This window comes from Microvirga tunisiensis (genome assembly GCF_009296175.1).
Lineage (GTDB): Bacteria > Pseudomonadota > Alphaproteobacteria > Rhizobiales > Beijerinckiaceae > Microvirga > Microvirga tunisiensis.
This window is the reverse complement of record NZ_VOSK01000036.1, coordinates 1-43,322: the sequence shown is the minus strand read 5'-3', so window position 1 is coordinate 43,322 and position 43,322 is coordinate 1. Positions and strand designations below refer to the sequence as shown.

Here is a 43,322-nt window from a genome sequence, read left to right as displayed (position 1 = left end):
GCCGTGGCAGCCGCCCTCAATGCAAGGCCGAGAAAGACGCTGGGCTGGAGATCCCCTGCCGAGGTGCTTGACGAGTGGCTGCGGCAGGTCAACAGAATACGTGTTGCGACGACTGCTTGAATCCGTCCAGTGTGCCCTCGCATCTATGATGCAGGCGAAACCTTGGTCTGCCACCGTGTAATATGGTGAACATACAACTATAGGCCAGACAGCATAGTCTTACTACAAAGTGATGATTGACTAAGCAACGGTTGTTTAGGATTACTTAAAATGCGTTACGGAGGCAAGCTCAATGAATTGGCTTAAAACGGTTTTATTAAAACTAAACACTAATACGTGCTGTATCAATGGTAAGCAATACCTGATTGCTTTTGGTGCCACACAATGTGTGATTATGCCGCTCGAGCAACATGGTCGACCACACGGCTCTTGACCAATCCGAAATTTCGTAGGGGGTGATGAGTAACTTGCTCTCTTGCACGGTGAGGTTGCGATATCCCGCTCACGCTCAGGACGGCCCACATTAGTTGAACAAGGTGCCGATGAGCCCGGTTAGTTGCATAGACCGTGAACTTTCTTCGGGCAGGTCTCAACCGTCCACATACTTTGATCCGGAACCACCTTGTGGCGCCGGCTATTGACCGATCTTTCCCTGAACGGCGAGATCGTGCAACGGGGAGACGGCTCTTCTTCCGTGAAGCAAAGACAACGGTGGGCTCGGCCCTCAATCCCGACCTGCGGCAATTCCAGTCTCATGCCGGCGCAACAGCGTTCGTCGAACATCGAGGCCATCTTTCGCCGCGAGGAGTCGGATTGCCCAAAGGTCTTGACGAGGCTCAAGGCCTTACCGCGCCGACACTGAGGGACCCGAATGGTATGCCCGAACAGCGGATGCCAAGGCTGCCTAATACTCGCAGGCCGAAAACCGGATTCTCCTTATTGCTTGCTGGCTCTCATGTCCGCGGACGCACACCGAGTGCTCGCATTGCTGATCCCACTTCAATCTCTCCTGCACAATTCTCGGGAGACCTAGAAGGCGGCTCCGCCTGTCCATGCAGTCTGTCGCCAGTCAGGCCCTCAATCCCTTGCACGGTGGAAGCGCCCGCGACGGCACCGCCGGGGTCGACGGCGCCAGCAGCGCCTCGATAACCTCCATGGGAATGGATTGCGGAAAGACAGCTTGGGCATCCAGCAGAGTTCCTTGCGCCAAAGGATGAGCTCGCTCCCATCAGTGCAGACCCATCTAGCGACTCCTGAAATGATGTCGCTCGGCTCAAATGTCTCGGTGACGAGCCGCTCCTTGCCTTCGCCAGCCGGAGCTTGTGCCAGCCCGCCCGACCGATGTGATGACCCTAAAAAGCGGCTGTGACCGGAGATCAACGACTTTTGGAGAGAGGTTCGTTCTGTCGATCAACCTCGCCGAATAACCTCCGCCCGGGATGCAGGCTCCGCCCCGCCCTCTAGCAGGAATTTTCCGAACCAGTTTACAGCGCCTGGGAGATCCAAGAAGGCGCTGTCAGTTCTTCGATCAGCCAAGGATGGCGTACTCCCGAGCCACGCGCGCCCCTCGATTGTGCAGTAAGATCAGCGGCACGCCGTCCGATGAATCCAGAAGCTGGAGTTCCTTGGCGTTTGACGCCTTAAGGAAGCTTTGGCGACATAGGACCGATCTATAGGAGATAAAGAACTATCCCGGCTTTTCGGTTGAGGTCGCCAATGTCAGCATTGTCGCAAGGCCGTCGAAGGCTGCGCTAAACGCGCAGCCCACGCTCAACCAATTCGGGGAAGAGGCAATGAATCTCAAACTGATAAAGACGCGTTTCTATGTACGGCGGCGAGTCCAGTAGCAGCTCTGCTATCGATGACTTAGCCCGAGCGCGGACTACATAGATAGGAGATACTCCCGACGAGCTGCCGATGCTCGACGTTCGGGTTCTGCGCAGCTCCGCGCTCTATTTCGTCGATCGTCGGCTGGGCGTGTCATGCGTCGCCGACTTGATAGCTCGATGCATGAGTCAATCAGGGCGTACCAACGCACAACAGAGATACTGAAAGATTGAGTGCGTAACAAATGAGGCAGCTCATGTTTGGCGCGAAGATGGCACAGGACACCGAAGGCGTGACGCCGGATGCCGGTCATTGGGATTACATCATTGTTGGAGCTGGGAGTGCAGGCAGCGTCGTTGCCGCGCGACTCAGTGAGAATGCATCGCAACGCGTCCTAGTCTTGGAGGCCGGTCCGCCGGACACACCCCTTCTTAAAGCATTTGGACTGGGTTACTATCTGAACCTGTCTCGCTACGAGTGGCATTACTATTCGCAACCCGATCCTTCGCGCAATATGCGGACCGACCATTGGCGGAGGGGTCGCGTGGTAGGAGGCACCGGCAGCATCAACGGGATGAACTACGTACGTGGTACCCGAGCGGACTATGACCGATGGGCCGCAATGGGCAACACCGGTTGGTCCGCCGATGATGTCATGCCGTTGTTTGCTTCACTTGAACGATGTGAACCGGGCTACCTAACTCCACCTGATCCCCGGTTTCGTGGTCATTCCGGAGCAATCTCGGTTCGCGAGGCCCGCCACTGTCATCCGTTGACTGAGGCATATCTCGAGTCGGCGCAAGTTGTCGGATTTCCATGGACACACGACTACAATGGCGTTCAGCAAGAGGGTGTTGGCTATGCGCAGTTCAATCAACGCAGGGGCTTTCGTCATACTTCGGCTGATGCGTTCCTGAAGCCAGCATTAAAGCGAAGGAATCTCAAACTTGTCACAAACGCCCATGTGCACAAGTTGCGGCTTGCTAACAGGTGCGTGACCGGAGTCATTTATGAGCACAATGGCGAAATAAGAGAGGCGCGCGCCGCCAAGGTTGTTCTTTGCGGCGGAGCGATCAACACACCGCAAATTCTGATGCTCTCCGGCATCGGCGACGCAAATGCCTTGCAATCTCTTGGAATAGACGTCGTGATCGACCGCCCCCAAGTAGGCAGGAATTTGATGGAGCACCCGATCCTCAGAACGGCACTCCGAGTCAACATTCCCAGCTTCAATCCCACAGGAGGTCTTTGGCAAAAGGTCTGCTTTCTCACCAAATTTGTACTGCAAGGTCAAGGGCCGATAGCCTCCGTTGTCGAAACTCAAGGGTTCGTGCGAAGCGCGCCGCAGGAGCCCATTCCTGACGTGCAGGTACTCTTCTCGCCGTTCGGCGCCGTTTTCTCCAATGAAAGCAGCTTCTACAAGAGTGTCGATATTCTGAATTATCCTTCTGTCTCGATCCACTTCGTGAAGAGCTATCCCAAAAGCGTTGGTCAGATCCGCCTCGCCAGTGCCGATCCAACGGATGCCCCGCTGATCGAGCCGAATCTTCTGGGCGATAGGCGGGATGTGGAAACTCTTGTCCGATGCGTCGACATGTTCCGTCGCATCGTGTCTACCGCCCCAATGGCCAACTTGGTGAGCGAAGTGATCGAGCCGGGTCCGCACATCAGCAGCCATGAACAGATCGTCGACTACGTACGAGAGCGCGCCGGCTTGGCATATCACCCTGCCGGCACTTGTCGTATGGGGGCCGACGAAGACTTCGTCGTTACGCCGGATCTCCGCGTGCGGGGCATCGACAACCTCTGGATATCCGACGCCTCGGTCATGCCGCACCAGATCAGCGGGAACATCTATGCAGCGTGCATGATGATCGGTGAAAAGCTCGGCCGCCAGCTTAGTTCGAAGTAAGATAGTCACGTCGATCACGCAGCGCGGGTCGGAAACCACGGATTTTGTCCGCCGTGACGCACAGAACTTGCGATTGCCCAACGCGGGCACGATCCAAAGTGCTTAGGCTCTTGGTGCGCACCAACGGCCGCGCAAATGCTGCAGAACGACTGCCAGCAATTCCCGCATTGGTGGACGCACGGCCAACCCACGGCTATCGGGGAAGCGCCGCCCCTCTCTGTCGGGGAAGGCGGCCTACCGATCAGACAGCCGTAAGTGCCAAGCGTGTCCAACTGTTATTGGATAGTCACGCCATCCTGCCGGAGAAATGCACGGCCGTTTGCAAACGTCGTGTCCTCGACGGCCGGGCTGACGAGCACGCACTCGATCTCCCGCTGGCGCTCGAACGGTATGGATTTGACCTGCTCAGCTTGGGGAGATACCTGTCTCGCCTTCGCCATCGATGCAGGGGACTCGAGCGAATGATCCTTTCTGAGACATGTAGACCAGGATGGAGTGGCGCGATGGCTCAGCACGGAATACGGCGATGAGCCTAGATCCGCATCAGAACAGATTTGGTTTGTGTGTAGGTCTCCAGCGACTCATGACCGAGTTCCCGGCCGATGCCAGAACTTTTGTAGCCGCCGAGCGGCATGACCTGGTCAACCTCAGCATAGGTGTTGATCCAGACCCGCCCGGACTTCAGCTTGCGCGACATCCGGTGGGCGCGACTGATATCGCGGGTCCAGATTGCCGATGCCAAACCGTAGTCGGTGTCGTTGGCAATAGCCAGCGCCTCGGCCTCGTCGCGGAACGGGATCAGCATGGTGACGGGGCCGAAGATCTCCTGGCGGGCGATCGGCGCCTCGTTCGAGAGCCCGCAGATGATGGCAGGCGCCATGAAACTACCCTGCGCTGGTCCCGACCGTCCGCGCAATACTTGGCTGCCATTGGACGACTCGGCCGCTGCCAGATGAGCCTCAACAGTTTCGAGGTGCCGCCGTGACGCCAAGGGCCCAATCTGAGTGCGTGGGTCCAGCGGATCACCGACGACCTGATCCTGGACGACGGCATGAAGCCGTTCAGCAAAGCAGTCGATGATCGTGTGATGCACAAGAATCCTGGAGCCGGCAGAGCACACCTGTCCCGAGTTGCGGCAGAAGCCGGCGACGGCCCCGACGGCTGCCTTGTCGAGATCGGCATCGGGAAAGATCAGGTTCGGTGACTTGCCGCCGAGTTCCAACGTGATCTTGCGCACCGAGTCTCCGGAATCGCGGTAGATGCGTCGGCCAACCTCACTTGAGCCGGTGAAGACGATCTTGGCAATGCGCGGGTTCTGGACCATCGCATTTCCCACGATACCGCCTCGCCCCGTAAGCAGGGCGACAACCCCGTGCGGTAGCCCGAGTGTCGCAATCAGTTCGAAGAGCCGAATTGTCGTCAACGAAGCAACCTCGGAGGGTTTCACAATACAGGTGTTGCCAAAGGCCAGAGCGGCAGCGATCTTGTTCACCGCTTGAGTGAACGGCGTGTTCCATGGTGTTATGAGACCGCAGACCCCGACGGGTTCCCGTAGGGTATAGATGAATCGCTCTCCATCTGATGGTAGTGTCACGCCGAACACCTTGCTGGCCCAGCCCGCGTAATATTTCAGAGTTTGTGCACCGTTCTCGACCCATTTGCGGCTGAGAGTGAGCGGCGCACCCATGTCCAGGGTTTCAAGAACAGCAAGCTGATCGACATTCTCTCCGACTAGACGTGCCAGTTCGAATAGGTAGTCGGCCCGCCGATGGGGAGATAGCTCCGACCAAGCAGGGTTGTCCATCGCGGCTTCGGCCGCAGCCGCAGCACTGTTCACATCATCCGGAGTTGCGCAGCTGACCTCTACAAGTTTTCCATCCGTCGTAGGATTGGTCGAAGCGAACAGGCCGCCATCCGACGCAGGGCGCCAGGAACCTTCCAGAAAGAGCATTTTTGGTCCGTCTTTCAGCCATTCGCGAGCCTCGTTCGACCCGGATGTAATGCTTACCTGATTCATGGCGCCCTCTCATTCGTCTTACTTCTCCGACTACGCTCTCAAGCCGCGGCAACGGTTCTCTGGTGTCTTGCGTCTTCTAGAATCATTCGCGCTGCATTCTCGCCAATGACCATCGAGGCGGCATTGGTGTTGCCTGAAACGACCACCGGCATAATCGAGGCATCAGCCACCCGCAGACGATCGATCCCATGGACGCGAAGGCGACAATCGACCACGGCCATTGCATCGGGTCCCATCTTGCATGTGCCTGCGGGATGGAAGGCGCATTGCCCATCAGCCCTAAGATAGTCCAGAAGTTGTTCGTCACTTCGCACGTCAGGTCCTGGAACCATTTCGGCGACTACACGCTCGCGCAGCGGGCTTTGCGCGATAATCGATCGGAATGCTCTGATACCCGCGATCATTGCCGCAATGTCATCGTCCGTGGCCAGATAGTTCGGCTCGAAGCGTGCGGGTTGGCGGGGATCGGACGAGTGCAGCCCGATACGACCACGCGATGACGGCCTCACTCGATAGACCGAGGCGCTCATCGCATCGAATTTGTGTACCGCGACGCCCCCCCTGGTGTCGAAACCGAATGTCATCGGCCGGAAACTGATTTCGACATCGGCATAGGCCATGTCAGGGTGGCTTTTCACGAACGCTGCCGCCGGTGACGAGCCGAGCGCCAAGTATCCCGACTGCTTGAGCAGATACTGGGCCCCAGCCAGATATTTACGCCATCCCTGGAGTGATTTGTTGTAGGAGCTGCCTGGCGTCACCCGAACTTGCACCCGGCTGACGAAATGGTCCTGAAGATTTGCTCCGACACCGGGTAGGGCGTGCACGACGCCGACCTGATGCCGTACCAGTTCTGCTGGATCGCCGACACCTGAGAGCATGAGCAACTGTGGCGAATTTAGCGCCCCGGCAGCCAGGATGACTTCTCCCCTAGCATGGAAGGTCACATGCTGCCCGTCCGGCAGAACCGCTGCAATCCCCTTTGCTGTCCGCTCGTTCAGTACCACGCGCGTAACATGAGCGCCCGTGATTACCGTCAGGTTGGCCCGATCGCGGACGGGTGCAAGGTATGCGTCGTAGCTGCTTTGGCGTTGCCCATTGCGGATATTGAACTTCAGAAGGCCAATTCCTTCAATGTCGCCCGAGTTGACGTCGTCGTTGTACCTTAGGCCGAGTGCGCGCCCTGCCGCGATGAAGTCGTGCACCGTCGGGTGTATTACAGCTGCATGGCTGATGTTCAGGGGGCCGCCTAACCGCGGCTTGGCCGGACCAGTGATATCATTTTCCATGGCGTCGAAGAGCTTACCAATTCGATCCCACCCCCACCCCGGGTTACCTAGGGCCTCCCAATGATCATAGTCGCGTCGGTCTCCCCGGATGTGGACCATGCCGTTGATGGCGCTTGAACCTCCCATGGTCTTGCCGCGCGGCCAGTAGATTCTGCGGTCGCCCAGGGTAGGAACAGGTTCCGTCTCGAAGTTCCAGTTATATTTTGGATGGTGCATCATCCGGGCCATGCCAGCCGGTGTACGCAGCCAAAAGTCATGCGCTTCTGGCCCAGCCTCAAGTAGCAGGACACGGACCCCTGGCGCATCCGTCAGCCGACGGGCTAGCACGCAACCAGCTGAGCCGGCGCCAACGATGATATAGTCATATTGATCCTTCATAAATCAGCCCCCTGCTTTGTCGTCGTATCGAACAGCCAAGGAAGCGCATGCCGCCGCGCCATTTCAAACCGCTCGATCTCGGCGGCATGCGACTTGGTCAGTCCAAGTTCGTCGCCACCGGATAAGGCGATCGTCCTTACATGTTCGTCGAGCGCGAACTCCAGCACGGCACTATTCGCGAGCTGAATTCGCTGCTGCTGGAGGTTTACCTCCAGCATGGTTAAAGGCTCTGCTTCCAAATAACTCAGAAGAGCCGCCATGTCCCCTCCGCTCAGTTCGATGGGTAATACGCCGAACTTGTAGCAGACGGTGGGAAATACTGGGCCGAACGACTCGGATATTAGAATTCGAATACCGAAGTCTCGATGAGCGAAGATCGCCCCTGGTCTGGCCGAGCCGCAGGCGTAGTTTCGCGAAGAGACCAAGATTTGTGCGCCTTGCAAGCTCGGATCATTCAGCACCATCGTCGCGATCGGCTGCCCTTCGGCATTGAACCGGCGGTCATGGAAAAAATAGGGTGCCAAGTCGTTCCTGCCGTCAACGCGGCTCTGGAAGCGCGAGGGAAAGATCTGGTCTGTATCAATGTCGGAGCCAGGCAAGAGATAGGCTCGGCTGCGGATTATCCCGTGCATGGTCATGGCAACTCCGACAAGTCGCGAATGTCATGAAAACGGCCGGCTACTGCGGCGGCGGCAGCCATCGCGGGAGATACAAGATGCGTTCTGCTGCCTGGACCCTGCCGCCCCATGTGGTTGCGGTTGCTCGTAGACGCGCAACGCAGACCAGGCCGAACGATGTCACCATTCATCGAATTGCACATTGAACAGCCACTTTCTCCCCAAACAGCGCCTGCTGCCCGGAACGTGTCGACCAGACCCAGAGCCTCGGCTTCGGCCCCGACATGACCCGAACCCGGCACGACGAGCGTTGGCACCCGGACGCGGCGCCCCTTTAGGATGGCAGCAGCCTCCTTCAGGTCCTGGATGTGTCCGTTCGCGCATGAGCCGATGAACACCTGGTCTATCTGCAGGTCACGGATCTCGGTCCCGGGCACAAGGCCCATATAGCTCAGAGCTTCGGTCATTTTACTACGACGCAGCGGATCGGGTTCGTTCCGCGGATCGGGAACGTGTCCGGTGACGGGAACAGCCTGCGCCGGGCTCGTGCCCCAGCTTACCATCGGCGCAACCTCCCCAACGTCAAGCGTGACGCTGCGGGACCAGCTGGCATCCTCATCGCTACGAAGCTGTAATCGCTCCGCGCGGAATTGATCCCATGCTGCGTCTTTGGGCGCAAATGTGGCGCCTGCCAGTGCGTCATAGGTGATATCGTCCGGAGCGATGATTGCAGCCCGCGCCCCAAGCTCTGTCGCCAGGTTGCACAGTGTCATCCGCCCTCCGATGCCGAGCGCGCGAACATGGCTACCGCAATACTCCACTGCCATGCCTGCTGCGCCGCGCGGCCCAAGCCGCGCCAGTAACAAAAGGGCGACGTCCTTGGCCGTAACACCTGGCTTGCAGCGGCCCTCGAGCACGATGCGCATCTGACCAGGGATCTTGAGCCAAAGCGTCTGGGTCGCGAGGGCATGGACCATGTCGGCGCTGATACTCAGGGCAATAGCGCCAACTGCACCTTGGGTCAGTGTGTGGGAATCCGTGGCTGCGACAGTCAGCCCTGGCAGTGCGAAGCCATGTTCGATTGAGACCGTATGCTGGATGCCGCGCCGCGGATCGCCCATCGGAAACATCTGCAGCCCCTCACGACTGCTATAATCCTGCGTCTCGACAATCGCGCGCCAGCTCTCGGGATCGGCGGCATCCAGCGGTGACATCCCCCGTGATGGGGTGTAATGATCGGGGATGAACAGTGTCTGGTTGGGCCGGCGGACCCGGTGTCCGCTCGACTCAAGAAGCTGATAGATTGGACGCGAGGTATCTGCCGTGATGATCCGGTCGAGATAGATTAGGCTCCGGCCCGGACGCATTGTGATGGTATGTGCGTCGATGATCTTCTCGACCAGCGTCCGCGGGCGGCTTTCGCAATCCGACATTCTAGCCTCTCGCGTTTCGATCAGGCGCGGAGCCCAGCGCCAACTGGTGGCACATCACCCGAGTAGGTGTGATTGATGTAAACGCTTTTCTGGTATAGGAAGTTATCCATGTGGGTCGGGCCACCCTTTCCACCATAGCCGGAAAGTTTGTAGCCGTTCATCCCCACGCCTGCGTCCATCCAGTCATAACAATTCACCCAGAAGGTGCCTGCCTTCACTCTGTTGATCATCCGCATCGCCTTGGAGAGATCCTGAGTCCAGACGGCGCCACCGAGACCGTACTCCGTTTCGTTGGCCAGTCGCAGCGCCTCCTCCTCAGTGTCGAAGGGAATGACCGAGATAACAGGTCCAAAGATCTCTTCCCGCGCAATGGTCATCTCAGGTCGCACATCGCAGAAGATCGTAGGTTCGACGAAGTAGCCCTGTGAGAGGTCGCCGCCCAACCTCTTGCCGCCAGTCACCAGCGTAGCCCCTTCGGGTGCAGCGCCGTCAACATAGCTCATCACCCGGTCAAGCTGGCCTTGGGAAATGAGTGGCCCCATGTCGGTGTCATGTGCGATACCCGGTCCGATGCGCATCTGGCGCGAGAATTTGACCAGTTTGTCAACGAACTCATTATGCGCTTTGCGCTCGACGAACAACCGCGTGCCGGCAGTACAGACTTGTCCGCAATTGTTATAGACGGCCATCGCTGCGCCTGGGACCGCGAGCTCCATCGGAGCATCCGCAAAGACGATGTCGGGCGACTTGCCACCAAGCTCGACCTGGACCCGTTTCACATTCGATGCCGAGGCCATGATGACCTTCCGGCCAGCCTGCACCGAACCCGTGAACACGACACGGTCCACATCATTATGCTCCGCCAAGGCCTGACCGACGACACCGCCACGGCCCGCAACGACGTTGACCACGCCTTCAGGCAAGCCAGCCTCGTAGAGCAGTTCGACGAGGCGCAGAATGGTCATCGTCGCATATTCCGCGGGTTTGAGCACAATAGTGCAGCCGGTGGCCAGCGTGCCGCCCAAAAGCCACCACAGCCCCACCAGCGGGACGTTCCAAGGAAGGATTCCTCCTATCACACCAACCGGCGCCTTGACCGTCATGGTCATGACACCCGTCCCGATGTTGTTGGGGAGAGTCTGGCCGCCAATATTGGTCGTTTGCGTAGCGAAATAAGTGATGGCCTTCAGGGCGTATTGCTTCATGCCCAGTGTTTTGGTGATTGGTGTGCCGATGTCGAGCGTCGTGAGATAGGCAAGTTCGTCGAAATTTTGCTCAATCACTTCATAGATGCGCATGAACAGGCGATGGCGTTCCCAGGGCAGCCATTCCGACCAGGGCCCCTCGAACGCCTTGCGCGCTGCAGCCACTGCCAAATTGACATCTTCAGCGGTACCCTCCGGGATATATGCCAACACCTCGCCGGTGGCAGGGTTGAAGGACGGCATCATCTGGTCCGAATGCGGCGGTACGCTTTTTCCGCCGATCAAATGGCCCAGTTCTTTGCCGAAGTATTTGTGGCTGAACATCGCAGACGAGGGTCGTTCGTTCATCATTAGCTCCATCGCGGGCCGGCGTTAGTAGCTGGCCGGTTTCGGGCATTGTATCGATCTCAGGACGGTGACAGGTAACTTCGGCTCAGTGCGAGCCGATCCCGCATGGCGCCAGTCCCACCGCCATGCTGGCGGTGATGCCGCTGACCCGAGATCTCGAAGCAACATAGAGAAGCTTGTTGGACACACTGCGGAGACCCGCTAATGCAAGGTTCACGACGACAGCTGTGACCGCATCCTCGTTGTCCGGCACGCGAACAAAAGCCTCGCAGGTTTGGTTGGAAGCCTGAGGGTTGTCATTGACGTTGCTGTCCGAGATGCCGACGTCTTTGATCCCTGCGTTGAACACGTGCGTGATCTTGCCGAACAAGACTTTCGTCCCTTCGACAAAAGTCCAGGCCTCTGTGGCGACGTTGATGCTGAAGGCCTTGAGGCAATCCTCGCCCGGAAAGGTATTCATCAGTTTGCCGAGCCGAGCCAGTTTCAGACCGGCCGCGCCGATACGGGATCCTTCGCTATACAGCCGCCGCATGGCAGCATGTTCGGTGCGGCTGGCCGTCCCTGTCACCAAGACGACACTGTCTTCAAATCGTTTCATGGGTCCTCTCCCGCAGTCCACGCTGCGGTGGCATTTGGCCTGGGCGGGGTCCCGCTCCTCCACTGGGACTGAGGCTGGCATGCTCAATTGAGGTTGTTAAGGCATCCTGCTCATTCAGGTGGTATAGCTTTGATCTATACACTGGACTCAACCTGGGCCATAATCCCACAGGGATACCAGCCAGACGGCCGATTGCACCCATAGGGGATCAAGGCCGATGAGTGGATATGGACAGGCTGAAATGCTCGACCGACAGCATCAACCAGCGGCTGGCCGCGACAGGGCAGGGCGATCTTTGCACGTGCGATGGAGACTAGGGAGAGGCCGTCATGTATAAGCCTCGCCCTCCGCTGATCGAGTTGAAACAGTTCTATTACTTCCTCACCCTCTCACGACATAGGTCCATCTCTGCAGCGGCGCAGGAGTTGGGCATCGCCCAACCCTCCCTATCGCAATGTGTGTCGAATCTCGAAAGCCGACTCAACATTGATCTCGTGATCCGTGGCAGCAGCGGCGTTCAGCTAACCGAAGCAGGCGATGAGTTGGCGCGCTATGCGGCCGAAGTCATTGAGCGGACCGACGCCGCCATAGAGCGGATTTCGGAATTGGGGACCAAAGTTCGCGGCGCCGTGTCGCTCGGTTTGCCGCCTTCACTCAGCGCTATCCTCGGCGTGCCACTGCTCGAGACGGTGCAGAACCAACATCCCAGCGTGCAAATGACCATCGTCGAGGCTTTGGATAGGACGACACTCGACTTGCTCAGTTCGGGCGAGCTCGATCTTGGCTGCGTCTATGCTCAGCCTGATACTAACGAGTTCTCCTCATGGGCTATGTTCCAGGAGGATATTTTCCTTGCCACCGCACCCGACAACTGGCCGCACGAGATCAAACCGGACGGCTTTGCAACACGCCCGATTGAAGCGATTACTCTCCAGGAATTGCCGCTTGCCATGCCCAGGGCGACCCAGGGGTCACGCCGGATGATCGAAAGAGCGGTTAGGAAATACGGCATCCGTCTGAACATCGTGACCGAGATCGACTCGGTACCGCAAATGCTAGAACTCGTTGAGCGAGCCAGTTGCTATTCGCTCGTGCCCCAGAAGGCGGTCTTGCCGCAACTGGCAGCCGGAACCATTGCCCTCGTTCCTATCGTTGCACCCACAATCCGCCAAACGACCTTTATTGCGCGGAAATCCTCGCATCCTACGACGCGAGCAATCGCTGTGGTTGAGGAGCTGATTGTAACAGTATTAAAGGATGTGATCCGGCGCCGCAAGCTGGATATCGACCTGATGTAAAAGACGAAGCACTCTACGGAGCATACCCTTATCGGTTCTCCCGATGACTTTCGCCCTGAGCTGCTGCTTTAACAACCAGCCAATTGGTAGGTGCTCCTGGCGGGATTATGGCCCAGGTCGAGCCAGTGTATAGATCAAAGCTATACCACCTGAATGAGCAGGATGTCTTAACAACCTCAGTTGAGCATGCCAGCCTTGGTTGTTCCAGGGTCTTCGCCAACTGCCTGATCGCAGGCTCCAGCCCGGATTGGGATACGTGACTGTTTAATCCCTGGGTATCGGTTACAGCCCAACGCGGCTGTTGCATAGCGTGACGAATGCTTGAGATCAGGAGAGTGTATTTCAGGAGCTTCAACGTTCCCCCGAAATCGCAGGAAGGAGAACGAGCCGTCGGAGAACACGCACACTACTTCGTCCAAGGCCTCGCGGCTCAAAAATAAATCAGCCTGGCCGGGCCTGTAACATAGAATATCTGGGAGGAAACGATGCTTAAGATATTGCGCCTTGGTGCCGCGCTCCTGTTCGGTGCGCTTCCAATCGCTTCGTCCGTTCAGGCACAGGAATTCCCAACGAGAAAGCCCATCAAGATCATCGTTGGTTTCAATCCAGGTGGCGGATCAGATGTAATGGCCCGGATAACGGCCGAGTTTCTCCAGAAACGGCTCGGGCAAGTGGTCGTCGTGGAAAACAGGCCCGGCGCGGCGTCCGCGATTGCAGCGGAATACGTGGCGAAATCCAAACCGGATGGATACACGCTGTTCGTTACGACTGCGGAACTATCCATCATTCCTGCTGTCAGAAGCAATCTGCCGTATGACTTTTCGCAGTTCACGTTCCTAGCCCGGCCCTTCTCAAGCACGCCTCTCGTTGTTGTCGGGCCAAACAGCCCGATTGCCTCGATGAAGGATCTGATTTCGCAGATCAAGCTCAATCCCCAGAAACTTCGTTATGGTACTCCAGGTGTCGGATCGCTCAACCATTTGGGTACCGTGGCGCTTGAGCAGGCCGTCGGAGCGAAAGGGGTTCATGTTCCCTACACGGGCGCGAGCGCCGTCTACACTGATCTTCTGGCAGGCGTGATCGATTTCTACACAGGGGCGTCACTGCCAATTCCCGAAGGCCTGAAGGTTCTCGGCCCGGCTGGTGCCAAGCGCCATCCGGCCTATCCCAATCTGCCGACCCTTGAAGAACTCGGCTATAGCAGGCTTGAGCATGAAGCATGGTGGGGTGTGGTGGCACCGCCGGGCCTACCGGATGACATTGCGAACCGGCTGAGGACCGACCTGCGTGCCGTTTATGCCGATCCCCAAGCGATCGAGAAGTTTCAGCAAGCGATCAAACTTCTGCCCGACGACAACCTGCTGGTTGGTGATGCCTTCAAGGCAAAGATCGTCGAGGACTACAAGCGGTGGAAGAAGATTGCCGACGATGGTGGCATCGTGATCCAGCAGTAGTATGCTCGGGTCGAGGAGAATATTCGACGATCGCGCGAAAGGATCTGCCGATGAGACATGTCAAGGATGCGACCAGTGTTCTAACCGGCATTTTCTTGCTCCTTGTTGCCTGCTTTGCGTTCTATGCGGCACGGACATTGAGCAATTTTACAGACATCGGCCTTGGCCCTGGCTTTGTCCCAAACATGCTTGCGGTCATACAACTTGGCCTGGGCTTGGCACTTATTCTTCTCGGACTTACCAAAGATGGTGAGGCGCTATCTCCATGGCGCCTCCGTCCCCTGCTCATTTTTCTCGCGCTCGCATTCTTTGCAATGACGATTGAAAGCATGGGTCTTGTTATCGCCTTGACAGGCTTGATCTTCATTTCCTGTGCGGCAAACCGCGGCACGAAGCTCGTGGACGCGATTGGATTGGCTGTTCTTGTCAACCTTTTTTCAGTTGTCGTGTTCGTGAAGGCAATCGGTGTTTCCATTCCTATCTGGCCGACGTTCATATAAGGAAAGTCTCATGGAAATTCTGAATGGCCTTACCGGGCTCGGTCACGGGCTGTATGTCGCCTTCGATCCCTCTAACCTGCTGTACTGTTTTCTTGGCTGCTTGCTCGGAACCATGATTGGCGTTCTGCCAGGATTGGGCCCGCTCAATGCAATGGCGATGCTTTTGCCGGTTAGCTATTACTTACCGCCCGAAGGGGCCATCATTATGCTAGCAGGCATATATTATGGCTCGCAGTATGGCGGATCGACGACGTCCATTCTTGTCAATATGCCGGGCGAGACGTCATCCATCGTGACATGTCTTGACGGCCACCAGATGGCTCGCCAAGGACGGGCTGGTCCTGCTCTGGCTATTGCTGCGCTCAGTTCGGTTTTTGCGGGAATCGCGTCTACACTATTTATCGCGCTGCTTGCCCCGCCTCTCGCCAAAGTCGCGCTATGGTTCGGGCCAGCCGAGTATGTTTCCCTCATGGTCCTCGGCCTCATCGTGGCGGTGGTGCTAGCGCATGGCGCGGTTCTACCAGCGCTTGGAATGATCGTGCTCGGCCTGTTGCTAGGAACGGTCGGGACCGATGTCGTAACGGGCGCATATCGCCTGACCCTTGGTATTCCTGAATTATCAGACGGGGTGCCAATTGTTCCGGTTGCCATGGGCTTGTTCGGCGTAGGCGAAATCGTCGCCAATCTCGAGAATACGGAGCGGAAGGTCGAGGTCACGCGCCATATTAGCCACCTCTGGCCGACAGCGGAGGATTTCAGACGTTGTTGGCGAGTCGTCCTGCGTGCTACGGGTGTCGGCTCTGTTCTCGGATTGCTGCCTGGTGGCGGCGCAATGCTCTCCTCCTTTGCAGCGTATGCCCTCGAAAAGAAGATCTCCCCCAACGCGTCGAAGTTCGGCTACGGCGCCGTTGAGGGCGTTGCAGCTCCTGAGGCGGCAAACAATGCTGGTGCGCAGACGTCATTCATTCCGCTTCTGACCCTTGGCATCCCCTCGAATGCCGTTATCGCCTTGCTGGCCGGCGCGATGATGATTCAAGGAATAACGCCGGGGCCCAATATCATAACAGAGCAGCCGCAACTTTTCTGGGGCCTAATTGCATCAATGCTGATCGGGAACGTCATGCTCCTAATCATCAATCTCCCGCTGGTGGGAATCTGGGTCAAACTCCTACGGATCCCTTATCACCTGTTATATCCGATGATCCTTGCGATTATGTGCATCGGAACTTACACGATGAACAATAGCATGGTCGATGTGCTCATTCTGATCACCTTCGGATTTTTCGGATATGCGTTCATTAAGTTGAGATGCGAGCCGGCTCCCCTAATCCTTGCACTCGTGCTGCAACCTATTCTGGAGCAGAATTTCCAGAGGGCGCTTCAGGTATCCTATGGCAATCCGGGCATTTTTGTCACCCGCCCGATCAGTCTCGCATTGATCATCACAACACTGATAATCCTGTCCTTGATGATCTTGCCCGCCATCAGGAGCACTCGGGAAAAAGCATTCGAAGAATGAGGTCTTGCCTCGAAGGCCTGGATCACAATGGTCTGGTGGGCACCAGTTTACCGCCTCCTGGCGGACCGCCCCAGTCGTCCGGTGCTGGTGAGCCGGTGCCCCACGCCCACCACACCAACTTGATGGAGAAGGTGTCGCTGACCGACGTCAGAGTGCTGGGGTGCCGCCCGGTAGGAACGCGCTGCCTCAACGAAGGCTGGTCTCGCACCCGAGGGTCGAGGAAATAGCGGTGACAATGATCCACCTCCTGTTTAAGGCAGTGAGTCACAGCTTCAGCCGGCGCGGAGGCGGTAGAGTTCTGTTTCCAATTCAATGCTCTAGAAGACGTCATTTACAATGCGCAGCAATTCGGATGGGCAGCGGCAGACCTATCCGCATTGCTACATAGCACATCATGCTCGGGCAGGGCACAGTCGCTGTAATCAAGATTGCTGGCGGAAACAAACATCGGTAGCGCAAGCTGCAAGATCGTGAGACTGTCAGCATTTGCCTTAGCGACCGAGCGTGAACCCGTTCAGGATGCGCTGTTTACAACGACGGACCAACTGGGCCGCAAGCATTCAATATGTACGGACACCCTTAACCAGTAGGTGTACCGCATAAAGGGACTTTGTGGCACAGATATAGAGTATGTTGTTTCTCGCACCACCGAAGCAGAGGTTTCCAACTACCTCTGGGACACGAATCTTGCCAATCAGGGTTCCATCTGGTTCATAAGCGTGAACCCCATCCCCGGCACTTGTCCAAATCCGACCGTCTGTATCGATGCGCATGCCGTCGAAAATGCCTACTGTGGCTTCGGCAAACACCGTGCCACCGCTCACCCTGTTGTCGTCGTCCACGTTGAATACACGGATGTGTGCGGGGTAGTCCAAACCGTGGGTGCGGCCACTGTCGACCACATAGAGCTTGCGTTCGTCCGGCGAGAAGGCCAGACCGTTCGGCCTAACCATGTCTGTGATTGCCGCTTCCACAATCCCGGATCGCAGATTGATGCGGTACACATGGGAGGCGCCAATCTCGCTTTCACCCTTGTTGCCGGAGTAATCATCGTCAATTCCGTAGGGCGGGTCGGTAAACCAGATGGTCTCGTCTGATTTGACGACAACATCGTTGGGCGAATTCAACCGTTTACCGTTCCAGTTCTCGGCAAGTGTGGTGATAGCACCATTATGTTCTGTACGAGTGACCTTTCTAGTCCCGTGTTCACATGAAATGAGGCGCCCGACGCGATCCACAGTATTGCCATTTGCGTATCCAGACGGCTGTCTAAAGACACTAACTGACCCGTCGGTTTCATCGTAACGCAACAGGCGGTTGTTTGGGATATCAGACCAGATCAGATATCTACCACCCGCGAAGTAGGCTGGGCCCTCCGCAAATCGGCAACCGGTGTACAGTTGCTCAACATCAGCGTGACTGCTTATCAGCTTCTCAAACCGTCGGTCGAGTAGATCGTACTTCTCTGGCATCCTAGCTTTTCCTCCCAATCACTCGAATTAGGCAGCCCCCATGGCCGCAACTAGCCCTTCCCGTGTCGCATCTCTTGAAGCGATTTCTGCTACAATGCGCCCACGTAGCATCACCAGTATACGGTCAGATATCCGAATCGCCTCGTCGAGATCATCGGTCGCAAGCAGAATGGCGCTGCCGCGCCCCGCCATCTTGAAGATTTCGTTGTGCAGTTCCACCGCCGCTTTGACATCTACACCTACTGTCGGCGCCTCTATGATGTAGAAGGATGGATCGGAAATCATCTCTCTGCCAAAGACTGCCTTCTGCTGATTTCCCCCGCTCAATTGGCCGATTTTCTGAGATCCGCCGGCGCTCTTGATTTGCAACCTGGCGATCACATCGTCTCCAGTTGCGCGAATTTTTTTGACGGGAAGGAGTGAGAAGGACGATTTTTCACGAAGGAACCCTAGTGAGATGTTCGCACCAACGGAAAGTTCAGGAAATATTCCCTCCACACGTCGGTTCTCCGGCACGAAACCCATCTTGGCACGCTTTTGTTTGTGGCCCGAACGAACGACGATGTCACCCTTAACGGATCGCCGCCCACGGATGCTACGCGTCAATTCGTGCCTGCCGGAGCCCAGATGACCAACAAGCGCCACAATCTCACCTGCCGATATTGACAGTGAGATATCATCGAAGGTAGCGCCGTCACTCAGGTTGTTCACCGACAGAACCTCATGGCCTACTTGAGGCTTGGCGGCACGCGAGACGCCCTTGACGTCGACCCCGACCATCATGCGGCTGAGTTCCGTGACACTTGTCCCGCAGATCTCCTTGGTCGCTATCATCTTACCGTCTCGCATCACGCTTGCGCGGTCGGCGACAGCCATAACCTCATCTAGATAATGAGTGACGAACACGACCATCTTGCCGCTGCGCTTCAGAGATTGAAACACTTCGAAAAGGCGATCGCGATCACGCTGTCCCAGGCGCGCCGTTGGTTCGTCAAAGATCATCACACGTCTGCCCAGAGCAATGACGCGTGCAATTTCCGTGATCTGTTGCGCACCTATTGGGAGCTTACCAACCACGGCGTCAGGGCTAACCCCGAGGTTGAACTTATCGAGTATCTCACGAGCGGCACCTATCATTGCATTCCGATCGACAAGGCGCCACACTGAAGATCTTGCGTCGAGCTTCAGGCTTTCGAAGCCGAGGAAGATGTTCTCGGCGACAGTAAGTTGAGGCACAAGATCGAACTCTTGATGCACGATTCCGACACCTGACAGACGCGCTGCTCTGGGACTCGAGATATCCAATGGTTCACCGTCCAGCGTCGTAATGCCGGCCGCGTCTGGGTACTGTCCGCCCAGCACCTTAATCAAGGTCGACTTGCCGGCTCCATTCGCGCCAAGCAGTGCATGCACGCTGCCAACTTCCACATCAAAATCGACACCATCTAGGACCCTCACCCCGGCAAAGTCTTTGGTAATACTGCGCATTGAGAGCATGGCGGTCACCGGATTACCGAGCGTGCTTCCCGATTGCCCCAAGTACTGAACCCGACTGCCAGCAAGAGGATCAGACCAGTAACACCGGTTTGCCAAAACGGAGACACGTTATAAAGATTGAGGCCGTTGCCGATGGCGGTGATCAGCAAAATCCCGAGCACTGTGCCGAATATTGAACCTTTCCCTCCGCCGAGAGCGGCACCCCCGATGACCGCCGCAGTGATTGCTTGCAATTCGTAACTTATCCCAGCGTTCGGTAAGGCCGATGCGGTTCGGGATGATAATAATAAACCACCAACCCCTGCCATCATACTACAGATAGCGTAAGTCAAAATCTTGACCTGAAGAACAGGTAGCCCAGCAAGCGACGCGGCCTTTTCGTTTCCGCCAATCGCGAAAATGTACTGGCCAAATATCGTGCGCCGAAGCACCAGTGCAGCGGCGACGGCCAAGCCAACAAAGAGCAGCCCAGCATTGGGAAGCCAAAGCGTTGAATCCTGTAGGAATTCGGAGAATGCATATGCTGGGCCTTCGGCGTAGACCAGTTCGCCGTTCGTGACGATCAAAACAAGTCCCCGAACTATGCTGAGTACTCCAAGCGTTGCGATCAAAGGCGTTATATTGAACACTGTAATGAGCAGGCCGTTTAGTGCCCCAACGATGGCACATGCAGTCAAAGCAGCCACCACGCCTCCCACCATCGCCAGACCTCCCCCGCCCAGCCCAAACATCAGATAGCAGACCACGCCAGACAGGGCGGCCACAGCTCCGACTGAGAGATCAACCCCCCCTAGAATGATAACCATCGTCTGGCCGATGGCGATGATGCCGATAATTGATGCTTGCTGCCAAAGATTGAAAAGGTTGCCCGGCTGCCGGAATACGGGATTGAGGATCATGAGCAACGCGATAGGTAGGAGCAAGATCAAAAATATGCCCCACCGCTGCCAGTAGGTCGACATCCTGTGAGTCATGCGACTATTCTCCCTGTAACTCGAGAGTGGCTTGCGAGTAAGCCTACAAACTGGCTTTTTATATCGCCATCAGAATGGTTTGAACTGTTCGAGATTTGACTTGGTGCAAGTTGGCAACGGGATTACGGCGTCGGCCGGGACTTTTTTGAAATCCGGCGCCATCTTCGCTATCGCTGATAGCGCAACCCTGCCCACTGTTGTCGGATCTTGGACGACGACACCATACTCCCAACCATTCCGTATCGCTTCAGCCGTTTGAACGGTCAGTTCGGCTCCCGTAAACACGACATCGGATCGGCCGGTCTTATGAGCATATCGAGCGCCGGGCACTTCAACCATTCCACCCCAACCGTGCACGAGATGAAGCTGGCCTGGGCCAAACTTTTGCAGCAGGTCCTGTGTGCCGGATAATCCTTTGTCAGGGCTCCATTCTGTGACAACTTGTGCGACAACTTCGATATCTGGCCTACTTGAAATAACCGACATGATTCCTTCATGTCGCAGCCGATCGGGAGCACCGCCTGGCAAACCCCGGAGAAAAGCGATCTTATATGGCCCCGATGTACCAGACTTTTCCAAGGCTTCCAGGATTAGTTGACCCATTTTAACGCCGAAGTCTTTGTCATCGACGCCAATGTAGGGGAATCCTTCGACCTTTCCATTTATGGCTACGAACGGGATTCCCGCTGCAGTTGCTTGTCTCGCAGCTGGCACAATTGCGCGAGCATCGGCTGGTCCAACGCAGACGACATCGACCTTCTGAACAATGAACTCTGAAACCTGTTGCGCCTGCAACGCCGCATCGAATTTTGCATCAACGAGTTTGAGGTTGATGTTGTTTGCGGCGGCAGTCTCGCGCAACGCCGTGGCCATTGGTACGGAAAATGGGATTGATAAGTCCCACAAGCTAAAACCTACCGTAAGCGGACCGGGCTTAGCATAGGCCTTTGCGGCAATCATTGCAGTTGGCAGACTGAGACCCGCCGCGATAGATCTTACGAGAAATTCCCTGCGGCTAACGCCGAAACCCGACTTGAAGCAATCCATGTCAGTCCTCCCGGGCGATCCGCTCGTCCTCGACGATGCGGCGCACTGCCGTACGACAGTGCCATCCTTGCTAGTTCGCGCTATTTGGGATTTATTGTCAATCGCTGAGATTCCGGGTATAGATTAAATCTATACTCGCTGAACGGGTAAGTCGGCTTATCAGGGTAGCTCAATGCTGGCAGTCTTTAGTCATACGAGTGGTCGGGCTGCATCTCGCAGTCCTTCGTACCATTGGTCGTGGCTTGAGAGTTATTGGTTAATAATGATCAGTCTAGCGGCGATGAAAGGACGCAGCTGCCTGTAGACAATCCGGTTATATGACACTTTTCTGATTTTGCTCTATGTTCTTCATGCCCGAGAGTTATAGGCGTCAAGCTTGCATCTAGGCCGCGTCCTGTGGGACGCGCCTCAGACCTGATCAAAACAATAACTCGTAAGCATACCCAGGAGGAAACCGTGAGATTGCTTGCAAATACCCTTGTGCTCTCAGCCACCCTACTAGGTCCCGCTCTCGCTCAAGAGACGATAAAAATCATAAACCTTGCAGAGCTCTCCGGTCCCGGCGCTTCAGTAGGGACAAACGTCAGGAACGGCGCCGACCTTGCCGTCGCCGAGATCAATGGCAAAGGGGGCATTCTCGGGAAGAAGATCGAGATCACCCATCTAGACACGCAGAGTAATCCGGGAATTGCGCGCGCCCTTGCACAGAAGGCGCTCGACGAGAATCCATATGCGATCATCGGTCCCGGCAATTCTGGCTCAGTCAAAGTCACGGCACCGCTCATCAGCCAGACCGGCATTGCCCAACTCGCAGGCGGCGAAGCCGCCGAGCTGACGCAACTCGGCCACCGCACGCTGTTCAGAACCAGCTTCGGTCAGCAGTCGTCAGTGCCAAAGGTTGCGAAGTATCTGGCCGAAGACGTCAAGGCAAAGAGTGTTGCGATTGTATGGGTCAGCAACGATTTCGGCAAAGGCGCACGCGATGTGATGTCCAAGGAGTTGCAGTCGCGCGGGATAAACATTGTCGCCGACGTCTCGACAGAGGTGGGCCAAGCAGACTTCGCCGCCGACGTGGTGAAGGTGAAGAACTCAAATCCAGACGCGGTCTTCATCTACCTCTCAGAGGAGGAGGCAGCCCGCTGCCTCAGAGAACTGCGCCGGCAAAACATCTCCGCACCGCTTGTGGGCGAGACTGTGCTTCTCACGCAGACTGTGATCCGGCTGGCGGGCGATGCCGCCAATGGTGTGCGTGGGCATGTCGGGCTCACAGTGGATGCCCCGATTCCCGCCCTTCAGGACTATGGGAAAAAATTCCAGGAGAAGTACAACTACGTCCCGGACCACAATGGGGTCCGAGGCTATCTTGCCGTCTATACGATCAAGGCCGGAACGGAGGAGATGGGCAAGCTAGACCCTAAGGGCCTGCCGGACGCACTGCACGACCTTACTATAAAAGCCTCGACAGAGCCTGGCATTCTTATGGACCTTACGATCGACGAGAAAGGCGACCTCGACCGTATGAGCTTTATGGGCGAGGTCGTCAACGGCAAGCAAGTGATCAAGACCGTCCTTCCCAAGGTGAACCCGTGACCCCGAAGGGGATTCGACTGCACCGAATCCCCTTGTCCCGGCCCTAAGGTCATCAGATCCGCCCCAGCGGGCGCCAAGAATGGATCGGACAAGTCCATGTCGAACGTCATTAATCTGCTGATTGCGGGGCTGGCCACCGGCGCTATCTACGCGCTGATCGCCCTCGGCTTCACGCTGCTCTGGCAGACATCGCAGACAATCAACTTCGCTCAGGGTGAATTCGTCATGCTGCCGGCCTTCTTCGCCCTGGCCGCGCTCAACCTGAACGCGCCGTTGTGGGTCGCCTTGCTGCTTGGGCTCGGGGCATCGCTCCTCGTGCTGGGCGCGTTGTTTAAGTGGATTATCGTTGATCCAATGCTGCGGCACGGCGTGCTGCCGCTTGCCATCTGCACCATGGGGCTGTCGATCTTTCTGAAGGAGAGTGTCAAGGAGGGCTACAGTGCCGAGGCATGGTCGTTCCCATCCTTCCTGCCGAGCGGGGACATCCCGGTGCTAGGTACACAGATCTCGGTGCAGAGCGTCTCCCTCTTCGTGTTCGCGCTCGCGGCTGTCTACCTGCTGCAGGTCTTCCTGAACGGGACTTCCACGGGCCGCCAGATGCAGGCGACGGCGCAGAATTCCTCGGTGGCCCGCCTGCTCGGCATTCCGGTCCAACGTATGATCCTTTACACCTTCCTGATCAACGCCACTCTTGTGGCGCTGGCATCCTTCCTGATCAGCCCGGTTTATCTCGCGAAGTTCTCAGCCGGCGAGACCCTCGGTCTTGCGGCGTTTATCGCTGCTATCGTTGGTGGCTTCAACCAGATTCGCGGAGCCATCGCGGGCGGTCTGCTGCTCGGCATCGTGGATAATTTCGCAGCCGCCTACGTGTCCACGCAGTACCGTGGCGCGGTGCCGCTCTTCCTGCTGATTGCAGTTATCCTGTTCCGGCCCCAAGGCCTGTTTGGCCGCGTCGAGGAGCGCACCGTCTGATGAGCGCTAACACCACCACTCTTCGCGCGGGGCTTCTTGTCCTGTCCCTAGCCCTCCTGATTGCTGTGCCTCTGGGACTCAACCGGTACGGGCTCTACATCATGAGCATGTGGGCGGTAATGAGCATCGCTGCTATGGGCCTAAACCTCACTCTGGGCTACGCCGGCCAGGTGTCGCTGGCGCAGGGCGCCTTCGTAGGCGTCGGGGCCTATGCGGTGGCCATCTTGATGACGCACGGCATGCCGTTCCTTGTGCCGCTTGTCGTCGCTGTCGCGCTCAGCTTCGCCATTGGATGGGTGCTGGGCTATCCGGCACTGCGGGTGCAGCATCACTATCTCGCATTCGTGACGCTAGCCTTCTCGACTCTGGCCTACCTCGTGTTCCGCAACGAGGAATGGCTGACCAAGGGCATCTACGGGATCATGGGTTTCCAGCGGCCAACCGTCTTCGGCCTATCGACCCAGACACCCCTCGCGTTTTATTATTTCTGCCTCGGTATGCTGGTTCTGGCCTCGGCCTTCATGGCTTGGATCGTTCGCTCGCCTTGGGGGCGCGCCTTCGTGGCGTTGCGCGAGAACCCGATCCGGGCGCTGTCACTGGGCGTCGATACGCGCCGCTATACGCTAATAGCCTTCGCCATTGGATCGGCTATGGGGGGCTTCGCGGGGGCGATTTATGCACCGCTCGTCGAGTTCGTTGATCCGACGCCTTTCACGCTGGTGCTGTCGCTCAACCTCCTAATGATGGTTGTCGTGGGCGGGGCCGGCTTCTTCTTTGGCCCATTTCTAGGCGCAGCCATCGCGGTGTTGCTGCCCGAGTGGCTGCGCTTCGCCCATGACTGGTACTTGGTGATCTACGGAGCGTTCATGATGGCCCTGCTCGTTTATTCGCCCACGGGCCTGCTCGGTATCGCGGACAAGTGGATCACGGATCGCAAGACCCGGCGGGCCAGCGCCGCGCGGGCCGCCGCGACCCCGACGCTCAAGGCCTCCATGTTCAGCCCGGAGAAGCGCTGATGGGCACGACCATTCTGGAAGTGCAGGAGCTCAAGAAGTCATTTGGCGGCATCTCGGCCGTGAGCGGCGTAAGCTTCGACGTGCGCGACGGCGAGATCCTCGGCATCATCGGGCCGAACGGCTGCGGCAAGTCCACGCTGTTTAACTGCATCCTGGGCCAGCTGAGGCCGACGGCGGGGCGGGTATTTCTGGACAACCAGGATGTGACTGGCCTGCGCCCATCCGAGCTGAATCGGCGGGGCGTCAGCCGTACCTTCCAGCTGCTGCAGGTTTTTCCACAGCTCTCGGTGCACGAGAACCTGATCCTGGCGGGCCAAGAACACAAGGGCACGATGGTCTCGCGGCTGTTCGGGTCGCGGGACGTGGGGCTCACGGCAGAGGCGAACCGGATGATCGCCTTCTTCCGTCTGCAACATCTCGCTGACGAGAAGGCCAGCGGCCTTAGCTACGGCCAACAGAAGCTGCTCGATGCTGCCATGGCGTTCATGGCAGGCCCCCGCTTGGTGCTGCTCGATGAGCCGGCAGGCGGCGTCAACCTGACCATGCTGAGCCACCTCGAGGAACGGCTGCGCGCCATCAATGCGGAGCAGGGCGCCACCTTCGTGGTGATCGAGCACAACATGGACTTCGTCATGCGCTTGTGCACGCGCGTCGTGGTGCTGGCCGAGGGCCAGAAGATCGCCGAGGGGACGCCAGCCGAAGTGCGAGCCAATCCTACCGTCATCGAAGCCTATCTGGGTCACTAGGAGGCGCCATGACCAAGCCCGTGCTTCACGTGAAGGACATCGTCGCCGGCTACGGCGAGATGACTATCCTGAATGGAACAACCTTCCACGTCCGCCCCGGCACGATCACGACAGTCATTGGCCCCAACGGGGCCGGTAAGTCGACCGTGTTCAAGACCATCTTCGGAATGCTCAAGGCCCGCAGCGGCTCGGTGACGTTCAAGGACACGAACATTACGAATGTGCCGCCCAAGCGGCTGCTGTCGCTGGGGTTGTGCTACGTTCCTCAGGGGCGGAACATCTTTCCCGAGCTGAGCGTGCGCCACAATCTCGAACTCGGCGGCATTGCCGCAGGCCCCGACGTGGATGTGGCAGCGCGTGTCGAGGACCTGATGGATCGCTTCCCCATGCTGCGGAAGAAGGCCGACCGGCAGGCCTCAACCTTGTCGGGGGGCGAACAGAAGCTGCTTGAGATCGCGCGTTCGCTCCTGCTGGACCCGCAACTGATGCTGATCGATGAGCCGTCGATCGGGCTGTCGCCGCTGATGGTGCAGGAGGTGTTCGGCATTCTGAAAGACCTTCGCACCAAGGGAGTTTCCGTGTTGATGATCGAACAGAATGCTCGTTCGGCACTGGAGATCTCAGACGACGGCCTCGTGCTGGAGCTCGGACGCACGCGCATGCAGGGCACCGCGGCCGGGCTCCTCACCGACCCGCGCGTCGGCAGCCTGTTTCTTGGCGGCATTGTGGAACCGGCATGAGCCACGATCGCCTGTCAGATCCACAACGGGACGGCGAACCGGCGCGGTGCGACCTTACGCAAGACGCTATGTCGCGTGCACGCGGAATGCCTCTCGTCAAGAACAATACCGGTGGCGTTCGCCATTATGCGAACGTGAAGACAGTAACTCGGGCCCTGAGCATCTCCTTGTTTCGCCTGAGGTGCGCCCGGCTGAGCGCTGCAACCCGAACTTGGCCGCGTGCCCTAAGCACAGCCTCCAAGGAGAAGTTGATTCACATGATCACGGGTGTATTGGCGAGGCGATGTTGCCTGCGATTATCGTCCGCTTTGATCATATCGAATTGCCCGATGAGCCGGTGCGCTGCGCCATGTCTCACCTGAACAGCCTCAAGACCTAATGATCGGGCTCAGACTCGGATGGGGGCCTGAGATTAATGCCCAACATTTCCTGAAACAGCTTCTTGACGCCTATGTAGCACGACGAAGTATGGAGATTGTAATGCAGCTTAAAGATAAGGTTACCTTGCTCGTTGGTGGTTCGGCCGGAATAGGAGAAGGAGTAGCTCGCCTTTTCGCGAAAGAGGGATCGAGAGTAGTAATAGCTGATATAAACGCCGAACAAGGTGAAAAGGTAGTAGCTGCAATAAGAGAAGCGGGCGGCATCGCTTCCTTCATCACTACTGATGTGACCTCTATGCAAGATCTGGATAGGATGGTTCAATTTACTATAGAAACGTATGGCAAGATCAACGTTTTCTGGCACAACGCAGGCATAGCCAACCAAAGCAACATTGAGCAGCTTACCGAAGAAGATTATGACAGGGTCATGGCGATAAACCTTAAGGCCGCTGTGTTCGGAACGAAATTAGTAGTCCCCCATTTGAAGGGCGCCGGTGGTGGAAGCATAATTTTTACCTCTTCGGTTTCAGGAATGAGACCCTCGCCCCTGGGTTCAATTAGCTACTCGGTCTCCAAAGCAGGCGTTGTAATGCTTGTAAGAAATCTGGCTGTTTACCTCGGGAAATACAACATAAGGGTCAATTCCATTGCCCCGTGGGCCGTGTGGACGGATATGACAGAAGCTTCACTCAAGAAAGGCGATTTCGAAGAGAACAAAAGGAATTTCTTGAGTAGGATCCCTCTGGGACAATTCCTTTCGGTCGATGACATCGCCAACGCAGGGCTTTTCTTAGCGTCGGAAAAGGCGTCTAATGTTACAGGAATATGCTTGCCGGTTGATGGCGGGCTGGCAACGATCTAGCTGTTTGGTGGCGGAACGTTGTTGGGATCAGGTGCGTTGCGCAATTGAGGAGTATACGTGGCGCTTTGACGGCCTGCGACGCCGAGCTTCTCACCGCAGGAGGACGTGATGCACTCCCTTCATCCGCAAGCCCGTACCACCCCCGCTGTCCGCCAGGAGATCGCCCGCTCGCGCGAGCCCACCGGCGTGCTGGCCCAGCGCTTCAGCGTGAGCACCGAGACCATCCGCAAATGGCGCAAGCGCGGAGCACAGGACTGCCAGGACCATAGCAGCCGGCCGCACAAGCTGCCCTGGAAAGCGACCGAGGAAGAGCGAGCGATCGTCTGCGCCCTGCGGCAGGCCACCGGCTTTCCGCTCGACGATCTGACCTTCATCGTCACGCACTTCCTGCCGCATCTCAACCGCGATGCCGTCTACCGCATCCTCAAGGCGGAGGGGCTCGGCCGCCTGCCACCGGCGCAGCACCGCCAGCGCCGGAGCGGCACGTTCAAGGATTACGATCTCGGCTTCATCCACATCGACATCAAGCACTTGCCCAAGCTGCAGACCGCCGATGGCGAGCGCCGCAAGCGCTTCCTGTATGTGGCCATCGACCGCTGCTCCCGCTGGGTGCACCTGGCGGTCAAGGACGACGAGCTGGCCACCAGCGCGGTCGCTTTCCTGAAAGAGGCGGTGCGCGCGTTCCCCTTCAAGATCACGCACGTGCTGACGGATCGGGGATCCTGCTTCACCGCCGACGGCTTTGAAGAGGCCTGCCGCAAGCTGAAAGTGCAGCATCGAAAAACCAAGCCCTACACGCCGCAGACCAATGGTCTCGTGGAGCGCTTCAACGGCCGGGTACAGCGCGAGGTGCTCGGCATTACGATCTATAGCCATCGGGACCTCGAGACGCTGCTCAAGGGCTTCAATCAGGCCTATAACAGGAGACGTCAACGCGTGCTCAAGGGGCGATCCCCGGATGAGGTTGTGCGAAGCCGCCTGGCTGCCGAGCCGAAGCTCGCCAACCGCCGCTACAAGCCGCCCGATTCAGACGCGTTGCCGCCGGCCCTCAGGGTCGTCGCTCGCGCCAAGGAGGTCTCGCATCCAGACAGCTAGGTCGTGTGGACAAAAAGTGCCTAGATCACCTTATATGGGATTCAGTGCTGCTTTCTAAGAAGGGCGGCGTGGACTCCAGATTTGATGAACGATGGGCAACTGGCGTTCGCCATCGGCGGCAAGCCGGATTTCTCGAAGCCCGTGACCGTGCGGCTGCACTCCGCCTTGTCTCACGGGCGATCTCTTGGGCAGCCCGAAAGGCGATTGCGGCGACCAGTTGCGTGAGACGGTGCGCTTCATGGCCTCGGGCGAGGGAGGCATCCTGCTCTATCTCGATCAGGAGGAACGCGGGGGCCTACAGGCTCCAGTCGCAGGGCTACGACACCTACGATGCCGACGAGATGCTGGGCTTCGACGCCGACCAGCGCCGCTTCGATTCCGCCGCCGTGATGCTCAAGGAGCTGGGCGCCGCCAGGGACCCCTCATGACCAACAACCCCGACAAGATCGCGGCTCTGACCAGGGCCGGGCTCGAGGTCATCTCGGACCATCGCTTTATACCTTAACCGGTCGCAACCACCTCGACTATAGGAGTGAACGCTCCTTTCGAAATTTTATTACATAGAGACCGTTCCTAACCCATGGAGGCTTTCATATAAAGCCGTTCCAGGTTGCAGCTAACTCTCTACGTTCCAAGTGGAGCAACGAAGATTCCCGACCCACGTCCCTTTTGAAACCAGTTGCACAGTGTGGGATTTTATGGTTTCTATGATTGAGTTGATGCCGGACTGAGGCCATTTCCGCACAAACAAGCCCGGGCACAGCATATGTTTGTGCGAGGTATGCAGGATCAAATGCAAGTTCTCCCGAGCCGCCGGTCGGGTGCGTGCATACGCACAAGGGAGAAATGTGCAGAAACGAAGGATGTCAGGCGAAAATACCCAGATAGCCAACCCCAACTCTCCTTAGCTCGCTCGATGTCTGGAAAGTCACGGCAGGTGAGTGGGAGCGACGAGATAAAGCTGGGCCACGTGTTACAAACGGGAGGAGCAAAAATGATCTCCAGAAGGAATGTTCTGCTTGGCGCGAGCACTGTAGCGTCTTTGGGACTGTTGCCCAGTATTTCACATAGTCAAAGCAAGTGGCCTGCACGTCCGATTGCTATCAATATCGGCAATGCACCCGGTGGTGACGATGACACCTTAAGCCGGTGGCTGGCCGAGACCATGACCGGAGGACTCGGGCAACCGGTTGTCGTCGAGAATCGTCCCGGTGGTTCAATGACACTTGCGGCAACTGCCGTCGCTTCCTCTCGACCCGACGGCTATACAATATTTTGTCTGGTCACCCCGGTCGTAGTTCAAACCGCCCTGCGCTCCAATCTCCAGTATACGCTCGACAGTTTTGCGCCGATAGTTAAGATTGGCAGTTATCCTCTAGCACTCATTGTGTCTGCAAAGGCAGGAATCACAAGCCTCGACAACTTGATGGCCACCGCTCGCTCGGGACAGGGCGTCACCTTTGCAAGTGGCGGCGTCGGCACAGTTGGGCATATCACCTCCACAATGTTCCTTAAGGCGGTGGGTGGGAAGGGCGTTCACGTTTCCTACAAGAATAATCCTGAAGGAATTCAGGCGTTGATCGGCGGCTTCACCCAGATGATTTGTGCCTCGGCGCGAGAAGCCGCTATCCTCAAAGATGATCCAAATCTACGCGTACTCGCAGTAACTTCCCCTGTTCGCGCCTCGAACCTTCCCGATGTGCCAACAATGGCCGAACTCGGCTTTCCCAACATCAATTCGCGTGTTTGGTACAGCTTCGTTGCGCCGGCAGGCGTCAAACCAGAGATCGTCAACAAACTCGCAGATGCAATCATAGCTGGTGTGAAATCGACGAAATTTCAGGAACGTTTTACGCCTCTCTCGTTCCAAACTGAAATCCTTACCGGAGATGATCTTAAGCAGTTCCTCCATAGTGAGGCCGACCGCTATCGGACCATCGTCGCTGAAAACAACATTCGACTCGAAAACTAAACCGCCACGAGACAGTAAGCTGGTCCCGAGAGAGATGGGTAACCGCAAGTCGGGCCGCAGATTGATGCGGTTCGATTTGCCAAGAGTGCCGCCAGTCCTCTGCGCACTCCAATCACCAGAGGAATACAATCGTGCAGCAATGTGGGCTTTTTATCGAAAGGATCACTGTTAACCTGCACGAGAGAAGTTGGATCGGTGGACTCAATCCACTCCAGAGGGCCGCGCTGGCTCATATAGTTTGCTCCTCTCCAGGATGTGTTAGGCACAGAATGCCTCCGACAAGGCACGATAAGGACGTGAGTCCTAGTGCTGACGTGAATGCCGCGGGACGAGGCAATCTGTTGCAAATGACTGGGGACTACATCTCACTCAGCGCGGAGTGGCTATCTGGCTGTGGATCAGCCCACGAGGGGCGGCTCATGCCCACAGCCCACGAAGGAGCGCATCCTGGGCAAAGACCTTGGTTTCGCTGTGCGGGACCTGCTCGTCAGATGGACGTTGCCACGGTTCCAGTTGGAACGCCTAGTACCTTCGTTCTCGCTCGCTGCGATTCAATTGATGAACAACGCCCGCCTCATTAAGAGCTCAGACAATGGTGGCATGACAATGCAATTTAAGCATCATACACGACGTTCATCCAGCAGAACAAATGCGAGAGACCTTGCGGCAGGGATCTTTCTGACTGCGACCGCAATTGTAGGGCTTTTTCTGAATCGCGAATACACGCTTGGTTCCGCCGCCCAGATGGGCCCGGGCTACATGCCAATGCTTGTATTTTCGCTCTTAGGCTTCTTAGGAATTATCATCATCATCGGGGCGCTAAGGAACGCACCAGATCCTCTCGGACGGTGGGCCTGGCGCGAACTCGTCCTTATTCTTGGAGCCATGGCTTCATTCGGTGTCTTGCTTGAAGAAGTGGGATTAGCGCTCTCGGTCGCTACAGTCGTAGTCGTCAGTAGCTTGGCAGACCGTTCACAAACCATCAAGGGAATAGTCGTGCTCACGGTGTCATTGGTCGCGATTTGTTGGCTCATCTTTATCTATGGCCTTGGTCTGAACGTTTCATTCTTGCCACCAGCGCTCATGGAAGGGTGAGAGGCAAACATGCTCGATAACATCACGTACGGCCTCTCCGTCGCTCTATCATTTCACAATCTTGCTTTCGCATTCATTGGTTGCACCGTCGGAACAGCCATCGGAGTCCTACCGGGTGTTGGGCCACTTGCGACAATTGCGTTGCTTCTCCCGCTGACCTTCTCGCTAGATCCAACTACAGCGCTTATTATGCTGGCCGGCATCTACTATGGTGCACAATACGGAGGCTCGACCTCGGCAATTTTGCTCAACTTGCCTGGAGAGGTGACGGCGGTTGTTACAACGCTTGAAGGTCACAAAATGGCCCTGCAAGGTCGTGCAGGGGCCGCTCTCGCGACAGCTGCGTTGGGTTCCTTCTTTGCAGGTACCGTTGCAACCGTAGTGGTTGCAGCTTCGGGCCCTGCTCTTACCTCTGTCGCCCTTACCTTTGGACCTGCCGAATACTTCTCTCTAATTTTACTCGGACTTTTGGTCGCTACTGTTCTCGTTCCAGGAAATATTTTCAAATCCCTGGCAATGTTGACATTGGGCGTCGCGCTAGGTCTCGTGGGCACAGATATTCAAAGTGGGCAAACACGCTTTAGTCTCGGGTTCTTCGGACTGTTGGAAGGGGTCGACTTTGTTGCTGTTGCCATGGGTATATTTGGCCTGGCCGAGATCGTAAGAAACTTGGAGAACCCGGAAATCCGCAGTGGAAGCATAGCAAAAGTCGGAAGCCTGATGTTGACGAAGGAGGAGTTTAGGAGAGCGACGCCATCTGTTCTGCGCGGCACGGTTGTTGGGTCGCTTCTCGGAATCCTGCCAGGAGGAGGATTGGCGTTGTCAACGTTCGCATCATACATGATTGAGCAGCGCGTTTCGAAGTTCCGGCGAGAGTTCGGCACCGGCGCCATCGAAGGCGTTGCAGGACCGGAGAGTGCGAATAACGCAGCTTCGCAAACGTCCTTTATTCCAATGCTTACGCTGGGTATTCCCGCCAATGCGGTGATGGCTCTGATGATCGGCGGCTTGATGATACACGGCATTCAACCTGGGCCGAACGTTATGCAGGCGCAGCCGCAGCTTTTTTGGGGATTGATCGCAAGCATGTGGGTTGGCAACTTGATGTTGCTAATCATCAACCTACCACTCATAGGAATATGGGCATCACTGCTTCGTGTGCCGTATCGGTTTCTCTATCCGTCGATTATTGTTTTTTGCGCAATCGGCGTCTATTCAATCAATTACTCAGTTTTCAATGTCTTCCTAGCCGCTTTCTTCGGGTTCGTTGGATATCTCCTGTATAAAGTGAAGTGCGAACCGGCGCCTTTACTAATAGGATTCGTTCTTGGCCCAATGCTCGAAGAGTACCTCAAACGGACCATGGTAATTTCCCGTGGCGACCCGATGGTATTTTTGGAGCGTCCTGTCAGCGCGGTTCTGCTGGGCATCGCGTTGATTTTTTTGATCGTGATGTTGCTGCCGGTGCTGCGTCGCAACAAGGACGCTGCTTTGCAGGAGTAGTCGTTGGAACGACTGGGACTTGCCGGAACACATTAGTCTGCGTCGTCGTACACATATCCAAACTGGCGGCTGTAGCCCTCCATCGCGAGTTCGTCTTAATTCAGGGAGAACGCCGTTCAGACACAGGTCAAGTGACCTACGTGAAGTCTATCGAGCTGAGCCGGTGGCTTTCTGTGGAATTTCATTCTTTCACAAATCGCAGCATTTTGATCTACAAGAAATCCCACCAAGTGAGAAAACTCTTGACTATACCCGTCAATTCGCGTGAACCTTAGGCCATTACTCAATACGCCGCCCCACGTCACCGATCGTGGCACGCCATAAACTGTTGTGGAGAAACCATGCAAACATACTCACATTGGATCGCCGGAGAATTCAGGGCTCCGGAGAGTGGCGAATGGATCGACACGATCGACCCCTATCGCGGTGAGGTCTGGGCACGGATCCCAGCGGGAAATGTGGCGGATGCCAACTTGGCGGTGGCAGCAGCCAAGCGCGCCATGACAACCGGCCCCTGGTCGAAGCTTACCGCGTCGGAACGTGGCCGGATTATCGGGAAGATCGGCGACCTGCTCTTGACGCATGTCGACCGACTAGCAGAACTCGAAGTCCGCGATAATGGAAAGCTGATGGCCGAAATGCGCGGTCAGCTAAAATTTGCCTCTGACTATTGGCGCTATTATGCAGGTTTAGCGGACAAAATCGAAGGCTCGGTGATGCCGATAGAGAAGCCCGACATGCTCGGCTTCACGCTGCGCGAGCCTGTCGGTGTTGTTCTGGCAATCACGGCCTGGAACTCGCCACTCAACTTCTTTGCCCTCAAATGTGCACCTGCCTTGGCAGCCGGTTGCGCCGTGGTGCTCAAGCCATCCGAATTCTCCTCTGTCAGTTCGCTCGAGTTTGCCGCGCTGACGAAGGAGGCTGGGCTTCCCGACGGAGTCATCAATGTCATTTCGGGGTACGGCGGCGATGTCGGGCCGGCGCTTGTCGAACATCCTGACGTCGCGCAGATCACCTTCACCGGCTCGGACGTGACGGGCACCCGTATTTATGAGGCAGCTGCCCGGCACATGAAGCGTGTGGCGATGGAGCTTGGCGGCAAATCGCCAAACATCGTATTTGAGGACGCAGATCTGGATGCGGCAATCGGGGGTGCGATCTCGGGCATCTTCGGCGCTGCCGGGCAGATGTGCACAGCCGGGTCGCGGCTTCTGGTGCAGAACTCGATCAAGCAGGAGTTCACTCAACGCCTCTTAGAAGCGACACGATCGATCAAGATGGGCGATCCTATGGACGCGGCGACGCAGATGGGCCCGCTTTCCACTACGCCGCAGTACAACAAAGTTTTGGAGTATATCGACGTTGCCCGGGCCGAGGGCGCACGCCTAATCCATGGCGGCAAGCCTGCTGAGGGACCGGGCATCCAAGGGGGACATTTCATCGAGCCCACGATCTTTACCGATGTCTCTAACAACATGAGGATCGCTCAGGAAGAGGTGTTCGGCCCGATCCTGTCTCTCATCGGGTTCGAAGACGAAGCCGAGGCGATCGCACTTGGCAACCAAATCGCCTATGGGCTAGCAGCGGGGGTTTGGACGCGGGATATCGGCCGCATGGTGCGCGTGTCAAAGGCACTTCACGCCGGCACCGTCTGGGGAAACACCTACCGGACCTACAGCTACATGATGCCAGTAGGAGGCATGAAACGCTCTGGCATCGGACGTGAATATGGAATCGAGGCTATCAATGAGTTCCTTGAGACCAAGAGCATCATGATTTCCACTGCGGCCACTCCGCCTAGAAATAATTTCGTACCGCGCTGAGCTGCCAGACGCGGAACCCACGTTGCTAACATGTGCTTCAGTGATCCGTCGGATTTGCTGACGGGTCTCCAATCCGGCGGCTCTGCAGCTTTCCCAACGACGCAATAGGACTTGGCGAAAACTTAGGAAATGCCTCGTCACCGGCTACGGAACTCGGCGCAAGCCTATCGGAGCAACCCTGTCCAACACTTTATATCAAAAGCAAGGGCTATCAATCATGTCGAACACAGCCGAGAAATCTACTGCCCGTCGGCTCGCCGACCGGCGCATTCTTATCACTGGGGCTGCTTCGGGAATTGGACGGGCGACGGCGGAACTTTTCATGGAAGAGGGCGCAAGGGTCATCCTGCTCGACCGCAACAGCGATGGTGCCAAAGCCACACTCGGCAATGGCGATGGTGTCGCCATCGGAGTGGACATCACCGACGAAACAGCTGTCGCGCAAGCTGTGGAACATGCTGCGAGTGCTCTTGGTGGCATTGACGGCGTGATCAACGCCGCAGGAATCATGCCGACCGGCCCCACGATGGATATCACCTCTGAGACCTGGCGTCAGGTGATTGACGTCAACCTTTCGGGCACCTTCTTTGTGGCCCAAGCCTGCCTCCCCTGGCTCAAGCGTAAAAAGGACTCGACTATCGTCAACATCTCCTCCGGGGCAGGTCTCTTGCCCAACGCGCCCGGCCTCGTTGCCTATGCGGCGTCTAAGGGTGGTGTGATTGCGCTAACCAAGGCGCTTGCCTCCGATCTTGCCCCCGATATCCGCGTGAACTGCGTCTGCCCCGGCATGGTCGATACGCCAATGGCCGATCGATTTCGTGCGAACGTCGGTAATTACGCGCTGAAACGGTTGGCCGACCCTACAGAGATTGCCCGCGCGATGCTTTTCCTCAGCTGCCCAGAGTCATCCTACGTTACCGGCGCGACCTTGGCGGTCGATGGCGGGCGCACCTTCCACTGATAACAAGAAAGGAATGACATCTGGGTTTCGCCCTAGTGGGATATATGTTGCCCCATGACATACCGGCAGAGATCAATCGCGTCGTGCCGGACATAAATCCTTCAGTGTGCGGAACTCACAAAACCAATATAGGAATTTGCTATACTGGTACTTTCGCATCCACGGAAAGCGCGAATGCTCAGGCTAAGCGTCAGGGCATTCAGTAAATCGAACGCCAAAAGGAAGGATTCGAGCGATCCATGTACCAACGTCAAGAAGCGTCCATTCGCTGGTGCGCCCAGTTCTGAAACTCTCGCAGCGATAACTGCAGTCTGTCCAGCTCATCGATGGAAGTGATAACGCCACCCTATACATACTGGTTTTGCGTGTTGCCGCGGGCCCAAGAATTCGGATTTCTTCCCGCTCAGTCTTTCACCAGAGGAAGCGTTACAGGCGGACGGGCCTGCAACGGTGGACGATAGTCGAGCTAAGGAGATGCTCACGTGCGAAGGATACGGACTGCTAAAATCAAAGACGCCAATATGGCGTTGATCGGAGCCTTCTTGATTCTGACCGCGCTAGCCGGCTTGTATTTGGCATGGCCGCTCGCCACAAGCACTGATGTAGGCATAGGGCCGGGCTACGTGCCCCGGATGCTCGCGTTCATCCAAGTTGGCCTAGGAGCTTTGCTGGTTCGAAATGGATGCACGTTTCCGGGTGAGCCGCTTGAAACTTGGTATGTAAGACCCCCTCTCTTCATTTTATCCGCGGTTACATTCTTTGCCTTCTCCATAGAACGCTTTGGCTTGGTAATCTCGCTGATTGGGCTTGTAGTGATCTCATGCAAAGCTAGCCGTGACACCACTGCTTACGAAATCCTTTCACTGATCGTGGGCGCTGTTCTGGTCTCGGTAGTTGTGTTCGTGAAGGCTCTCGGCCTTTCGATTGGGCTATGGCCGGTTCAAATGTTGGGGCTGTGATGGATATTTTAGCGAACTTAGCAGGTTTGATGCACGGATTGAGCATAGCGTTTGAGCCAGCCAACCTCATGTACTGCCTGATTGGCTGTTTGCTCGGAACGCTAATTGGGGTCCTTCCCGGGCTGGGGCCTTTGAACGCAGTTGCCATGCTCCTGCCGATCAGCTTCTATATGACGCCTGATGCAGCCTTGATCATGCTGGCGAGCATCTACTACGGCGCCCAGTACGGCGGATCAACCGCATCGATTCTCGTCAATATGCCAGGCGAGACCTCTTCAATCGTTACATGTTTGGACGGCCATCAGATGGCGCGTCAAGGCAGGGCCGGACCTGCGCTCGCTGTGGCTGCTCTCGGCTCTGCCTTTGCGGGGATTGTCTCTACATTGTTCGTCGCGCTATTCGCGCCACCACTCGCAAACCTTGCGCTCTTGTTCGGTCCCGCCGAGTATGTATCCCTGATGGTTTTGGGCTTGATTGTCGCGGTTGTACTAACCCATGGGTCGGTTCTAGTTGCCCTCGGAATGCTAGCACTGGGCCTCTTGCTCGGATCCGTTGGGACCGACGTCGTATCTGGCGCCTACCGCATGACACTAGGTATTCCTCAGCTAGCCGATGGCATTGGTATTGTCCCGCTGGCGATGGGACTCTTCGGTATGGGCGAAATTATCAAAAATTTGGAATCCAAGGAACGCCAAATCGCTGTTGAGGAGCGGATTGGCCGCTTATGGCCATCTCGGGAAGATTTTAGGAGTAGTTGGCGTGCTGTGCTCCGGGGCACTGGGCTTGGGTCGCTCTTGGGACTCTTGCCTGGCGGCGGAGCGATGCTGGCGTCCTTTGCGGCTTATGCACTAGAGAAGAAGCTCTCACTGAATCCCTCGCGTTTCGGTCGGGGCGCAGTGGAGGGTGTTGCGGCCCCTGAATCTGCCAACAACGCTGGGGCGCAGACCTCGTTTATTCCGCTTCTAACTCTCGGCATCCCGTCAAATGCCGTCATCGCCTTGCTATCTGGCGCCATGATGATCCAAGGTATTACGCCAGGCCCGAATATTATCCAAGAGCAGCCAAATCTATTTTGGGGTCTGATCGCATCGATGATAGTCGGCAACGCTATGCTGCTGATAATAAATCTGCCTCTTGTTGGAATCTGGGTACAACTTTTAAAGGTTCCATATCACCTGTTTTACCCAATGATGCTAGTTTTTATGTGTATTGGGGTTTACACGATTAATACAAGCGGATTTGATGTTTTCCTCTTGGTTGTATTTGGATTGATCGGATACGCCTTCATCAAGTGGCGATGTGAGCCAGCGCCATTGATCCTGGCATTCGTACTTGAGCCAATCATTGAGCAAAACTTCAAGCGTGCATTGCAGGTGTCATACGGGGATCCAGCGATCTTCATCTCGAGGCCCATTAGTCTTGCGCTTTTGCTGATTGGAGCAGTGTTTTTGGTGATGCTGCTTCTACCTGCGATTCGGAGAACACGCGACGCTTCGTTGCAGGAATGACTTATGACGTACCTCAATGGGCGCAGAGCTGAGGTCCTAATCCTGTGTTGAAGTACGAGAGTGTCCGGCCCATTCAGACGGACCAAAGCAACATCGCCAACGTTGGGAATGCGGCTTTAGAAGGATGGTGCCGGAAAGGTCGGGCCTGAAGCGACTTTATGGCTGAAAGGTACAAAACGTTGGTGCAATAGGAGGAAACAGTGCTCAAATCACTAGTCGTCATTTCCGCGATGCTTGCCTCTGTGCCGGCAGCATTTGCTCAAGGCTTTCCTAGCGAGAAGCCAATCAAGATCGTTGTGCCGTTCAACCCAGGAGGGCTGACGGACTTGCTCGGTCGCATCACTGCAGATTTTCTGCAGAAGCGCTTGGGCCAAGCCGTTGTCGTCGAGAACAGGCCGGGTGCGTCCGGTGCTGTTGCAGCGGACTACGTCGCAAAGGCGCCGCCGGATGGTTATACATTGATGCTCACTGCCGCGGATCTCGCTGTTCTACCCGCGGTCAGAAACAATCTTCCTTACAGCCTCGAAGACTTCACTTATCTTACGAGATTCTGGACGGCCGGTACGATGATTGTTGTGGGTCCGAATTCTCCCGTCTCTTCGATGAAAGATCTGGCCGACGAGATGAAGAAGAATCCGGGTCGCGTTCGGTATGCGACCACAGGTGTGGCTTCTCTAAACCATCTTGGTACAGCTAAACTCCTGAGTGCAATCGGCGTGAGGGCTGTACATATCCCGTATACTGGCCAGGGTCCGATTCAAACCGATCTTCTGGGCGGGGTGGTTGACTTTTATACGGGCGCCTCGGTTCCGTTCCCAAACAATCTCAAGGTTCTCGCTCCTGCCGGTACGACGCGCAACCCTGCATTCCCAAATTTGCCAACCCTCAAAGAACTCGGCTATGAAAACGCAACTTACGACGCATGGTTCGGGGTGATCGCACCGGCTCACCTCCCGGAGCCGATCGCTGCCAAGCTCAATGACGAATTGCGCGCCGTCTTCACGGATCCGCAAGCGATTGCCAAGTTTCGAGATGCTGCAAAGCAGGAGCCAGACAAAGATCTCTTGGTTGGAGAGGCGTTCCACAAACACGTGATTGAACAAACCAGCTTGTGGAAATCTGTTGCGGAGAAAGAGAATATCACTGTCCAGCAATAGCCGCCGACTTCTGTCTCCGTGATCCCATACAAACTAAATCCTGAGCTCGTTGAACCGGGCTCAGGACTTACTTGGTGGGACTTTGCAGCAGTCGGCGCGAAACGTTGAGCGATATCCGCCGACGTCCCTTCTGAAAACTGATAGATACTGAGAGAGCGGCTCGACGTTCGTTCTGCCCTTGGCCTGAAATTATTTAATAATTGGAGTAACCGATGCAAACCAATGCAACTCAGGCCCTAGCCAGGTTTATCTCGAAGACAGGATACGACGATCTTCCCCGGGAAGTGGTTCATGAGACCAAGCGCATTCTTCTTGATGTGCTAGGCTGCGCTCTGGGATCTATCACTCTCGACAAGGGAAGAATCGCTATTCGATTCGCTCGTGAATTGGGTGGGCGGCCAGAGGCTACAATCTTTGGGACGAAGGAAAGAGTTTCTTCAGCTCTTGCCGCCTTTGCAAATGGGGAGCTGATGCATGCAACCGACCATTGCCCATTGCTGCCTCCGGCCCACATAACGCCATTTGTAACCTCAGCCCCATTGGCACTTTCTGAGGCGAAGCGAGTGTCTGGAAAGACATTGATCACCGCAGTCGCGTTGGCGCATGAAGTCGCTTCGCGCGTAGGCCTATCGCTTGATCCAATGCGTGTCACAACCGGCGGTCCTATCGCACAAGCCTGGGGCTTGGGATTTGACCAGTTCGGCGCAACAGCGGGCGCAGCAAAGATCCTAGATCTGGCGGAGACTCCCGCGCTTAATGCGCTTGGACTTGCGGGCTACATCGCCCCTGTGCCGTCCCACAACAAGTTCTTATCGTCGCCCCGAGGCGGCGGCATGGCAAAGTATGGGTCTGCCGGCTGGACTGCACAGGGCGGCGTAACTGCTGCCCTTTTGGCCGACCTCGGATATCAGGGCGATAGGACCATTCTCGATGGCGAGTTTGGTTTTTGGGCGATGACGGGCTCAAAGCAATTTGACAGCCAAGCCATCGTTGCGGGTCTTAACGAAAACTGGAAGATCCTCAGGGTGATGTATAAGCGCTGGCCTTGCGCGGGGAATCTTCAAGCGCCCTTGGGTGCGCTTACGAAGTTGGTCGCTGAGCATGATTTGAAGCCGGGAGAGATTGAACGGATACTAATCAAAAATGAGGGGCAGGGCCTTTTGCCAAGGTTCCAGTACCCGAACATTGATCACCACGTCGATACACAGACTAATTTGGCATACAACATTGCGCTTGTCGCACATCGTGTGGCGGTATCTTCGGACTGGCAAAGCGAGCGCTATATCAATGACTCCAACATCCGGACGCTGATGGGGAAAGTGGTCATTGAAGGGTATGAAAAGGCCAATGAAATGCGTCATCAGGAGCTGGTGGTTGAAGGGCGCTCTTACATAGAGCGGCGGCCATGTTTTGTGGAAGTGTCCGCACGGGGAGCTAAATTTACTGAAGAGGTCGAGTATGCTTACTGGTTGTCTATGGACAATCCGCAATATCGGGCAACCGACGAGGACTTGATAAGGAAATTTCGTGCAAACGCGGGTCTGACTTTACCGACTCATCAAGTAGATCGGGCTGTAGAGAAGATCATGGGTATCGAGGAGCTTACGGAGGTAGAGGCTCTCTTCGAAGAGCTCAGAGCCTAATTGGATTTGGTTCGCTTGGATGGAGAGCGGTTTTGTAGCTATCCGACCAGCCTTTCGAACTGAACCGGGTTGAGGTAGTCGAGCGTCGAGTGGCGCTGGACGGGGTTATAGAAGCCGTCGATGTACCGGCCGAGAGCCTGCTTGGCCTCGGCTCGGGTCTGGAAGACGGTGCGCCAGACAAGTTCAGATTTCAGGGTCTTGAAGAAGGTCTCGACGACTGCGGTATCATAACGGTTTCCTTTCCCGGCTATCGAGATCTGGATGCCGTGTTTCGTCAGCTCCGCCTGATACTCGATCGAACACTATTGACTGCTGCGATCCGTGTGATGGGTCAGCCCCTCCCCAGGTCTGCGGATCGCCACAGCCTTGCGCAACGCCTCGAGCGCCTGTTGCTTGTGCAGCCGGTCACTTATCGCCCAGCCGACCACCGCTGGGCGAAGAGATCGAGGTTCACAGCCATATACAGCCAGCCCTCTTTCGTCCACAGGTAGGAGATATCGGCGGCCCACTTCTGGTTCGGGCGATCGGCGGCGACGTCCTGCTCGGGCCGGTTAGGCGCGATCGGGAAGACATGATGGCTCTCGGTGGTGCGCTTGAACCGCCGCTTCTGCCGAGCTTTCAGGCCGTTCTCGCGCATCAACCGCGCCGTCCGGCGGCGACCCACCGTCACGCCCTCATCCTGCAACTCACAAGTTATACGCGGGGTGCCATAGGTCTCATGCGAGCGGGCGAAGGCCGAGCGGATGTGGGCCAGCAGCACCAAGTCCTCCCGTTGGCGCGGGCGGGCCGGACGCGATCGCCAGGCGAAAGAGCCGCTCTGGCTCACTTCGAGAAACTGGCACAAGCGTGTGACGGGGAAGCTCTCTTTCGCCACATCGATGAACTGAAACTTCATCGACTTCCCTCCTTGGCGAAAAAACCGTGGCCTTCTTCAGGATTTCCCGCTCCTGGCGCAGGATCTCGTTCTCGCGCCGCAGCCGCTTGAGCTCGGCGGCCATGTCCTCCTGGCGCTCTGTGGGCGGATCATCAATCTCGTGCTCGCGAGAGCGATCAAACCAGTGGCGCAGGGTCGACAGGCCAATGCCGAAATCCGCGGCAATGGCCCGTCGGCTGCGGCCGCTGGTCAGCGCAAGCCATACCGCCTCATCCTGAAACTCTGTCGTAAAGCGTGTCTGGGGCATGGAGATCCTCCTGAGCTATAAGAGTGCTCTCCATTTTTCCGATACTGTTGGCGAACTCGTCACGCTGGGATGGGAGCCATCATGAGCCGGGTAAATGCGGATTGCCAGGTTTGTGAGAGCCGCGTGCCCGCGAACCAGGCACCAAGCCGAATGAGGTTCATGGCGGCGGCCGTCAGCAAGTGCTGGAGATGCGTCTTGGTGAGACCGATGGAGCGGGCGCGCCGCAGGTGTTCCGCGCTTTCATCTGCACGTCACGGCGACCTCGGCTTCGTGGCTCAACCTGGTCGAGCGGTTCTTTGCCCTGATCACCCAGGAGCGCATCCGGCGCGGTGCCTTCTCGAGCGTGCCCGATCTGGAAAGCGCGATCATGGACTACCTGGAGCACCACAATGCGGATCCCAAACCCTTTGTCTGGACCGCCCCGGCCTCAGCTATCCTGCAAAAGGTCGCCCGTGCGAAACAAGTGTCAGAGTCACAACACCAGCGGCCTATCCGTTTAATCCGATCCAACATAGCTCTCCGACGCTAGCCGTTCTTATGCATGGGAAGGTTGATGAAGGCTGGCGAGTGTAGCTTAAGCACTTGAAGCAGCGTAGGATTTGGTTGTTGAGACTAATCCCTGCCACCAATTGCCCTGTGCCACACTCGCCATGCCGGACGATACACCTGCCACCTTCCCGTTTCCAGCCGTTGGCCGCAAGAAGATCACCGCTGCTTTCGACGGTGGGCGCCTG

31 protein-coding genes and 4 pseudogenes are annotated in these 43,322 nt (G+C 56.7%); 23 read left to right on the top strand and 12 right to left on the bottom strand.

What is annotated here, in order from left to right; all coding sequences use genetic code 11:
* Positions 1 to 2,083: 2,083 nt before the first annotated feature.
* Positions 2,084 to 3,739: a GMC family oxidoreductase gene (locus tag FS320_RS12335; protein WP_162003242.1), complete on the top strand. Its 1,656-nt coding sequence runs from the start codon at positions 2,084 to 2,086 to the stop codon at positions 3,737 to 3,739.
* Positions 3,740 to 4,271: 532 nt separating this feature from the next.
* On the opposite strand, the gene FS320_RS12330 is transcribed toward FS320_RS12335, so the two are convergent.
* The 6 genes from FS320_RS12330 to FS320_RS12305 form a co-directional block, all read right to left on the bottom strand.
* Positions 4,272 to 5,756, bottom strand: a complete 1,485-nt coding sequence (locus tag FS320_RS12330; RefSeq protein WP_152711878.1) for an aldehyde dehydrogenase family protein — start codon at positions 5,754 to 5,756, stop codon at positions 4,272 to 4,274.
* Positions 5,757 to 5,794: 38 nt separating this feature from the next.
* On the bottom strand, positions 5,795 to 7,423 hold the full coding sequence (locus tag FS320_RS12325; protein ID WP_152711876.1) for a GMC family oxidoreductase: 1,629 nt from the start codon (positions 7,421 to 7,423) through the stop codon (positions 5,795 to 5,797).
* Positions 7,420 to 8,061: a 3-isopropylmalate dehydratase small subunit gene (leuD, locus tag FS320_RS12320; RefSeq protein ID WP_152711874.1), complete on the bottom strand. Its 642-nt coding sequence runs from the start codon at positions 8,059 to 8,061 to the stop codon at positions 7,420 to 7,422. Before leuD ends, FS320_RS12325 begins: the two co-directional genes overlap by 4 nt.
* A complete protein-coding gene (locus FS320_RS12315; protein ID WP_152711872.1) occupies positions 8,058 to 9,473 on the bottom strand; it encodes a 3-isopropylmalate dehydratase large subunit in 1,416 nt (471 codons plus the stop codon). The genes leuD and FS320_RS12315 overlap by 4 nt, the downstream gene beginning before the upstream one ends.
* A 20-nt stretch (positions 9,474 to 9,493) precedes the next feature.
* The gene (locus FS320_RS12310; RefSeq protein WP_244627108.1) at positions 9,494 to 11,026 is read right to left on the bottom strand and encodes an aldehyde dehydrogenase family protein; all 1,533 of its coding nucleotides are present in this window, start codon (positions 11,024 to 11,026) and stop codon (positions 9,494 to 9,496) included.
* 85 nt (positions 11,027 to 11,111) lie between these two features.
* A complete protein-coding gene (locus tag FS320_RS12305; RefSeq protein ID WP_152711870.1) occupies positions 11,112 to 11,624 on the bottom strand; it encodes a Rossmann-fold NAD(P)-binding domain-containing protein in 513 nt (170 codons plus the stop codon).
* Between the two features lie 329 nt (positions 11,625 to 11,953).
* Between FS320_RS12305 and FS320_RS12300 the strand changes: the two genes are divergently transcribed.
* The 4 genes from FS320_RS12300 to FS320_RS12285 all read left to right on the top strand — a co-directional run bounded on the left by FS320_RS12300 (position 11,954) and on the right by FS320_RS12285 (position 16,395).
* The gene (locus tag FS320_RS12300; protein ID WP_152711868.1) at positions 11,954 to 12,922 is read left to right on the top strand and encodes a LysR family transcriptional regulator; all 969 of its coding nucleotides are present in this window, start codon (positions 11,954 to 11,956) and stop codon (positions 12,920 to 12,922) included.
* 485 nt (positions 12,923 to 13,407) lie between these two features.
* The gene (locus tag FS320_RS12295; protein WP_152711866.1) at positions 13,408 to 14,376 is read left to right on the top strand and encodes a Bug family tripartite tricarboxylate transporter substrate binding protein; all 969 of its coding nucleotides are present in this window, start codon (positions 13,408 to 13,410) and stop codon (positions 14,374 to 14,376) included.
* A 50-nt stretch (positions 14,377 to 14,426) separates the two neighbouring features.
* Positions 14,427 to 14,876: a tripartite tricarboxylate transporter TctB family protein gene (locus FS320_RS12290; RefSeq protein ID WP_152711863.1), complete on the top strand. Its 450-nt coding sequence runs from the start codon at positions 14,427 to 14,429 to the stop codon at positions 14,874 to 14,876.
* A gap of 10 nt (positions 14,877 to 14,886) precedes the next feature.
* On the top strand, positions 14,887 to 16,395 hold the full coding sequence (locus FS320_RS12285) for a tripartite tricarboxylate transporter permease (protein WP_152711861.1): 1,509 nt from the start codon (positions 14,887 to 14,889) through the stop codon (positions 16,393 to 16,395).
* 560 nt (positions 16,396 to 16,955) lie between these two features.
* Here FS320_RS12285 and FS320_RS12280 read toward each other — a convergent pair.
* From FS320_RS12280 to FS320_RS12265, 4 genes are all read right to left on the bottom strand, one after another.
* Positions 16,956 to 17,867: an SMP-30/gluconolactonase/LRE family protein gene (locus tag FS320_RS12280; RefSeq protein ID WP_152711859.1), complete on the bottom strand. Its 912-nt coding sequence runs from the start codon at positions 17,865 to 17,867 to the stop codon at positions 16,956 to 16,958.
* A gap of 27 nt (positions 17,868 to 17,894) precedes the next feature.
* Positions 17,895 to 19,364, bottom strand: a complete 1,470-nt coding sequence (locus FS320_RS12275) for a sugar ABC transporter ATP-binding protein (protein WP_244627110.1) — start codon at positions 19,362 to 19,364, stop codon at positions 17,895 to 17,897.
* A gap of 5 nt (positions 19,365 to 19,369) precedes the next feature.
* Positions 19,370 to 20,338 carry an ABC transporter permease gene (locus FS320_RS12270; RefSeq protein ID WP_152711855.1) on the bottom strand — a complete coding sequence of 323 codons (969 nt, stop codon included), beginning with the start codon at positions 20,336 to 20,338 and terminating at the stop codon, positions 19,370 to 19,372.
* 69 nt (positions 20,339 to 20,407) lie between these two features.
* Positions 20,408 to 21,385, bottom strand: coding sequence for a sugar ABC transporter substrate-binding protein (locus tag FS320_RS12265; RefSeq protein WP_152711853.1), 978 nt, complete (start codon positions 21,383 to 21,385; stop codon positions 20,408 to 20,410).
* Between the two features lie 456 nt (positions 21,386 to 21,841).
* On the opposite strand from FS320_RS12265, the gene FS320_RS12260 reads away from it, so the two are divergent.
* From FS320_RS12260 to FS320_RS12180, 17 genes and pseudogenes are all read left to right on the top strand, one after another.
* Entirely contained in the window at positions 21,842 to 22,975 is a 1,134-nt protein-coding gene (locus FS320_RS12260) for an ABC transporter substrate-binding protein (RefSeq protein WP_162003049.1), read from the top strand.
* Between the two features lie 96 nt (positions 22,976 to 23,071).
* A complete protein-coding gene (locus FS320_RS12255) occupies positions 23,072 to 23,947 on the top strand; it encodes a branched-chain amino acid ABC transporter permease (RefSeq protein ID WP_152711851.1) in 876 nt (291 codons plus the stop codon).
* Entirely contained in the window at positions 23,947 to 24,963 is a 1,017-nt protein-coding gene (locus FS320_RS12250; protein WP_152711849.1) for a branched-chain amino acid ABC transporter permease, read from the top strand. The genes FS320_RS12255 and FS320_RS12250 overlap by 1 nt, the downstream gene beginning before the upstream one ends.
* Positions 24,963 to 25,709, top strand: a complete 747-nt coding sequence (locus FS320_RS12245) for an ABC transporter ATP-binding protein (protein WP_152711847.1) — start codon at positions 24,963 to 24,965, stop codon at positions 25,707 to 25,709. Before FS320_RS12250 ends, FS320_RS12245 begins: the two co-directional genes overlap by 1 nt.
* A gap of 8 nt (positions 25,710 to 25,717) precedes the next feature.
* Positions 25,718 to 26,449, top strand: a complete 732-nt coding sequence (locus FS320_RS12240; RefSeq protein WP_152711845.1) for an ABC transporter ATP-binding protein — start codon at positions 25,718 to 25,720, stop codon at positions 26,447 to 26,449.
* A 480-nt stretch (positions 26,450 to 26,929) separates the two neighbouring features.
* A complete protein-coding gene (locus FS320_RS12235) occupies positions 26,930 to 27,691 on the top strand; it encodes an SDR family NAD(P)-dependent oxidoreductase (protein WP_162003048.1) in 762 nt (253 codons plus the stop codon).
* A 108-nt stretch (positions 27,692 to 27,799) separates the two neighbouring features.
* Positions 27,800 to 28,786, top strand: coding sequence for an IS481 family transposase (locus FS320_RS12230; RefSeq protein WP_152711841.1), 987 nt, complete (start codon positions 27,800 to 27,802; stop codon positions 28,784 to 28,786).
* 111 nt (positions 28,787 to 28,897) lie between these two features.
* Positions 28,898 to 29,285 (top strand): annotated as a pseudogene (locus FS320_RS50715) (GTP cyclohydrolase II RibA); the annotation flags it as partial.
* Positions 29,286 to 29,780: 495 nt separating this feature from the next.
* Positions 29,781 to 30,758 (top strand): Bug family tripartite tricarboxylate transporter substrate binding protein, encoded by a 978-nt coding sequence (locus tag FS320_RS12220; RefSeq protein ID WP_152711839.1) that lies wholly within the window; start codon positions 29,781 to 29,783, stop codon positions 30,756 to 30,758.
* A gap of 558 nt (positions 30,759 to 31,316) precedes the next feature.
* Positions 31,317 to 31,853, top strand: coding sequence for a tripartite tricarboxylate transporter TctB family protein (locus FS320_RS12215; RefSeq protein WP_244627107.1), 537 nt, complete (start codon positions 31,317 to 31,319; stop codon positions 31,851 to 31,853).
* A gap of 9 nt (positions 31,854 to 31,862) precedes the next feature.
* Positions 31,863 to 33,356 (top strand): tripartite tricarboxylate transporter permease, encoded by a 1,494-nt coding sequence (locus FS320_RS12210; RefSeq protein ID WP_152711837.1) that lies wholly within the window; start codon positions 31,863 to 31,865, stop codon positions 33,354 to 33,356.
* A 341-nt stretch (positions 33,357 to 33,697) separates the two neighbouring features.
* Complete coding sequence (locus FS320_RS12205; protein WP_152711835.1) at positions 33,698 to 35,179, top strand: aldehyde dehydrogenase; 1,482 nt, start codon at positions 33,698 to 33,700, stop codon at positions 35,177 to 35,179.
* A gap of 217 nt (positions 35,180 to 35,396) precedes the next feature.
* Positions 35,397 to 36,140 (top strand): SDR family NAD(P)-dependent oxidoreductase, encoded by a 744-nt coding sequence (locus FS320_RS12200; RefSeq protein WP_152711833.1) that lies wholly within the window; start codon positions 35,397 to 35,399, stop codon positions 36,138 to 36,140.
* 521 nt (positions 36,141 to 36,661) lie between these two features.
* Positions 36,662 to 37,099: a tripartite tricarboxylate transporter TctB family protein gene (locus tag FS320_RS12195; RefSeq protein WP_152711831.1), complete on the top strand. Its 438-nt coding sequence runs from the start codon at positions 36,662 to 36,664 to the stop codon at positions 37,097 to 37,099.
* Positions 37,099 to 38,607, top strand: coding sequence for a tripartite tricarboxylate transporter permease (locus tag FS320_RS12190; protein ID WP_152711882.1), 1,509 nt, complete (start codon positions 37,099 to 37,101; stop codon positions 38,605 to 38,607). Before FS320_RS12195 ends, FS320_RS12190 begins: the two co-directional genes overlap by 1 nt.
* A gap of 200 nt (positions 38,608 to 38,807) precedes the next feature.
* Positions 38,808 to 39,764 carry a tripartite tricarboxylate transporter substrate-binding protein gene (locus FS320_RS12185; RefSeq protein ID WP_152711829.1) on the top strand — a complete coding sequence of 319 codons (957 nt, stop codon included), beginning with the start codon at positions 38,808 to 38,810 and terminating at the stop codon, positions 39,762 to 39,764.
* A 212-nt stretch (positions 39,765 to 39,976) separates the two neighbouring features.
* Positions 39,977 to 41,407 carry an MmgE/PrpD family protein gene (locus FS320_RS12180; RefSeq protein WP_152711827.1) on the top strand — a complete coding sequence of 477 codons (1,431 nt, stop codon included), beginning with the start codon at positions 39,977 to 39,979 and terminating at the stop codon, positions 41,405 to 41,407.
* 38 nt (positions 41,408 to 41,445) lie between these two features.
* Here FS320_RS12180 and FS320_RS12175 read toward each other — a convergent pair.
* Both FS320_RS12175 and FS320_RS50710 read right to left on the bottom strand, forming a co-directional pair.
* Positions 41,446 to 42,588 (bottom strand): annotated as a pseudogene (locus FS320_RS12175) (IS3 family transposase).
* Positions 42,589 to 42,647: 59 nt separating this feature from the next.
* Positions 42,648 to 42,818: pseudogene (locus FS320_RS50710) on the bottom strand (transposase); the annotation flags it as partial.
* Between the two features lie 2 nt (positions 42,819 to 42,820).
* Here FS320_RS50710 and FS320_RS47815 point away from each other — a divergent pair.
* Positions 42,821 to 43,117, top strand: a pseudogene (locus tag FS320_RS47815) (hypothetical protein); the annotation flags it as partial.
* Positions 43,118 to 43,322 lie beyond the last annotated feature (205 nt).

What these genes read in the sequence shown, in the direction of transcription:
- FS320_RS12315 (WP_152711872.1), bottom strand. Translation starts at nt 9,473, where the DNA reads ATGTCGGATTGCGAAAGCCGCCCGCGGACGCTGGTCGAGAAGATCATC.
- FS320_RS12285 (WP_152711861.1), top strand. Translation starts at nt 14,887, where the DNA reads ATGGAAATTCTGAATGGCCTTACCGGGCTCGGTCACGGGCTGTATGTC.
- FS320_RS12250 (WP_152711849.1), top strand. Translation starts at nt 23,947, where the DNA reads ATGAGCGCTAACACCACCACTCTTCGCGCGGGGCTTCTTGTCCTGTCC.
- FS320_RS12280 (WP_152711859.1), bottom strand. Translation starts at nt 17,867, where the DNA reads ATGCCAGAGAAGTACGATCTACTCGACCGACGGTTTGAGAAGCTGATA.
- FS320_RS12335 (WP_162003242.1), top strand. Translation starts at nt 2,084, where the DNA reads ATGTTTGGCGCGAAGATGGCACAGGACACCGAAGGCGTGACGCCGGAT.
- FS320_RS12295 (WP_152711866.1), top strand. Translation starts at nt 13,408, where the DNA reads ATGCTTAAGATATTGCGCCTTGGTGCCGCGCTCCTGTTCGGTGCGCTT.
- FS320_RS12245 (WP_152711847.1), top strand. Translation starts at nt 24,963, where the DNA reads ATGGGCACGACCATTCTGGAAGTGCAGGAGCTCAAGAAGTCATTTGGC.
- FS320_RS12195 (WP_152711831.1), top strand. Translation starts at nt 36,662, where the DNA reads ATGGCGTTGATCGGAGCCTTCTTGATTCTGACCGCGCTAGCCGGCTTG.
- FS320_RS12235 (WP_162003048.1), top strand. Translation starts at nt 26,930, where the DNA reads ATGCAGCTTAAAGATAAGGTTACCTTGCTCGTTGGTGGTTCGGCCGGA.
- FS320_RS12210 (WP_152711837.1), top strand. Translation starts at nt 31,863, where the DNA reads ATGCTCGATAACATCACGTACGGCCTCTCCGTCGCTCTATCATTTCAC.
- FS320_RS12310 (WP_244627108.1), bottom strand. Translation starts at nt 11,026, where the DNA reads ATGAACGAACGACCCTCGTCTGCGATGTTCAGCCACAAATACTTCGGC.
- FS320_RS12265 (WP_152711853.1), bottom strand. Translation starts at nt 21,385, where the DNA reads ATGGATTGCTTCAAGTCGGGTTTCGGCGTTAGCCGCAGGGAATTTCTC.
- FS320_RS12255 (WP_152711851.1), top strand. Translation starts at nt 23,072, where the DNA reads ATGTCGAACGTCATTAATCTGCTGATTGCGGGGCTGGCCACCGGCGCT.
- FS320_RS12300 (WP_152711868.1), top strand. Translation starts at nt 11,954, where the DNA reads ATGTATAAGCCTCGCCCTCCGCTGATCGAGTTGAAACAGTTCTATTAC.
- FS320_RS12190 (WP_152711882.1), top strand. Translation starts at nt 37,099, where the DNA reads ATGGATATTTTAGCGAACTTAGCAGGTTTGATGCACGGATTGAGCATA.
- FS320_RS12305 (WP_152711870.1), bottom strand. Translation starts at nt 11,624, where the DNA reads ATGAAACGATTTGAAGACAGTGTCGTCTTGGTGACAGGGACGGCCAGC.
- FS320_RS12240 (WP_152711845.1), top strand. Translation starts at nt 25,718, where the DNA reads ATGACCAAGCCCGTGCTTCACGTGAAGGACATCGTCGCCGGCTACGGC.
- FS320_RS12325 (WP_152711876.1), bottom strand. Translation starts at nt 7,423, where the DNA reads ATGAAGGATCAATATGACTATATCATCGTTGGCGCCGGCTCAGCTGGT.
- FS320_RS12215 (WP_244627107.1), top strand. Translation starts at nt 31,317, where the DNA reads ATGAACAACGCCCGCCTCATTAAGAGCTCAGACAATGGTGGCATGACA.
- leuD (WP_152711874.1), bottom strand. Translation starts at nt 8,061, where the DNA reads ATGACCATGCACGGGATAATCCGCAGCCGAGCCTATCTCTTGCCTGGC.
- FS320_RS12230 (WP_152711841.1), top strand. Translation starts at nt 27,800, where the DNA reads ATGCACTCCCTTCATCCGCAAGCCCGTACCACCCCCGCTGTCCGCCAG.
- FS320_RS12180 (WP_152711827.1), top strand. Translation starts at nt 39,977, where the DNA reads ATGCAAACCAATGCAACTCAGGCCCTAGCCAGGTTTATCTCGAAGACA.
- FS320_RS12220 (WP_152711839.1), top strand. Translation starts at nt 29,781, where the DNA reads ATGATCTCCAGAAGGAATGTTCTGCTTGGCGCGAGCACTGTAGCGTCT.
- FS320_RS12275 (WP_244627110.1), bottom strand. Translation starts at nt 19,364, where the DNA reads ATGCTCTCAATGCGCAGTATTACCAAAGACTTTGCCGGGGTGAGGGTC.
- FS320_RS12205 (WP_152711835.1), top strand. Translation starts at nt 33,698, where the DNA reads ATGCAAACATACTCACATTGGATCGCCGGAGAATTCAGGGCTCCGGAG.
- FS320_RS12200 (WP_152711833.1), top strand. Translation starts at nt 35,397, where the DNA reads ATGTCGAACACAGCCGAGAAATCTACTGCCCGTCGGCTCGCCGACCGG.
- FS320_RS12330 (WP_152711878.1), bottom strand. Translation starts at nt 5,756, where the DNA reads ATGAATCAGGTAAGCATTACATCCGGGTCGAACGAGGCTCGCGAATGG.
- FS320_RS12270 (WP_152711855.1), bottom strand. Translation starts at nt 20,338, where the DNA reads ATGACTCACAGGATGTCGACCTACTGGCAGCGGTGGGGCATATTTTTG.
- FS320_RS12290 (WP_152711863.1), top strand. Translation starts at nt 14,427, where the DNA reads ATGAGACATGTCAAGGATGCGACCAGTGTTCTAACCGGCATTTTCTTG.